The sequence below is a fragment of the Nitratifractor salsuginis DSM 16511 genome (assembly GCF_000186245.1).
GTDB lineage: Bacteria > Campylobacterota > Campylobacteria > Campylobacterales > Sulfurovaceae > Nitratifractor > Nitratifractor salsuginis.
The window spans coordinates 225,091-282,761 of sequence record NC_014935.1 but is presented as its reverse complement, the minus strand read 5'-3'; the positions used below and the strand labels follow the sequence as shown (position 1 = coordinate 282,761).

Below are 57,671 nucleotides of genomic sequence, written 5' to 3'. Positions count from 1 at the left end.
ATCAATGGTCTCGGTATCCCGCATCTCTCCGACCAGGATAATATCCGGGTCCTCCCGCAGCGCGGCGGGAAGCGCATCACGAAAGGAATTGGAATCCTGACCGATGGAGCGCTGATTGATCAGGCATTTCTTGTCTTTGTGGACAAATTCGATGGGGTCTTCCAGAGTAATGATATGCTTAGAGTATTTTTCATTGATCCGGTTGAGAATTGCCGCCAGGGTCGTCGACTTACCGCTACCGGTCACCCCGGTGACCAGAACCAGGCCTCTCGGTTTGTCGGCAAAAGTTTTGATCACATTCGGAAGTCCGAGGCTCTCGAAGTCGGGGATCTCCACCGGGATCAGACGCATCACGATACTCAGGCCGTTCATCTGATGAAAGATGTTGACCCGGAAACGGCTCTTTTCGTCAAGGATATAAGCCATATCCAAAGATTTTTTCTCTTTGAGCTCGACGTATTGATCCGCGGTAGTGATCTCCCGGACAAGTGCCTTGACCGCTTCGGGTTCCCAAAGCTCATTTCCCAGTTTCCGCAACACCCCGTGGACCCGCACTCTGGGAATCGCTCCCGCCTTGATGTGGAGGTCGCTCCCCTTGTTGGCTACCAGAGTTTTCAGGTATTGATTGAGTTTGTTTTTCATTACGCTTCCAGCTTTTTCAAAAGCTCTGCAAATGCATTTTCAAAGGCTTCCAATCCTTCGGCCATCAATTGAGCGTAGACCGCATCCATGATGATGCCGTGCTTTCCAAGCTCTTGGAAATAGGCTTCGATCTCCTCTTCGGAGCGGGGAAGCTTGACGATGGGTGCCTCTCCCTTTTCAAAGGCTTCGATGGTCTCCAGGGGCGCAGTGTTGACACAATGGGGGCCGTAGAGTTCGCGGATGTAGTAATCGGCAGGGAAGGGTTGGCCGGCTTTGACCCCCGTGCTTGCAAACAGGGTCCGGATGGAGGGAGTGTGATTGGCTTCAATGATGTTGTAGATCTTCGACGCGTTCATAATCCCGGTGCGGCCCACAGGCAGGCCCGCCTCTTTCAATCGGGGATCCAACAGCCGGTCGAAGCGGCTCACGAAGACGCTGATGACCGCTTCGACCCGCTCACCGCCGGTATTTTCGAACTCGTCGATCCCAATCTTCATCGCATCGAGGCAGGCCCGGGTCTGCATCGGCGAGAAGACAAGCGTCGCATTGACGCTGATCCCATCCGCCAACAGTGCCTGCATCGCGGGATACCCCGCTTCGGTCGCAGGGATTTTGATCATAACGTTGGGTTCGTCGATCTCGGCAAAGAGGCGTCTCGCCTCCGCAATCGTCCCCTCGGTATCGTTGGCGAGAAAGGGATCGACTTCGATACTGACATACCCTTCGCTCCCCTCATCGTAAACCCCACGCAGAGCGATGGCGGCACTTTTGATATCTTCGATCGCCAGTTTTTCATATTTGGCCTTGGGAGAGAGGCCTTTGAGCTCTTCCAACGCCTCTTCGTAGGCCGGAGAGGTGCTGATCGCCTGGGCGAAGATCGAGGGGTTGCTCGTCGCACCGTTGACGATGCGCCGTTCCACCATCTCCACGAAACGGTGGCGCAGGAAATCCCGTTCAATAAAATCGAGCCAGAGTGAAAAACCTATATTGTCATCTATCATCACGATACTCCCATCGGTAATTTGACCAACTGCCCAGCTCTCCGGCCGTCTGCAGCGCCGTCTCCAGCTCCCCCAGAAAGCGTGCCCGCGGTACGGGCTTCGCTCCCAGGCGGACCAGGTGATCGCTCACCACCTGGCAGTCAATAAAATCATAACCTTTTTCACTTAAAACGTCACTAAGGGCTTTGAGGGCGATTTTGGAGCCGTCACGCTTCCGGGAGAACATCGATTCGCCGAAAAAGGCCCGTCCTATGGCGATCCCGTAAAGCCCGCCGATCAGTTCCCCCGCTTCATAAACCTCCACGCTGTGGGCGAAGCCCCGGTGATGGAGCTCGGTATAAGCCTCCTGCATCTCCGGCATCAGCCAGGTCCCTTTCTCCTGCCGCTCGGGCATCGTGGCGCAGGCTTGGATGACCGCTTCAAAATCGTGATCGAAGGCCACCCGGTACTCCCGGTTGCGCAGCACCCGGCGAAAGGAGCGGCTGACACGGAAATCCCGGGGATAGAGCAGCAATCTCGGGTCGGGAGACCACCAGAGGATGGGATCACCCGGGTTGTACCAGGGGAAAATCCCGCTGCGGTAGGCTTTGAGGATCCGGTCGGGGTGCAGATCGCCCCCAAAGGCCAACAGCCCCTCTTCCGCCGCCTGGGCGGGATCGGGAAAAGTGTGGGAGTAGGGGCTCAGGGGGGTGATGAAGTAGTCGGGATCGTAGATCGAAGACATCGTCAGGATTTCACGTCGAAGAGGAAACGAAATTCCCCCTCTTCCCAGCGTACCTCGACCCTGCCCCCCTCTTTCAGAGCACCGAAGAGGATCTCGTCGATCAGGGGCTCTTTGATCTTCTCGTCGATGACCCGGGCGATCTCTCTGGCCCCGTATTCGTCGCTGTGGCTCAGCTCGGCGACCTTTTTCCGTGCCGCCTTGTCGAGCTTGACCCGGACCTTTTTGTCGGCCAATTGCTCGTTGAGATCCCCGATCTGGAGCTTGACAATCTTTTCAAGCTCTTTGAGGCTCAGGGGAGCGAACTCCACCGTCGCGCTGAGGCGGTTGCGGAATTCGGGGGAGAAAAACTCCCTCATCGCCCGCTTGCTCTTGGCCCCGCCCTCTTTGGTAAAGCCCATCACACCGGGTTCCTTGGTTCCCAGGTTGGAGGTCATGATCAGGATCACATTTTTGAAATCGCTGACGATCCCGTTGTTGTCGGTGAGCTTGGCGCTGTCCATGACCTGCAGCAAAATGTTCATAATGTCGGGGTGGGCCTTTTCGATCTCATCGAGGAGCAATACGGTATGGGGATGCTTCTTGATCATCTCCGTCAAAAGCCCTCCCTGTTCGTAACCCACATACCCCGGGGGGGCTCCTATGAGGCGGCTGACGGCATGCTTCTCCATATATTCGCTCATATCGAGGCGTTCGAAATGCACACCCAGAGTTTCGGCCAACACCTGGGCCAGCGCCGTTTTGCCCACACCGGTCGGCCCGACGAAAAGAAAACTGCCGATGGGAGACTCAGGGTGGTTGAGCCCCGCGTAGGAACGTTTGATCGCCTGGCTCAGGCGGGTGATCGCCTCTTCCTGGCCGACGATCCGTTCCCGGAGCCGCTCTTTAAGCCGGCGCAGACGCTCGGTATCCTCCTCTTCCAGCGTAGCGGGGGGGAGTTTGAGCATCCGAGAGAGGATCTGCGAAATATCCTTCGGACTTATCTCCACTCCTTTTTCACCCCGGAGCATAAAGTGGGCTCCCGCCTCGTCGATCAGGTCCATCGCCTTGTCGGGGAGGAAACGTTCGTGAAGGTATTTGACGCTCAGGTCGATGGCGCTTTGCAACGCTTCGTCGCTGAAGGTGATGCCGTGGTGCTCCTCGTATTTGTGCTGAACCCCCTTGAGGATCAGGAAGGTATCCTCGATGGAGGGTTCCTCCACATCGACTTTGGCGAAGCGGCGGGAGAGGGCTTTGTCCTTATCGAAGAAGTTGCGAAACTCCTGATGGGTCGTTGCGCCGATGCACTTGATCTCTCCCCTCGCCAGAGCCGGTTTGAGGATATTGGACGCGTCCATACTGCCGCCTCCGGTGCTTCCCGCCCCCACGAGGGTATGGATCTCATCGATAAAGACGATGGCTTCGGGGACCTTGCGCAGCTCTTCGATCACTCCCTTGAGGCGCTTCTCGAAATCCCCCCGGTATTTGGTCCCCGCCACGAGGGCTCCCATATCCAGGGCATAGATCCGCGACTCTTTGATCGCCTCGGGGACTTCACCTTCGGCGATCTTCAGCGCCAATCCCTCGGCGATGGCGGTCTTGCCCACCCCCGGTTCCCCTACCAACAGCGGGTTGTTCTTCTTGCGCCGGCAGAGGGTCTGCATCACCCGCTCGATCTCCTCTTCCCGGCCGATCACCGGATCGATCTTCCCTTCCTTCGCCAGCGCGGTGAGTTCGACGGTAAATTCGTCCAGGTTGGGCGTGGTGCTCGCAGGGGCCTCCTTCTCTTCCGTCTGGGGTTGGGGAGAGGAAGAGGGATGGGAGATCGCTTCGAGGATATCGAGGCGGCTGATCCCGTACCGCTCCATCAGATAAGCGGCGTAGCTCTCCTTCTGCTCCCGGATGGCCACCAGCATATTCCCGATGGTCGCCTCCTTTTTCCCCGCGGCCTGGATCTGGGTGATCATGGCATTGACCGTTCGGGAGAGGGAAACGGTCTCCACCGGATCGCTCTCCTGCTCGACCTTTGGTACATGGGCATCGATGTGGGCGGTGATGGCCCGCTTCATCTCCTGGGTATCGGCTCCGAGCAGCCGCAGGAGTTGCTCTCCCACACGGCTGGCAAGGATGGAGAGGAACACATGCTCGATGGTCAGATACTCGTGATGCTTGCGCTTGGCGTATTCCACCGCCCGCATAAATACTTTATTCAATTCGACACTGATCATAATATTTGACTCCTTATTCGTCTGCTTCCAGGGTTGCCAGGAGGGGAAATCCGTTCTGCCGTGCCTTGAGCTTGACCTGCTCGACCTTGGTCTCGGCGATCTCGTAGGTATAGACCCCACAGACCGCCTGGCCCTTTTCGTGAACGGTCCACATGATCTCTTCGGCTTCCCGGGTGCTTTTGTGAAAAATACTTCGAAGGACGTCGATGACGAACTCCATGGTGGTGTAGTCGTCGTTGTGCAGAATCACCCGATAGAGTTCGGGTTCTTTGAGTTCGACCTCTTCTAGGATCTCCTCTTCGATTCGGGGCACGGGCTGTCCTTTTCTTCTAAAATCTCTTTACTTCGTGATACAATCAATTATACATATTTTATAAGGAAATGCAAGTGCCCAGAATCTTTATCACCGCTACCGGCACCGGGGTCGGAAAGACCTATGCCTCCTGCCGTATCATCGAAGCTTTGGGGGCACGGGGGATCAGGGTGGGCGCGTGCAAACCCGTCGAAACCGGGGTGACTTCCGTCCCCGCCGATGCGGCCGCTCTCCTGCAATGCGTCCAACGCTTCAACCCGGCCTTCGCCCCGCTCAGTCCCGAAGATCTCTGCGCCTATACCTTTCCCCTCCCCGCGGCCCCCTTTTGTGCCGATACCGAAAGGATCATCTCCCTGGAAACCCTGTTTGAGAAGATCCGCCATCTCGAATCCCTCTGCGACCTCCTCGTCATCGAAGGGGCCGGCGGTTTGATGGTCCCCATCACCCGGGACTACGCTATGGTCGACCTGGCCCGGGATTTGGAAGCTCCGGTCCTCCTAGTGAGCTCCTCGGAGCTGGGCGGTATCAATCCGACCCTTCTGAGTCTCGAACTCCTCCGAAACCGTCGGCTCCCCCATGACTGGTGTGTCAACCTCTATCGGGACAGTGATTCATTCGTTAGTGTCACCCGGCCCTACTACGATGCCGCCCATCCCGGATGGTGGAGCCTCCAGGAGGGCTTGGATCGCTATCTGGAGAAGATTTTGGACCGAATCGGGAAGCCGGATTCCGGGCAGATTGGGTAAAATATCTCCAAAAATCAGGAGAAGCCTATGCAGCATCTCGTCGATACCGATCAGCTCTCCGACGCACAGATCCGTCAAATACTCGAGGACGCTTCACGGTTCAAAACCCGCAAGCCCGCCCCACTGCTCAGCGGCAAACTGCTCATCACCCTCTTTTTCGAAAATTCCACCCGAACCCGCAGCTCCTTTGAAGTGGCCGCCAAACGGCTCGGAGCCGATATGGTCCACCTCGACCCTTCCCGAAGCTCCACCAAAAAGGGAGAGACCCTGGAGGATACCTTCGCCAACCTCTGCGCCATGGAACCCGACGGGGTCATCATTCGCCACAGCGAAAACGACACCCCCTCCCGCCTGGCGGAGATGGACCAGGTCCCCGTCATCAACGCCGGTGCCGGCAACTATGCCCATCCCACCCAGGCGCTGCTCGACCTCTATACCCTTTACGAGTGGTTCGGAGAAGAGATCGAAGGATTGCGCGTCGCGATCGTGGGTGATATCGTCAATTCACGGGTCGCCGCCAGCGATATCCGGCTCTTTAGACGTATGGGGATCGAAGTCTCCCTGGTCGCGCCCAAGCCCTTTATGCCGCCGGTGAGTGACCTGCCCCAGTTTGAGCGGCTCGAGGATATCATGGATGAGGTCGATGTGATCATCAGCCTCCGCGCCCAGCTCGAGCGCCATAAAAAACCGATCTTCGACGATTACAGCGCCTATGCCGAGCACTACTGCATTACCGAGGATCGTCTGGAGGATCGCGGGATCGTGATCATGCACCCCGGGCCGGTCATGCGCAATATCGACATCTCCGACGAGATACTCGAAGATCCCCGCTGTATGGTCCTCGACCAGGTGCGCAACGGTGTCTATGTACGGATGGCGGTCCTGAAACTTCTCCTCCTCGATGCCAAGGAGTACGGATCCGATCCTCTCCATCGCTAGGTATCTTTCCCCGATGGACTTCCTGAATCAGGTGGAGGGTTTTGCCCGCCTCGATGCTCTGGGCGCCTCAGGAGCGGATTTTTTCTTCCTCATCTCCTATGATCGGGAGCGTATCCTCGCCGCACCGCTAAATGAGCTGCCGGATGGACTTCGCTACCGCCTGGGGTCCTGGAGCGGTGAACCCCCAGACACTGATACCCCTTTTTCAGGGGAAAAAGATCTCTACATCGAGCCGATCCCCTACCGAAGCTATGCCCAGGCCCTGGAGAGGATCAAAGAGGAGATCCGACGGGGCAATACCTATCTGTTGAACCTCACCTTCCCCTCCCTGATCGAAACGACTCTGAGCCTCGAGGAGATTTACCGGGCAGCCGATGCCCCCTACAAGCTGCTCCTTCCTGAACAATTTGTCTGTTTCAGTCCCGAAAAATTCATCACGATTCAAAAGAACCGGATCTATACCTATCCAATGAAAGGCACCATCGACGCCACCCTCTCCAATGCTGCGGAAAAAATCCTCGCCGATCCCAAGGAGATGGCCGAACATGTGATGATCACCGATCTGATGCGCAACGACCTCAACCGAATATCCGAAAAGGTACGCGTTGAGAAATTCCGCTATCTCGACAAGATTCACGCGGGAGAAAAGGAGCTCTATCAAGTCAGTTCGGAAATCGTCGGAGAGTTGGGGGGAAATTGGCGCAGCCGCATCGGGTCGATACTGCGTGAAATCACACCGGCCGGCTCCATCAGCGGAACCCCCAAGAAAAAGACCCTCCAAATCATCAAAGAGGTCGAAGGATACGATCGGGGATTCTATACAGGAATCTTCGGAGTCTGCAAAGGAGAGGAACTTCGTTCCGCTGTCTTGATACGCTTTGTGGAAAAGAGTGGGAAAGGATTGGTCTATAAAAGCGGCGGAGGGATCACGATTGACAGTGATCCCCTTTCGGAATATCGGGAGTTACTGGAGAAGATCTACTTCCCCTTTTGATTTTTTGGGCTCTTCTCTTCCGGAGAAGCGGCTTAGAACTTCCGCCCCATAGAGAATTCGAAGACAGAAGTATCATCCCCGCTCTTTTTGTTGATGGGATAGGCGAAGACCAGGTTGATGGGACCAAAGGGCGAGCGCCATTCGATCTGGGCCCCGGCAGAAGCACGATCGATCCAACCGCTATCATCCACATTCTTATAAATTGTGTTGCGGATCATCCCGTAATCCACAAATCCGGTCAAGCGCATATTGTTAGTGATCATATCGAGCGGAATGCTCGCTTCGACACTGTTCACGACGATCTGGTTACCTCCGGCAATATATTTCCTTCCATCGGAATCCGTGTACCGCGGGGAGATGGATCCGGGAGAATAACCGCGCACACCGTCACGGGCTCCTCCAAGGGTATACATTTCAGCAATGGGCGTGTATCCGTCGTCATCCATATAGCCCGCGTGGAGTTTATATCGCAGGATCAGGTCATAATCGATCATATCTTCCATTCCATAGTAGGCGGCGAATTTCAAATCACTCTTCCAGAACTCCGCATCGCCACCCGCACCCGCATATTCAAGGCTCAATTTCGAATATATCCCTTCACGGGGAACATAATAGTCATCTGTATTGTCGAAAACCACCGAACCGAGAATCGAGGATTTCTTGTAGGATTCATATGGTTTTATATCTTCCGTGTCAAAATCATCAGATAAGACATAATCATGATAATCTACATCACTGTAGCTGTATCCCAGAGAGGCATGCCAATGTCTTCCGATCTTTCTACCAAAAGAGAACCACCCTCCGGTCCGATCGACCGTATAATCCTGAGTATCGTCGGTATCATCGTAATCATACTCCTGACGTGAATCGTAGACGCCCACCGAGAAGCTGAAAAGGGTATTGAATACTCTGGGATCTGTGATGGAGAGGGCATAGTTGTGACTTTTCTGCCCATACTCGAGATTGAGTGACCCGGCGATTCCGGTTCCGAAAAGGTTCCGATCCGAGACGCCGGCATTGATCATAAAGCCGTCATAGCTTCCATAGCCGATACCGCCGGAGATGCTTCCGGTCTGGGCTTCGGTCACTTCGACGATCAAATCCATCTCCTGATCGTTGATCCGCTGAGGCTTGACGACCACTTTGTCGAAGAAACCGGTGCGCTGGAGCTCTTTCTTCGTATCCTGCAAATCGGTATAGCTGAAATAATCCCCCGGGGCCAAATAGACATAACGCCGGATCACATAGTCGAGTGTCTTGGTGTTTCCAGTGATGATGACGTCGTGGATTTTCACTTTTTTGTGGGGATTGATTACGTAGGTGGCGGAAACGGTATGTTTTTTAGGATCTTTTTTGAACAGTGGCTTGACTTCGGCAAAGGCATAGCCCAGGTCCCCCACTTTCTCCTGGATCGTTTTGAGGTCGTGGCGGAGTTTGCGTACGTCGAAGACTTTGCCCGGCTTGAGTTTGAGCTCTTCCATCAGCTGATTGGTATCGAGTCCGGGAACCTTGCCCTGGATCTTGATATCCGCAACCTTATATTGCTCCCCTTCATGGACCACATAGGTTACTTCGGCTTCGTGCTTGTTGAAATCCATCTTCATCAGGGGTTCAGCCACCTTGGCATCGAGATAGCCGCGCTCCAGATAGGCTTCGCGGATACGGAGCTGATCGTAGGGGAGCTGATCGGGCACGGCCTTGCCGCCGCCACCGCCGATGATGGGGATCCAACTGAACCAGGTGCCCTCTTTGTTGACCAGGTGATCTTCGAGATCGGAAGCAGGAACTTGTTTGTTCCCGACGAATTTGACCTTTTTGATCTTGATCTCTTCACCTTTATTCACATCGAAGGTGATGGCGACCCCGTCATTGACCGGCTTGACCTTGGTCTCTACCGTAGTTCCGTAGAGCCCCTGGGCCTCCAGGGATTTGATGATGGCGGTCTTGGCGTGCTGAATCTTTTCGGGAGTATAGAGATCCCCTTTCTTCAGCCCGATGACCTTCATCAATTTGTCGGCATCGCTGATTCCTTCGATCTCGATGTTGGTGATCGCCGCCTTTTTCGGCAGGGCCGCCGAAGCCTCCACACTCACCACGGCCAGGGCCATCACCAGCATTATCATCACTTTTTTCAGCATATAAATCCCCTCTTTTCCTCTTTGGAAAGTTTTTCAACAATATACTACCTCTTTTTGACTAAAATAAAATTGATTATTTTTTACTATTTATTAATATTTTTATTTAAAACTTCAAAAAAGGATTTCAAGTGATGAATGTCGGGATTATCGGACTCGGTTTGATGGGGGGATCCTTCGCCCTCGCGCTGAGAGACCGCTACAAAGAGGTGGAGATCCTCGGCTATGACCACAACGACCAACACTGTATCGAAGCTCTGGAGTTACACCTGGTGGACCGGATCTCCGACGAGTTGGAGGATTTCAAAAACCTGGACCTCATCGTCCTGGCCATTCCCGTCAACGGAATCATCGCCACACTCCCGGAGCTCGTCGGGGTTGATGAAAAGACGACCATCATCGACTTCGGAAGTACCAAAAAGCAGATCGTCGAGTGTGTCCCCGATGAAATCCGACGGAATTTCGTAGCCGCCCACCCTATGACCGGCACGGAAAAGAGCGGCCCCGTTGCCGCCAAAGCCGATCTCTATCGGGGCAAAGTCGTCGTTCTCTGTGACATCGAAGAGAGTGGAGAGATCCAGCGGCGCCTGGCCAAAAAGATCTTTACCGATCTGGGGATGAAAATCTTCTACATGGATGCCGAGGAGCATGACCGACATGCCGCCTTCATCTCCCATATGCCCCACGCCCTGAGCTACGCTCTGGCCAATGCCGTCATGAAGCAGGAGAATCCCCGAGCCATCATCGCCCTCGCAGGCGGCGGCTTCAAGGATATGAGCCGCATCGCCAAAAGTTCGCCCAATATGTGGACCGACATTTTCCGTCAAAACCAGGTCAATCTCTTGCAAGCCATCGAGTGTTTCAAGGGGGAATTGGAGCGTTGTGAAAACCTGGTCAAAGAGGAGAAGTGGGAAGAGCTTCACCACTGGATGGAGCGCGCCAACGATTTGCACAAGATTCTCTGAAGTAGCGTTTAATTCTCCTAAATATATAATAGAAATTGAATATCTACTATTATAAAAAGGAATAAATATGATACGTATGACGAAAGTTCTGGGAATCTTGCTGCTGATGATGGGAACGCTTGGGGCCTTTACCATCGATTCCTTTCCGAAAAACGGAACACTCAACGATGTTTTCAACACCAACTGCCTCCAGATGACCCAATCGCAGCAGATGCTCAAAGCCTACATTATGAAAGGGCTCAACAGCACCTTCGACAACCCTTCCCAAGACCTCAAGCGGGCCATTCCCGCCTACGACAAGCGTTTTCGCCAAATCAAGGCCTACTTCCAGCAGAGGCTCAAGGATCATCCGGAATCGATCAAAGCCTTCGACCGAGCGCAACAGATCTGGGATGAGAGCAAAAAGATCCTCCAAGCTCCCCCAACAAAGGAGGGGGCGCTCAAACTCAAGGCCAATTTCAACCGGATGATCCCTCTGCTCCTTCAAGGCTCCAAACCGGCAGCCAAGGGGGGCCTCGAACTCCTTTCGCTCACCGGCAAACTCTGTCGGGGCCCGATGAAGATCACCAACGATTATCTGCTGAAGATCTGGGGAGTCGACCTCCCCGACTACGAAGCGGATGTGGAAAACATCATCGACGACTTCCACCAACATCTCAATGAGCTCAAAGCCAACCCCTTGAACAATGAAAAGACCCTCACTCTTTTGGAAAAGGCACGGAAGGGCTTTATGTTCTACGAAATGATGTACAACTCCAAATCACGCTTCATCCCCAGTCTCCTCTCCCGCAAAGCCGACGACAACTTCAAAATCATCCGCGCCATCAAAGCCGAGTATAAAAAAGAGCTGGATTCACAGAAAAAATAGCTTCGGATGAGAAATCCCTTTTCTCCTCGGCTGTCTATTCCTTCTCCCGATCGTAGTGGGCCGCTATGCGATCAAGCTGTTTGCGGTCGATTGCCGCCTCTTCTCCCCGTTTTCGGGCTAAGAGTTTTCGGACCGTCTCTTCCACCTCGGGATCGTCGTTGATGTGGGGATAGAGGATCTTCAGTGCTTCGTCAAAGGTGTAGTGTTTTCCCTTGCCCAGGAGCGATGCCCCGCCTCTTTTGCCCCGAAGCTTCCAGAGGCGCAGGATCAGGAACATCAACCCCATTCCCGCCAGGAAAGTTCCCAGGAGATACCATTTGAACCGGGCCGCTTTCTCTTCATAGGCTTTGCGGGCATAGTAGGCCGGATCTTCGAGGAGGTTCTCTTTTTTATTGGCTCCTTTTGCGGAAGAGGCCGGATTTTTTTCCGGATTCGGAGCCTGGGGCCTCATTCCCGCCGGCACATTTTTTGCAGGAGCGGTAGCTGCAGTTCCCCCTTCCACCTGGATCGCGAAACTGGGGGTCTCGAGTTTGCGCCGCTTGCCACTGGTGTAGTCGAACTCCGTCAGTCCGATCGCCGGGATCGTGAAATCCCGATCGGAGATGAAGACATACTTCTTGCTCCACCGGCTGTAGAGATGGCCCTTTTTGACCGTACTCTTGACGACGGCATCGTCACTGTAAACCGTCACACCAGGAAGGTCGAAGCGGGGGTCGGAGAGATCCTCCAGACTCCCCTCTCCCACGATGCTCAGGGTATAGTTGACCGGTTCGTTGGCTTTGACTTTGCGCTTGGAGACCTTGGCCGAGACTTGGAAATGGCCTACCAGATCGGCCTGGGCCGGGACCGGTTTGACGAGAACCTCCGGCGAATCGGAGCGTAGAGAGATCCACTTCAAAGAGGCACCGAAGATCCCGAAGGGATCCGACGGAGCGTTGAGATCCCGGATCCCGACCCTCAGGGAGGCGGGCTCGATCCGAAGTCTGCCGGCCTTTTTGGGCACCAGGAGATACTGCAGGCGGTGAATGGTGGTCTTGCCCTGACGAATTTGACGCTCTCCGCCCAGAGGTTTGACGAAAAAATCTTTGAAGGCCGGAGGGGCGTACTGCATCTGGGCGACGGTACCGTTGATCGGCTCGACCGCATCGACGGTCAAAAGCAGGGGCTCGCCCATATAGACCGATTTTTTATCGAGACTCATCCGGATCGCAAAGCCCCCTGCCGCGGCATTGGCGGCGGCTCGGCTCACTTCTACTTTGACCGGAGCGGTACGATACTTTTTCCCATCGATCGTCACGGTAAAGGCGGGGATCGTCAGGCTCTTTTGGGGATAGATCTCGAAACGGAGTATCTTTTGGGTTTTGGAAGTGAATTTCCCATTCTCATAACGGCTCTCAATTTTGTTCATCCGGCGCAGATTCTCCACCGGGTAACCCGCGACCTTCTGCAGATCGGGGAAGCGCACATCCGCCCCCTCGGCGGTGATCTTGACCTGGAGGCTCTGGCCCGGGGCGATGCGGGTGGAGCTGACCTGGACCCTGGCCCCCTCGGCACGTAGAATTCCCAGGAACAGGGTCATTGCAAGTACAAAAATGCTCAATATTTTTTTCATCTTTTCAATCCTTTATTCAGACTTTTTCCCTACCAGGGGTTGAGCGGCTCTTGGGAAGTCGTTTTTCTTCCCCCGGTTTGATACATCAGCGTCGGCATCTTCTCTCCGCCCAGCCGCTTCATCAGGCGCCGGATCTCTCTGGCCTGGAGGCTGCGCACCCGACCCACTTTCGCCGCACCCTTTTGGGCTTTTTCACCTCCGCTGCCTTGAGACTGTGCCCCTTTGGCCTCCTGGGGCTTTTGGGATTGAGGTTTTTGGGCCGGTTTGGGCTGGGAGGGCTTGTAGCGGGCCTCTTTGCGCTGCGCCTTTTTAGGGGTCTGGGACTGTCCCTGCCCCTGTTTGGGTTGGGACTTTTTCTCCCGGCCCTTCTCTTTCCCTTTGGAGGGTTTTTTCGATTCATTCCCCGAACCGGAGCTTTTCTGCTCTTTTTGCTGGGAAGAGCCCTCTTTGGAGCTTTGCTTCTCTTGCTTCTGCTTTGCTTTGTTTCCCTGCTTTTGCTGCTGTTTCTTGTTCTGCCGGCCCTGCTTTTGCTTTTTATTCTGGTTTTGCTTGTTCTGTTGTTTGTTCTGCTGCTTCTGTTTGTTTTGTTTCTGCTTCTTCTTATTCTGCTGTTTTTGTTGCTGTTTCTGCTGTTGCTTCTTTTTCCGCTCTTTTTTCTTCAGCAGCTTTTTCGCCAACTCCAGGTTGTACCGGGTCTCGGCATCGTCGCGGATCTTCAATGCCGCTTCATAAGCCTGGATCGCCTCTTTGAGCCGATGCATTTTGAAATAGGTATTGCCCAGGTTGTGGAGGCGGGCATGCTCGTCGACCCCCTTTCCTTTGGCCCGTTTGTAGTGCAAGAGGGCCTTTTGGTATTTACCGGCTTTGTAATAGGCGTTGCCCAAATCGTATTGCAACGGGGGATTCTCTTCCCGCAGTTGATTGAGCAGTCGGGCACTCTGATCGTATTTGCCGGCTTTGTAGGCGGCTTTGGCCGCTTCGATGAGTTTGAAATCCTGCAAGCCGGCGCTCAGAAGGAGCGGGAGCAGGAGAAGCCCGAAAAGTTTGAAGAGTCGCTTCACGATCCCCTCCTTGCACGGGATTTTCCCCGGCGGAAACCCTGTCCGCTTCGGGGCATCGAGCTCAATCCGATCAGCAGCAGCAGTACCGCCCCCATCAGAGGATAGATGAAGAGCTCCACCCGGTCGTGAATGTGAACGGCCCCCTGCTTCTCGCTGGAAAATTTGCGATGGATCTCCTCCGCCAGGCGCCGCATATCCTCCCGCCCGTTGCCGGCGATGACATAATCCCCGCCGGTCTCCCGGGCGATCTTGCCCAGGGCTTCGTTGAGCTGGGTGATGGCGATGGTGCCGTCACGCTTGGTCATCGGCCGTCCCCGCCGATCGAGAACGGGCGCGCCCTTTTTGGTACCGACCAGGACGGCATAGAGGGTAATCCCCCGCTCTTTGAGCGCCTCTTTGAAACCCTTGAGGGCCTGGGGGTCCCCTCCGTCGGTGAAGACGACGAGGATCTTCTCTTTCTTCTTCGCCAGGAGCCTCGCCGCCTCTTCGGCCAGGGAGACGAAATCGGTGGCAGCCATATTGATGTAATCCTCGTTGACCCCGTCGACGATCTGCTTCAACGTCGCCGTATCGCCGGTGAAAGGGGCCAGGACGAAGGCGTTGCGGGCAAAAGCCATCAGCCCCACCTGATCACCAGGCAAAGCGTCCAGGAACTGCTTGAGCTTGACCTTGGCGAACTCCAGACGGTTGGGGTAGCGGTCCTTCGAGCGCATCGAACCGGAAATATCCAGTGCCGTCAGGAGGGTGATCCCCTGCAGAGGCACCACCTTTTCTCCCTTGTCGATCACGGGGCGTGCCAGAGCGACGATCATCAGGAAAACCGCCGTAAAAAGCACCAGATTCCTCAGTGAGTTGGGCAGGGTTTCGCTGTCGGCCCGGAGCCGCTCCAGCACCTGTTCACTGAAGACCCGGGCCACCTTGTCCCGGTTGGTTGTCACCAGAAAGGCGAAGATGACAAACGGAACGATCATCACCCAGAAAAATTGCGGATAGACGAATTCCATCACTCCACCCCCTTGGCGCTTCGCAGATAGATAAAAAAGAGCCAGGCCAGAATGGCAACAAAGAGCGGGTAGATATAGAGATATCGGTGCTGAACCACCCGCTTGCTCTTGATCTTGCTGGTCTCCAGGCGGTCGATCGCTTCATAGATCTTTTGCAGACTTCGGCGGTCGCTCGCGGCGAAGAAGCGTCCGTGCCCCGCCTGGGCCAGTGCCTTGAGATAGGGAGCGTCGAAATCCCGGTAACTGCCGATCCCGATGGTGTAGAGCTTGATATCGCTGTCGCTGATGAGCCGGCGGATCTCGTCGAAGCTGATCCGGCTGGCGTTGTCGATCCCGTCGGTGAGCAGAATGGCGATCTTGCTCTTCGCGTCACTCTTGCTGAGAATGTTATAAGTCTGCAGCAGGGCGTCGTTGATGGCGGTGCGTTTTCCGGCGATCCCGGGTTCCTGCATCTGCAAAATCTTGCGCAGGAAATCCTTTTCGAAGGTCAGAGGCGACGCGACGAAAGCGACGCTGGCGAAGTTGATCAAACCGATCCGGTCATTCTTGCGCTTATCGATAAAATCGCCGACCACCTCCTTGACCACGTCGAATTTACTCTTGTTGGGGTCGCCGGGATCGAAACCCCACTGGTTCATCGAATCGCTGGAGTCGATAACCAGCATAATGTCCCGGCCCTTTTTTTTAATCTCTTTGTACTCGTTGGTCAGCACCGGAGAGGCCAGAGCCAGGAGCAGAGAGATGATCCCGATCCATTTGAGGATCTCCAGCCAGCGACTCTTGTGGGCGTGGACCGAGAGCAGGCGCCGCACGTGGGGAAAGTAGATCGCCTGGGTCCGGGCAGGGCAGTAACGCCCGCAGATCCAAAAGAGCAGGATCAGCGCCAGTGCCCAGGGGTACTGAAAGCTAAACTGATTCATCGCAGACCTGCCTGTAGAGTTCGAAGCGGCGCCGCGTCTCTTCGTCGACGGGGCCCACCTCTTTGCGGTATTTGTAGCGCTCCAGCAGAGGGAGCAGCTGGCTAAAGAGCTCCTTCCTCCGGTCGTCGGTAGCCAAAAGCCGCCCATACTTCGTGATGGTATAGGCTGCCCGCTTGGGATCGTGCCAATCGACCCGGTGGAGCGCCTCGAGATACTCCTTGGCCCGGTTGACGTGGCGGTGGGCCAGGATCCAGCGCACCAGGAAGAAAAGCGCCAGCGCCAGGATGGCGATCCCCAGGATCACGACCCCCCAATAGAGCCAGAGGCTGTGGTCGGGGATCTCCGCCATCGGCTTGATATCCTTGATGGGAGGAAGGGTTTGATTCATATCGGGCTTCATCGCATCCTCCTAAGCAGTTTGGCGAAAGGCTCTTCATCGGTATAGAGTTTGACGTGGCGGATGCCGTTTTGCCGCAGGTGGCGGTAGAGCCGGCGGTCGTTGGCGATCATCGCCTTGCGGTATTCGCCCATCACCCCCTCGTTGATATCCCCCTCGAAGCTCTCCCCCGTCTCGGGATCGACAAGCCGCAGGTAGCCCAGAGAGCGGGGGTGCTCCTCGAAACGGTCACGCACGATGATGACGAAGAGATCGTGCTTGCGGCTCAAAAGGCGCAGGTCCACTTCGCCGACGAAGTCCCCGATGAGGAACATCAGCGCTTTCTTCTTGACCCGGCGGAAGAGGGTGTCGGTCCAGCCGGCATAGTCCGCCTCTTTGCCCAGCGGATCGAAGGCCAGCGCCTCCTCCAGCTCCTGATGCACGGCGTAGATCTTCTTGGAAGGGCGGCTCATCCGGTAGAGGCGGTCGGCATAGATGATGTGGGAAAAGAGATCGCTGTTCTTGACCGCCGAAAAGCCCAGCAGCGCCAGGATCTCCGCCATATATTCGCTCTTGGGGCGCTGGGTGCCGAACCAGGTGGAGCCGCTGAGCAGCGTGGAGACCACCACATTGAGCTCCCGCTCCTCGTGATAGATCTTGACGAAGGGGCGCCGGAGCTTGGCGGTGGTCTTCCAGTCGATCTTGCGCACATCATCGCCGTAGATATACTCCCGAAGCTCGGCAAACTCGAACCCCTCTCCCTGAAAGAGGGAAGCGTTGTTCCCCAGCATCTCCCCGAAGACCTGCTTGCGGGTCTTGAGGGCAATCTTTTTGGCGGTGAAAGTCATCGCTTCCTCCTATCGGAGGAGGAATGAGGAATGAGGAATGAGGAATGAGGAACTGTGGTATGTTTTTCTGCGAAAAACTTTTTACTCGTTACTTTCACATCCATCCTTTCAATAAAACGCTTTTCGAAGAAAAGCTTTCCAAAATTCCTCATTCCTAGTTCCTCATTCTTCAATTCGGCTGTTCCCATCCTACGGAATGGGAACAGCCGAGAGGACCTCTTCGATGATCCGGTCCTGGCTCACCTCTTCCGCCTGGGCTTCGTAGCTGAGGATGATCCGGTGGCGGAGCACCTCTTTGGCGATGTAGGCGATCTCGACGGGGGAGACGAACTCCTGGCCCTTGAGATAGGCCACGGCTCTCGCCGCTTTGTACATATCTATACTGGCCCGGGGAGAGGCGCCGAACTCGATGTAGGGTTTGAGCTTCTCCAAGCCGTATTTCTCGGGCTCCCGGGTGGCGAAGACCAGCTCCACGATGTAGCGTTCGATCTCCGGGTCCATATGCACCCGCATCGCCTCTTGGCGCAGGCGGTCCAGGTCTTCAATGCTGGCGACTTGTTGAATCTCTCCAAAAGCGTTGTTGGCGACGCGGCGGGCGATCTCCAGCTCCTCTTCGCGGGTGTTATACCCCACAACCACTTTCATCATAAAACGGTCGAGCTGGGCTTCGGGAAGCTCGTAGGCCCCCTCCTGCTCCACCGGGTTCTGGGTGGCCATAACCAGGAAGGGAAGAGCGATTTTGAAGGTCTCATCCCCGATGGTCACCTGCCGCTCCTGCATCACCTCCAGCAGGGCCGACTGAACTTTGGCGGGAGCACGGTTGATCTCGTCGGCCAGCAAGAGGTTGGTGAAGACGGGGCCCTTTTTGATCTTGAAAGTATTGTTGGTAGGATCGTAGATCTCCGTTCCGATGATGTCGCTGGGAAGCAGGTCGGGGGTGAATTGCACCCGTTTGAAGGTCAATCCCAGCGTTTTGGCCAGGGCGTTGACCGTGGTGGTCTTGGCCAGGCCCGGCACCCCCTCGAGCAGGATATGCCCCCGGGTCAGCAGGCCCGTAAGCAGGGCTTCGACCATCTTCTCCTGGCCGACGACGACCTTATGGATCTCGTTTCTGATTTTTTGAATCGTCTCCACGCAAGACTCCTAAATATATAGTATTGTCTTGATTTTACTTGCCGGAGTTTAACTAAGCGTTAATGTTTCTATAAGGTTGTCGAAGAATTACAACTTAAATGTGATACAACGCTTTCACTCGATAGCTCTGGCAGTCGCAAACACCTGCGGTGCCCCTTCGGGGTTGAGTGCTCCTTTGTCGCCATCGAGTGAAAGCTCCGTCAAATCCCAGGTAAATGCCCAGCGGCATAGTCACCTGTATATTCCGCAGCGATTCCCCACCTACTTTGAAACGGTGTAGCTGCTCCGTTTCAATTCGATGAGCGCCGCCTCATCCTCGCTCAAGCCCAGTTTTTTCGTCAAAGGAGGAGGGAGCAGCCGCGCCCCGAGGATCACTTCGACCCGATCCCCTTTCGAAAGCTGAGTATCGAAATGAAAACGCTTGACCTCATTGGCTTTGGGGATGTCGTTTTTCAAAACGCTATCAGCCAGCCAGGGCGGGGTGGGTTTCCCCCCTTTGCCCAGGACTTTTCGCAGGGTCACGGCGGGAAGTTTTTGGATTTTCCCCTGGCGATCGATCGTAGTATCAAGCTCAAGCACCCGGGCGGGATGGGTCAGCAGCGGGTGAGGGGTCTCGTTTTTTAGCGTGACGGTGAAGCCCCGTTCATCGGGAGTGACGGAGAGTTTCAGATATTGAGCGAGTTTCTCGCTGCCGTGATGCAGACCCGCCGCCCCGTGCCAGGCGTGGGTATCGCTCTGTCGGATCGATGTGGCGCTGCCAGGGACCTTGGGCATATGGCACGTGATGCAGTTGGGTTTGCCCTTTTTCACCCCCTCCTCTCCCATCCGGCAGAGATCGAGTCCGTGACCGTTGACCTTGTGGCTGTGGCAGCCCATACAGACTTCCCCGGTATAGAAAATCTCTTTGCGGTAATCGATGTCGTGGTAAGGAGAGCCGACCCTGCGGGTCTTCAGCCCGAACCAGATGCTCTCTTCGTGATAGCGGATCACCTTCTCTTCCCGCCCCTCCTGAGCGGAGAAGAGGAGTTTATCCTGCTCTTTGCGGTAAATATTCCGATTGGCCTGGGCGTGATTCTCGATACTTTCGATCCGGTGGCAGCTCAGGCACGTCATCCCCTGCTCCCCCTCCGCACTCTTCGCCCCGGGGGCGTGGCAGTTGCGGCAGGACTTCTTCTCCGGGCTTCGCTTGAGCATCGCCGCGAAGAAGGGATCCTTCTTTGCCGACGAGTTGGCGTGGGCCGAAGCCTCGAACTCCTTGACGATCGCCGGATGACAGCTCCGGCAAGCCCCCAGATCAAAGGTCGCGCCGAAAGCAAAAAGGCTCAGCAGGGAGATAAGGGTCAGTTTTTTCATATACATCCTTTAGTTTTGTCATTGGTCATAGGGAAACGAAATATCCTATCTCTTTTCGGTTCCTCACTCCTCACTCCTCATTCCTCGTTCCCTTCAGGTATCCCATCGCCGTTGCCAAGATATCGTCGTCGTCTTTGCTGGGGGCTTTGAGGATAACCCGGTCGCGGCCGTCGTGGAATTCAAAAAAGACCCGATCCTCGTAGCTGGAGACTTTGCTGATCCCCCGCTCTTTGGCCAGAACCTTGATCGCCATCGTTTCGATGAATTGGCGGGTCACCTCGTCGGGCTTGCCGAAGCGATCGACGATCTCCTCTTCGATCTCGTAAACCTCCGCCACACTCTCGGCCTGGGCCAGACGGCGGTAGAGCTCCAATCTCAGCCGGGCTTCGCTGATGAGTTCGTCGCTCAGATAGGCGTCGATCTGCAGATTGAGGTCCACCCCCTTCTCGCTCTCCTCCTTGCGGCCGCTGAGCTCCTTGATGGCGTCTTCGAGCATCCGCAGGTAGAGGGAGTAGCCGATCTGCTTGATGTGGCCCGACTGGGCTTCGCCGATCAGGTTCCCCCCACCCCGGATCTCCAGGTCGTGAAAGGCCAGCACGGCGCCGCTGCCCAGCTCCGAATGGCTCTCCAGGGCCAGGAGGCGACGGCGGGCGTTTTCGGGCAGGCGTTCTTTGTCTTCGACCAGCAGGTAGCAGTAGCCCTCTTTTCCTCCCCGCCCCACCCGGCCCCGCAGCTGGTGCAAATCGGCGATCCCGAAATTCTCGGCACCGTCCACGATCATCGTATTGGCGTTGGGCAGGTGGATCCCCGATTCGACGATGGTGGTCGAAAGGAGCAGGTCATACTCCCCTGCCTCGAACTTCATCATCTCCTTTTCGGTTTGAGCCGCCGTGACCTTGGAGTGGAGCACCGTCATCCGCAGGTCGGGGATGAGCTCCCGCAGCTGCTTGGCTTTCTCCTCGATGCCGGCGATGGAGTTGTAGACGTAGAAAGTCTGCCCGCCCCGGCGCCGTTCTCTGAGGATCGCCTCTTTGACGATCTTGGGGTCGAAGCTCTTGACGAAGGTGCGCACCCCCACCCGCTCCGTGGGCGGGGTGAGGATTTCGCTGAAGCTCTTGATCTTGGAGAGGGCCATATTCAGCGATCTCGGGATCGGCGTGGCCGACATCGAAAGGAGATGGACATTGAGGGCCATCTCTTTGAGGGCCTCTTTTTGCTTGACCCCGAACTTGTGCTCCTCGTCCACCACCACCAAAGCCAGGTTCTTGAACTTCGCCCCCAGCAGGGCGTGGGTGCCCACGACGACTTTGAGCTCCCCCTCCTCCAGGCGGCGCAGGATCTCCCGTTTCTGCTTGGCGGGGGTGTAACGGTCCAGCTGGGCCACTTCGATCTCCCAGGGGGCGAAGCGCTCTTTGAGGCTGCGGTAGTGCTGGGCGCTCAGCAGGGTCGTAGGGACCACCATCATCGCCTGATAGCCGTTGCGCACCGCGGCGAAGATGGCGTTCATTGCCACTTCGGTCTTGCCGAAGCCCACATCGGCGCTGAGCAGCCGGTCCATCATCCCCCCGCCGGACAGCTCCTCCATAATCTGCCGGATCGCTTCCATCTGATCTTCGGTATGCTCGAAGCCCGCCTGAGAGAGGAAGAGGGCGTGCTCGGCGGGATCGACTTTCAGGGGAATTCCCCGCTGGAGAAGGCGCTGGGCGGAGATGTTGATAATCTGGGAAGCGATAGCAAAGAGTTTTTCGCGCACCTTGCCCTTGAGACGCTTGAAGCTCGCCTTGCCCAGGCGGTCCAGTGCCGGCAGAGTGCCGCTGTCGGCGATGTAGCGGTCGATCACCTCCAGGTTCTCCACCGGAACCAGCAGGGTATCCTCCCCCTGATACTGCACCACCACGAACTCCCGGGTCGCCCCCAGGACCTCCCGCTTCTCGATCCCCTTGAAGATCCCCACCCCGTGGGTCTCGTGGACCACATACTCCCCGGGGCGCATCTCATCCAGCACCAGGCTGGGGCGCTTGACCCGTTTGCGTTTGACAGGTTTATTCAGCGATAGGATCAGCTCATCGGGCCCCATCAGGTTGAGGATCCCCTCTTGATAGACATAATTGAGCCGCTCCATCTGCACCAGCTGGCTGCCCCGCACCAAGGATTCGCTGCGGGCGACGATGGTCACCTTTTTGTCGGGATGGGCCTCGATGAGCTTGTTCACATCGGCCACCTCCAACTCCCGCCACATTTTGGCGGCGGGAAGGCGGCTCGTCGGATAGCTGGAGCGGGGGATGAGCGGAGTCGTAAGGCTGTAGAGCTCCTCCAACTCTTCGCCCAGATCCTCTCCGGCGATCGCCCGGAACTCCTGGAGGTAATCCATCCCCAGCTCCTCCAGGTGCCAAAGCCCCAGGGAGTCGATATCCTTGACGAAACTCTCATAAGGGCTCTGCTCCACCCGCTCTTTGAGGGCCTCGAATTCTTCGCTCTCCAGAGCCAAAAAGGCGGGATGCAAGGTCACCGCCTCCAGCTCCTCATCCCCCCGGCGTTTCTGGGTATCGGGGTCGAAGGGATGAATGCTCTCGATCTCCTCGTCGAAGAGGCTGATCCGCCAGGGATGCTCCGCTCCCGGGGAGAAGATATCAATGATATCCCCCCGCACCGAAACCTCCCCCGCTTCGCTGACCAGATCGACGAAGTGGTATCCCCAGCGGTAGAGGCGGTCTTTGAGGGCCTCCAAGTCCAGGGTTTCGCCGAACTCCAGCCTCAGCGTCCCGAAGGTCTCGGGCCTGGGCAGGGGAAGGCTCAGGGTGTGCAGCGGGGCGATGAGCAGCTTCTCCCCCTCGTAGCGGTGGTAAGCCGCCAGTTCCGCCAACAGCTCCCGGATCTCGGGCCCGTAACTGCGCAGATCCTCCCCCGGACTCAGGCGCAGCTGAGGCAGAACAAAGGGACGGACCGCCCGGTATCGGGCCACCGCCTCGGCCCGCTCGGCGCTCTTGTCATCCCGGACAACCAGCAGCTCGGCCCGCTCTTTTGCAGGTGTGGAGAGAAGATATTCATAGAAATCGGCTTGATTCACGCATTGGCTCCGTTAAAGGTTTTTGAAAAAAGTAAAAGGATTGATTTCCGGGTCTAATCCGCTTCCATAGAACGCAAAAAGGCTTCGACCGTATAAAAGGAGCCGAAGACCAGGTACTTTTCGTGGCTAAAAAGCAGGCCGTCGTAACAGTTCCAGGGGATCTCCAGCTCCTCCAGGGCCTCTTCGATCAGCCCCAAAGTCGCTGCCCGCTGGCTCTCGATGGGGATCAGCTCCACCCGCTTGATCTTGGGCTTGAGGGTGGAGAGAACTTCCCAGTAATCCTTGTCATCCAGGGAATTGTAGATCAGCACCGTTTCGGGCTCCAGCGCCTGGGCGATGACCCGGGCCGCCAGAGGGTTGTGGCCCACGTCGATACGGATATTCTCCCGCAGAGGATAGAAGCGCCCGAAGAGTTCCAAATCCCTAAGCGCCTCCGGATCGGCCTCGATCCCCAGAAGCTCCAGCGCCTTCAGAGCCGTCAGAGCGTTTTGAAGCAAAAAGTCAGGCCACCCTTTCTCTTTTCCTACTTCATTGAGCATCTCTGCCCATTTTTTCTCTGTGTTCTCCCCTAATCCGGAATCCAAAATCCAAAATCCAAAATCTTTCACCATATGAAGTTCCACGCCCCTCTCCTGGGCCACCTGCCGGGCGACTTTGGGAACTTCGGGATAGGGCTGGGGAGCCAAAAGCGCCCGGCTTCCGGGAGTGAAACTCTTGCACTTGGTCCGGGCGATCGATTCGATGTCGTCTCCTAAAAAGGCCTGGTGATCCAAGCCGATGGGAGTCACGACGCTGAGCCGCTTGTTCTCCACCACATTGGTAGCGTCGAACTCCCCGCCCAGACCCGCCTCCAAAACGATCAGGTCACAATGCTCAAAAAGCAGCAGGGCCAGCAGAGTGGTGTATTCAAAATAGCTCAACTCTTCGCTCATCTGAGGACCCAAAATCTCATAGAGCCGGCGGTGCCCCTCCTCCAGCTGCTCATCGGAGACCTCCGCCCCGTCGATCCAAATCCGCTCGTTGAAGCGGAGAATGTGAGGGGAAGTGTAATGGCCGATAGAGAATTTTGGATCTTTTTCTATTCGGTTCCTAATTCCTAATTCCTCATTCCTCATTCCTTGCGAAGCAAGGTACGCGATCATCCTCCCCGTGCTTCCCTTGCCGTTTGTTCCTACGATATGCACAGCGGGGGGATGGGCGATCTGGTCTTTGAGCAGGGCGTAGGCGTTGTGGATGCGTTGGGTGTCGATCTCTTTGTAGTAGAGGGGTTTTTGCTCGAGAAAGTCGAAAAAGGCGGGGGTCACTTCCCGTACCCCTTTTGGGTCACGTAGGCGATGAAGTTGTCCATCGCTTTGCGGATGGCGGTGCGGATGGCGTACTCTCTCGCCGTGGCGCTGGTGAGGGATCCGGGCTGGATATTGACATCTTCGGTTCCGCCGATATGTTTGCGGAGTTCACCCTTGGGAGTACGGAGAATGAAATCGATATCCACCGTGACCCGGTAGCGGATCACATAGCCGTGGGTATCGTAGGCCAGAGGCGAATAGTCGATCTTGTAGCCGGGGACGATCAGTCGGCTGACGGCGGCAGACTTGTCCGAAACCACCCTCTCCTGGAAGTGGGTCCGCAGGATGCGCATGATCTCCTCTTTGAGGAAGACGCCGTTTTGGGGCTCCATCCCGGAGAGACGCACATCCACATAGACCGGATCGGGAATCTGTTCCCTGCCGTATTGGGCCACAGGTTTGTAGCCGCATCCGGCAAAAGAGAGCAGCAGCACCGTCAGAAGGAGCGGGGAGAGGAAATTCCTTCGCCCTCTTGAAAAATATCCAAAGTTTTTCATACCCGCTCCTTCTTCGGCTTAGGCCGGTTTGACGACGAAGTTGACCAGTTTGTTCGGCACCACGATCTCTTTGACGATCTGCATCCCCTCCAGCCATTTCGCACCCGCCTCTTTGGCCAGGGCCAGGATCTCCTCTTTCTCCGCGCCGGCGGGGACGGCCACTTCGGTGCGGCGCTTGCCATTGATGCTCACGGCGTAGGTGATGCTCTCGGTGACGAAGACCTCCTCTTTGAGGGGGATGCTGCGGCGCAGATTCTCCCGGCCGAAGAGCTCTTCGCTCAATTCGCTGGCGATGTGAGGCACGATGGGCTCCAGGAGGTGAAGCAGGATATACATCCCCTCGCTCCAAACCGCGGGGTCGCTCTGCTTGTCCAGGGCGTTGAGGGCTTCCATCGTCGCGGCGATGAGGGTATTGAAGGCAAAGGTCTTTTCATAGACATCCCCACTCTTGCGCAGGGCTTCGTAGACCTTGGCGCGGGCCTCCTTGGCTTCGGGGGCCAGGGCATCGTGGTCGATCTCGGGGAGACTGCGGTGGCTGACTTTCTCTTTGCGGCTGTAGAGCTTTTTAAGGAAGCGGTAGGCCCCCTCCACACCGCTGTCTTTCCACTCCAGCTCCTTCTGGGGCGGCGCGGCAAAGAGGATGAAGAGCCGGGCGGTATCGGCACCGTAGCGCTCCACGATGGCGTCGGGATCGACGGTGTTGCCCTTGGACTTGGACATCTTGGCCCCGTCTTTGAGCACCATCCCCTGGGTCAAAAGCCGGCTGAAGGGCTCGTCGATATCGTGATAGCCCAAGTCCCGCAGCGCTTTGGTGAAGAAGCGGGCGTAGAGCAGGTGCAAAATGGCGTGCTCGATCCCGCCGATGTATTGATCCACCGGCATCCAGTAGGCGCTGTCTTCCTTGTCGATCCCCGTTTCGTTCCATTTTTTGGGATCGGTAGCATAGCGGAACTGATACCAGGAGCTCTGGATGAAGGTATCCATCGTATCGGTCTCCCGGGTCGCTTTGCCGCCGCACTGGGGGCAGGTGCAGTGTTTCCAGGTCGGGTGGCTTTCCAGGGGGTTGCCTTCGCCGGTGATCTCCACATCATCGGGCAGGGTCACGGGGAGGTTCTCGATCTTCTCGGGCACCAGGCCGCAGGTGGGGCAGTGGATCAATGGGATGGGGGCGCCCCAGTAGCGCTGACGGCTGATTCCCCAGTTGCGCAGTTTGTAGTTGATCTGGCTTGTCCCCAACCCTTCGCTCTCGAAGAAGGCGACGATCTCCTTCATCGCTTCCCGGTTGGGCTTGCCGGTGAAGACGCCGCTGTCGACGAGCTCCCCGTCGCCGGTATAGGGAAGCTCGCCCCCCTCGATGACCCGCTTGATGGGCAAGCCGTATTTGGTGGCGAATTCGTAATCCCGTTCGTCGTGGGCCGGGACCGCCATCACCGCCCCGCCGCCGTAGCTGGCCAGGACGAAGTTGGCCGTCCAGACGGGGATATCTTCGCCGGTGAGGGGATGGATGACGCTGATCCCCAGAGGGTAGCCCTCCTTCTCCGCCTGGGCCCGCTCCCGCTCGCTCATATTGATGATCGCTTCGATGCGCTCGATCACCTCATCGTCGAGGAGCTTGTGCTCGATGAGATGCCGGACGATGGGATGCTCGGGAGCCAGAGCCGAATAGGTGACACCGAAGATGGTGTCGGGGCGAGTGGTGAAGACTTCATAGCCGTCGAAACAACCGTTGAGCTTGGCTTTGCTCGCATCGTTCAGCTCGAAGCGGAACTCCAGCCCCTGGCTGCGCCCGATCCAGTTGCGCTGCATCGTCAGCACCTGGGCGGGCCACTTGCCCTCCAGCTGCTCCAGATCGTCCAGCAGTTCCTGAGCGTAGCGGACGATATCGATATAGTAGCCGGGCATCTCCCGCTGGACCACCGGGTTGTCGCAGCGCCAGCAGCACCCCTCTTCGACCTGTTCGTTGGCCAGGACCGTGTGGCAGGTTTCGCACCAGTTGACGGTGGTACTCTCCCGGTAGAGGAGCCCCCCTTCGAACATCCGGATGATAAACTCCTGCTCCCAGCGAGTGTAGAGGGGATCACAGGTGGCGAACTCCCGCTCCTTGCTGAAGCTCAGTCCCAGGGCGCCAAGTTCCTTGCGCATATAGGCGATGTTGTCGTAGGTCCACTCCTTGGGGTGGCGTTTGTGCTTGATCGCCGCGTTCTCGGCGGGCATCCCGAAGGCATCCCAGCCGATGGGATGGAGCACATTGACTCCCTGCTTGCGCCAGTAGCGGGCCAGGGCGTCGCCGATGGCGTAGTTGCGCACGTGGCCCATATGGATCCGCCCGCTGGGATAAGGGAACATACTGAGGATATATTTTTTGGGCAGGCTCTGGTCCTCGGAGGGCTCGAAGGCCCGCTCCGCTTCCCACTTCTGCTGCCACTTGCTTTCGATCGATTTGGGATCGTAGTTCACGGTGATACTCCGTCGGTGAAATTGAAGGGATTATACCCTATGGAGGATTTGAGACAGCTCATAGAAACCGGACTGCGGTCCGAGAGGATTTGCCCGGGTAAATTAGGATACAATATAATCTAAGCAATGGAAGGATCCTAGATGCAAAAGGGGATGATAGACCCGCGGGAATTCGAAGAGCTCTGGAGATTGACGGAAGAGGTCGGTGAAATCGGTTACTGGAAATGGGATATCCGCAACGACACAACCTACTGGAGCCCCCGCAAACGTACGATCTACGGCTTGGGAGAAAAGGAAAAGGGAAGTTTCGAACTCTTTCTCTCTGTTCTCGACGAGCAGACCCGGCGTCTGGTCGAAGAGGAGATTTCCCGGGTCCTCAGCGGCGAAAAAAAATATTACGATCTTCAGCACGAAATTCATCTACGTGACGGACGTACCGTCTGGGTCCACGAAAAAGGCTACCTCCTCTACGACAGCGAAGAAAAACCGATCAAACTCATCGGAGTCGTGCTGGATATCACCAAAAGAAAGCAGGTGGAGCAGGATCTTCTTCAGGAAAAGAACCGGAGCGCTTTTTTAGAAAATTTCGATCCCCTGACACGACTTCCCAACCGTCACGCACTCCATCTCCGTTTAACTCGGGAGATCGGAGAGGGTGAATCCTTTGTATTGCTTTTCGTCAATGTCGAAAATTTCGGTACGATCAACAACCTCTTCGGACACCATTTCGGAGATGCAATCCTTGTCCGTCTCGCCAAACAGCTCGAAGAGTTGGCGGGCTCAACTAATGTCTACCGCTACGGTGCCGATGAATTTGTCCTCCTCATTCCCCGACTACAGGAGACCGGAGGGTTGTTCGAGCGGCTGAGACAACAGCTCTTCGATCTGCCGATGCAGATCGAGGGTCAAACAGTTACTTTACGTTTCAACGTAGGGGTGATCCATTATCCTGAAGACACCCGGGATATCAGCACACTGATCAGCGGTGCCAGTACAGCACTGGCCCACGCCAAATCTCTCTCCGGCAGCCAAATCGTCCGCTACCATCCCCATATGCAGAAACAAATCTCTCTGACCTATTATGGAGTCGATTCGCTGCAGCGGGCCATCAAACAAAAGGCTTTAAAACCCTATTACCAGCCGATTTTCGATACCGAAAGTTCCAAGATTGTGGCGGTAGAAGCGCTGGCGCGTTGGATAGGACCGGAAGGGAAACCTGTCGCTCTCCCGGGAGAATTTCTGCCGCTCGCGAAGCAGCAAGGACTCATCCACCAAATCGACCATCTGATTATGGAACAAGCACTAGAGGATCTTCAAAAGTGGAAAGCCAAAGGTTTGACCCCCCGGCTTGCCGTCAATGTCTATTTAGAGGATTTCGGACAGGCGGCTTTTTCTCCACTTTTTAAGCGCTATCAGGAGTTGCTTCCCCAACTGATTCTTGAGATCTCCGAAGAAGAATTTTTGGCCTGTTCCCGGGATGATCGGGAGCAGCTCGACCTGTTGCGTGATCTGGGAATCCGTATCTCCATTGACGACTTCGGAACCGGATACTCTTCTCTGCGTTATCTCCATTCTCTCCCCATCGATGAGATCAAGATCGACCGCAGTTTCGTGGAAAACCTGCCGGAAGACCCTCAAAACGGTGATCTGGTCCGCGTCATCAAAAAAATCACGGAGATCTATGCTTTGGATTGTGTCGTCGAGGGAGTGGAGCGGGAGGAACAATCCCGCTTCCTCACCTCCATCGGCCTGCCGATCCAGCAGGGCTTTCTCTTCGCCCGTCCTATGGACGCCTCGAGCTGTCTTGAGCTTCTGGAGTCTCAGGGCTGACGAAAGGTGTCGCAGGCTCGGATATCACCGCTTTTGAAGCCCCGCATAAACCACTCCATCCTCTGACGAGAGCTGCCGTGAGTGAAGCTGTCGGGGACCACATAACCCTGGGAGCGTTTCTGCAGAGTGTCGTCGCCGATCCGGGATGCGGCGTTCATCGCCTCTTCGATATCTCCGGGTTCCAGATGGCTCTGGGCATAGTGGCCCCAGACCCCGGCGTAACAATCGGCCTGGAGCTCCACGGGGATCTGCAGATGGTTGGCCCGGGTCTTATCACCCCGCCGAAGCGCTTGCTGCTGGAGCCGGTGAACCTTGTCCAGGAGTCCCAACTGATCCTGCACGGCGTGGCCGACTTCGTGGGCCAGCACATAGGCTTGGGCGAAATCCCCGGGAGCCCCCAGTTGGCGCTTCAACTCATCGAAAAAGTTCAAATCCAGATAGATCTTTTTATCCCTCGGACAATAAAAGGGGCCCATCTGGGCCTGGGCATAGCCGCAGCCGCTTCGGGTGGCCCCGCGGTAGAGCACCAGGGTCGGCGGATCGTAGCGTCGCCCATACTTCCCCAGGATCGAAGACCAGACCTGTTCGGTCGAACGCAGGACCTTCTTCATCCGCACCGCCAGCTGCTGTTCCTGAGCTGTAGATGTTCTTGAGCTGACCCCTTGACTCCCTCCTCCCAGGAGGCTGAGGGGGTTGAATCCCGCCAGGTAGGCGAGGGCGCCGATCCCCAGGATCGCCCAGCCGATCTTGGTCCGTAGCAGCATCCTGATCAGCGGCCAGAGCATCATCAGAGTCCCTGCCGACAGCCGCCCCCCTCCGCCGCTGCTGTTTCGGCGGTCCTCTACGTTTCTGCTCTCTTCTATATCATCCAGTCTCACGTGAAACTCCTTCGTTTTTGCAGATCCAATCATAACAAAAGATATTTGGAACTACAGAGTCACTTTTATATCTCCAAAAGCAAAGATCGACTACAATAGATGCTCTTTTCCCAAAAACCGACTCAAGGAAGATCCGTGGCATTGGCACTCGCACGCAAATACCGTCCCCGCTCCTTCGCCGACCTGGTGGGCCAGGAGACCGTCAGCCAGACCCTCGCCCAGGCCCTCGACGGGGACCGGCTCTCCCACGCCTACCTCTTTTCGGGCCTGCGGGGCAGCGGGAAGACCTCCACCGCCCGGATCTTCGCCAAGGCGCTTCTGTGTGAAAAAGGGCCCACGTCCCAGCCCTGCGAAGAGTGCCCCCACTGCATTATGGCCAACGAATACCGCCATATGGACATCATCGAGATGGACGCCGCCTCCAACCGGGGGATCGACGACATCAAAGAGCTGATTGAGCACACCAAATACAAGCCCGGCAGCGGCCGCTTCAAAATCTTCATCATCGACGAAGTCCATATGCTCACCACCCAAGCCTTCAACGCCCTGCTCAAGACCCTCGAAGAGCCCCCCGAGTTCGTCAAATTCATCCTGGCCACCACCGACCCCCTCAAGCTCCCCGCGACGATCCTCTCCCGCACCCAGCACTTCCGCTTCAAAAAGATCCCGCCCCGGCTGGTCAAAAGCCATCTGGAGCACATCCTCCACCTGGAGGGGATCGACTATGAGCCCGAAGCTCTGGAGATCATCGCCCGCAGCGGGGCGGGGAGCCTGCGGGATTCCCTGACCCTCCTGGATCAGGCCATCGTCTACGCCAAGGGGAAAGTGGACCTACCCACCGTCACCGAGATGCTGGGGATCATCGATCCGGCCAAGCTCGACGATCTCCTCGACCGGATCCTCAACAAAGACGAAGCGGGAATCCTCGCCTTTATCCACGAGAGCAGCGAATACGAGACCGAAATGATCATCGATGAGCTGACCCTGCATCTCAAGGACCTTCTCTTCGCCAAAGACCCCCGCTTCCCGCCCCTGATCCTGGATCGCTTTTTCCGGATTTTGGCGGAAGCCAAAGAACTGCTCTTCCTGGGAAGCGACGGGGAGTTCGTCCTCTCTCTGACCCTCTTCAAAATGATGGAAGCCCTCTCCATCAAAGAGATCGATGAGATGATCCGCACCCTGCAAAAGGAGCTCTCGGGAGTGCAGAGTACCCCGGCTCCTACGACGTCTGCCCCGACCACAGCAGCTGCAGCCGAATCGCGCAAGCAGCCCGCTCCGGCCGCCGAGAGCCCGGCTTCGCAAAGCACCCTGCCCCAGGCTTCCGCCGAAGCAACTCCTCCGAAGAGCGCCCCGGCCGAAGAACCCCGACCCGCTGAAACGCCAAGTCCCGCTACCGAAGCACCCGCCGCACCCGCATCCGGAACCGCGCCCGACGCGGGAGCCCTCAAATTCAAAGCCCTGCTGGAAAAACTCTACGACCGGGATTACGATCTGGGAGAGACCTTCGAGCGCTGCATCCGCTACCAAAGCTTCGACGGCGCCTCCCTCACCTGGGAATCGACCGCCCAGGGAGCGGACAAGAAGCGCCTGGTGACCTACTGGGGGATCATCCGAATGTTTGTCCAGGAGATCTTCGGTCTGGATGTGAAGATCCTCAATATCGCCAAAGAAGCGGACAAAGCCCCCGAAGAGGATAAAAAAAAAGTGAAAACTCCGGCGGCTGAGGAGCGCCCCGCCGCCGTCATCAAGGAAGAGCCTCCTGCTTCCGGGCCGGAACAGGAGGAGTGCGCCCTCCCCGACAATGCCCAAACCGCCAGCACCCTCGAAGCGGTAGAACTCCCCTCCAGCTGTATGAACCCAGATACCGGCAGCAGCGAAGCCTCCAAAGAAATAGACCCCAAAGAGCTCCTCAAAGAGCCGATGGTCAAAGAGGCGATCGCTCTTTTTGATCCCAAGAGAGTGAGGATCAAGCGGAAGAGTTAGGGGCTAATTGAGAATTGAAAAATTCGTAACACGTAGCACATAACACGTAACACAATTTCTATCTCAACGCTCAACTCTCACCCCTCAACTCTTCATAATAATTGCCTCCCCAAACGGCACCTCCGCCTCCCGGCTCAGCACCCAAAGCACCTCATAGGCAGGCTCTGTTTCCGGAAAGCTTCCCGCCCCGTCGGTGAAGTAGATCAGCAGCCTCGGCTTTTCGTGGATCTCATTCTCCAAATAGTCGAAGACGGGGCGGAAATCGGTATGCCCCCGCCCTTTGACCTCCCACTCCAGCGGCTCTCCCGGGCTCAGGGTCCGGTGGCTGCGTACTTGGGCGTCGGCCATCATCAGTTCCAGGCGGTAGTCGGGGAAGTGCTGCAGGATCATCTCCACCTCCCCCGCAAAGAGCTCCAGCAGCTCCCGGTCCACCGAACCGCTACAATCGAGGGCCACGGCGATATGGAGCGTCTCGGAGGAGGGCCTGGGAAGGGCGATGCCCCGATAGAGGTGTTTGAGATTGGGCGGGCTGAAGCTGTAGCCGCTCTTGAGATAACTCTCCAGGTAGCGCCCCAGCCGCTCCCGCCAATCGATGCGCCGCTGAAAATAGCGGGGGACCAGACGCTCCAAGCCTTTGGGGAGCTTCCCCTCCCGCTCCGATGAAAGGGCAATCTGCTCCAAAAAGGCCGCCTCCAAAGCATCGCCCTCTGTAGGCTCCTCCTTGGTTTCCGACTCCCCTGCCTGAGTCTTGAAACGCTCCTGTTGACGGGATTCCGGAGCCGCCTCCGATTCCTGCATCTCCTCCCGTTCTTGAACCTCATCACTCTCCTCCACCTCTTCAGGCGGCCGCTCCTTGAGCAAACTTGCGTAGATCTCCTCGGCATACATCCCCCGGTAGCGGGGATCGTAGTTGGCTTCCAGGGGCAAATCAAAACCGTTATCCGCCAAAAGGGCGTTGATCGCATACTCCGTCGCCAGGTGCCAGAGCTTTCCGTGACGCCCCCGGCCCCGCTTCTCGTGCCAAAGCACCTTCTGCAGCGCCGCGTGGGCCAGGACCGTCTCCAGCTCCGCCCCCTCCAGCTCAGAGAACCAGGCGGGGTTGTAGCACAGCACACCCCCCTCGGCCCGGAAGGTGGGCAAATCCTCCGAAGCCGCCGGCTTGAGCGTAGCGGCAATCTGCCCGAAATAGGGAGAACGGGCCATCAAACGGGCCTTCGCCTCATCAAGCGGATTTGACATCAACGCTCCTTTCGTGTTGCATTTTGAAGTCGCAAGTCGCAAGCACGGGGCTTCGCCCCTCACGTCGCAAGAGTTTTTGTGTTACGTGCTATGTGTTAAGTGATACGTGTTATGTAACTGCTCATTATTCGGTTACTCGGTTGCTCGGTTACTCCGTTACTCGGTTATTTAAGCAGATAGGCATACCGCCTCACCCACTCGCCCCACGCTTCGCTCTCCTCCACCCGGATCCCCGCCAGTTGCAGCTCTTTGACCAGCATCACGGCAAACTCCCCGGGCAGGCTTATGCTGAAACGCAAGACCCGATCCAGGACCTCGGGCTCCGTGGAATCTTTGAGCCGTTCCACCAGGCCTCCCACCAGGATCGCCAAAACCCTGGGGTCTTCCTCGATCTGTGGCATCTCTCCTGCAAGGATCGCCTGAAGATCGGGCAGGCGATCACGCACTTGAAGGAAACTGACGAACTTCACCGCCGCCTCCCGGCCCACCGCGCCGCTGATTCCTTCCAAAAGCCGCTCCCCCTCCAGGCCACTCTTGAGCATCCGGTCCACGAAGCTCCAGGAGCGGGGGGTGGGAAAGGCCTTCTCTTTGCTAGTGGGATCGAAGGCGAAGAGGGCTGCAGGCTCGAAGCCCAAAAAGGCGATCAGCTCCGAAACTACTCCCTCCCGATAGGCCCAGGCTTTCCAATCCTCCAAAGCAACCTCCATCTCCAAATGGACGAAGCGGTTGGCCAGGGGCGGGGGCATGCGATAGACCACCCCGCGATCGCTCTCCCGGTTCCCCGCGGCGACGATGCTCCAGCCCTCGGGGAGCTCATACTCCCCCACCCGCCGGTCCAGTACCAGCTGATAGGCCGAAGCCTGCACCGCCGGCGGAGCGCTGTTGATCTCGTCCAAAAAGAGGATCCCTCGGGACTCTCCCTCTTTAGGCAGAAAGCTCGGCGCCGCCCAGACACCTTGCCGGCTCTCGGGATCGAAAAAAGGGATCCCCTTCAAATCGGTAGGATCCAGCAGCGAAAGGCGCAGATCCAGAAACTCCAAGCCCCGCTCCTCGGCAATTTGCCGGACGATGGAAGATTTCCCGATCCCCGGAGGCCCCCAAACAAAGGCCGGCAGACGCGTCTCCACCAAACGCCCCAAAAGTTCCGTCAACTCAGACGCTTTCATTTGAAACTTCTTTCGTGTTATGTGCTAAGTAAGAATTTTCCCAATCCAAAATCCAAAATTTAAAATCCAAAATCATCCTCAATTCTCCATTCTCAATTCTCCATTCCTACCGCATTCCCATCTCCCGATTCGCCTCCTGCACGAAGGTCTCATTCTTTTGCAAGATCAGCCAGAGCCGGTGATCGGTCTTGAGCTGATGCAGGATCGCCATCGGCGTGGAAGGATTGGCCGCCAAAGCTTGATGGTAGCGAAACTCCCCGCTCTCAAAAAGCTCTTTCAAAAGCTCCGTCGGGGTGGAGGGGTTGGCCGCCAAGATCTCTTTGAGGGACTCCTCTTCACGGTAGAGGCGCCGTAATAGATCCTCGGAGATTGCGGGATTGCCCGCTAATAGGGGCCAAAGCTCCCGATCCTCCGCCAGGCGCTCCAGCAGCTCCTCGGGCAAATACTCGTTGGCCGCCAGAGCTCTCCGAGGCCCCGGACCGCCTCTCTCAATCATCGCCTCTGCCGCCTTGGTACATAGCCCCGGATTCTCTCCCAGGAATTCCGGAACCCCCTCTTCGGCAAAATGCTCCACTATAAGCCTCCAGCGCTCGGGCCTAATGCTCTGATGACGCAGCAACTTCTCCGTCACCTCACCCCCCATTTTCAGCAGATCAGCGAAGAGCTCCTCATCCAGAGCCGGGTTCAGCGCCAGAGCTTCGGAGATCTCTTCACCGCCGCTCTCCAGCAGACGCCTCTGCCAAGGGCCTTTCAGGGCCGGATTGGCCGCCAGGATGAGCCGGACCCCCTCTTCCCTCATCTTGAGCAGTTTTCGAACGGTGCTCTCTTTGAGGATCTCCCGGGAGGCCACCGCTTCGGCGATGCTCAGGCGCATCCCCCTGCGCCCGCGGAACTCAAAGGGAGGTAGACGCAGCAGCGCCTCCATCAGATCGGGATTGTCGGTACTTCGAATCAGGCGCAGCAGCGTCGCGGGAGAGTGGAGCGCGTCCCGCTCGTAGGGATCCAACTCCAAAAAACGCTCCATCATCGCGTGCAGCACCCGCCGGTCCCGATCGCTCTCCATCAGCTCCTCTCCCTCCCACGTGTAGAGCTCCAGAAGGCGGAGAAAGAGCCCATCCTCCAGATGGGGATTGCCCAGCAGCCTCAGCAGGCGCTCCATATCATCACCAAGCTTCAGCGCCATCAGCAGCTCCTCAGGCCGGATCGCCTCGCTCATGATCCGCTCCAGATCCTCCAGGCGGTAGAGAGCGATCCCCTCGGCGTAGGCCTGTTCGCTGAGCAGCTCCTCGGGCATACTCAGCCGCCGCCCCTCCAGCACCGCTACCACAGCAGGGGAGAACTCCCTTACGATCTCAAAACCTTGCCGCCGGCAGAAGCGCTCGATCTCCTCAAAGGTAAAAGCGTCCCCCTTGCCCAGCAAAAGCAGCTCCCCCGGCCCGCCCGATTCCAATAGCTCTTTCAAATTCCGTCTGCCCATTCTCTCTCCTTGAGTAACTAGTAACTAGAAACTAGTAACTAGGAATTTTTATCTGCCCTCTCAATGCCCAATGCCCAATGCCCAATGCCCAATGCCCAATATACCAATAGACCAATTAAACAGGAGTTAAATACTCCGAATTAATCCGGAGCCTCCCTCCCTTATGGTAGAATAGATGCCTTAATTTTCACGTGCCCCCCGAAGGGGCACCCAGGAGCAGGCCATGCGGCATTTTCTGACGCTCAAAGATTTCACGCGGGACGAACTTCAAGAGATGATCGACCTCGCCATCCGCATCAAAGCGCAGACCAAGGCGGGGGAGTATGTCCCCTACCTCAAAAACCAGACCCTGGCGATGATCTTCGAAAAGTCCTCCACCCGCACCCGGGTCAGTTTCGAAACCGGCATCTACCAACTCGGCGGCACCGGGCTTTTCCTCTCCAGCCGGGACATCCAGCTGGGCCGGGGTGAACCGATGAAGGACACCGCCCGGGTCATCAGCCGTATGGTCGATATGGTAATGATCCGCACCTTCGAGCAAAGCAAGCTCGAAGAGTTCGCCCGCTACTCCCGCGTCCCCGTCATCAACGGCTTGACCGACAGTTACCACCCCGTCCAGCTGATGACCGATTACCTGACGATGCTGGAGTTCGGCAAGGAAAATCCCGTCGTCGCCTATGTGGGTGACGGCAACAATATGGCCCACTCCTGGCTCTACCTAGCGGCGATTATGGGCTTCGAGCTGCGTGTCGCCACCCCCGAGGGCTACGAGTGCGATCCGGAGGTGGTGGCCGAGGCCAAAAAACTGGCCGAGCGCTACGGTAGAACCCTGATCCTGGGCCACGACCCCAAAGAGGCGGTCAAAGAGGCTGATGTGGTCACCACCGATACCTGGGTCAGTATGGGGCAGGAGGAGGAGAAAGAGCAGCGCGTGAAAGATTTCGCCGGCTTTATGGTGGACAAAGATCTAATGGCCCTGGCCAAAGACGACGCCATTTTCCTCCACTGCCTCCCCGCCTACCGGGGTTACGAAGTGAGCGAAGCTGTCTTCGAAGAACATGCCGAAGAGATCTTCACCGAAGCGGAGAACCGCCTCCACGCCCAAAAAGGGATTATGGTTTGGTTGGATCAGCATCGTTTCGACGATGCCGAAATTGAGAATTGAGAATAGTGAAGATGCATTGTTCGCAATGCCAACCGAAATTTCTCATTAGGAAAAAAGGACTTTTTTGAGCACCATCGATCTGGAAAAATTCAGCCGCTACTCCCGTCCCGGCCCCCGCTACACCAGCTACCCCACCGCTCTGGAGTTCAGCGACGCCTTCAGCTACGAGCGCTACCTGGAGCGGCTACGCTCCGAAACGGGGCCGCTGTCACTTTATGTGCACCTGCCCTTTTGCCGGAGTGCCTGCTACTTTTGCGGCTGCAACGTGGTCTTCACCTCCAAGGAGGAGAAGCTGAGCGAATATGTCGATTACCTCAAGCGGGAGATCGAACTCCTGGCCGATCAGATCGACACTTCCCGGGAAGTGATCCAGTTCCACTTCGGAGGCGGGACCCCCACCTACTACAAAGCTTTCGAACTTGATGAAATTATGAAGCACATCAAGAAGCACTTCCCCAACTGGAGCGAAGAAGCCGAGATCAGTGTGGAGATCGACCCGCGCTTTTTTAACGAAGATCAGATGAAGGTCTTCAAGAGCCACGGCTTCAACCGCATCAGTTTCGGGGTCCAGGATTTCGACCCCAAGGTCCAGCAGGAGATCCATCGCATCCAACCCTACGAGACCACCAAAGCCGCCGTGGAGCTGGCACGGAAATACGGGATCGAGAGTATCAACACCGACCTGATTTACGGGCTTCCCTATCAAACCCTGGAGAGCTTTCAAAACACCCTCCGCCTGGCCCGCAGCCTCGATCCCGACCGGCTGGCGGTCTTCAACTACGCCCACGTCCCCTGGCTCAAAAAGACCATGCGCAAATTCGACGAGACCACCATCCCCAGCCCGGAAGTGAAGCTTCAGATTCTCCAATACACCATCGATTACCTCACCTCCGAGGGCTACGAGATGATCGGGATGGACCACTTCGCCAAGCCCGAGGATGAGCTCTTCGGCGCCATCGCCAAAGGGGAGCTCCACCGCAACTTCCAGGGCTACACCACCAAGGGAGGCGCCAACCTCATCGGCATCGGGCTCACCAGCATCGGGGAGGGGCAGCGCTACTACGCCCAGAACACCAAGGATATGAAAGCCTACGAAGCCGCTATCGACGCGGGGCGGCTGCCTTACGAGCGGGGGGTGGAACTCAGCGACGACGATGTCCTGCGCAAGAGCGTCATTATGGAGTTGATGGCCAACTTCAGCGTCGATATCCCCCGGGTCGAAAAGGAGTTCGGCATCGATTTCGCCGACTACTTCGCCGACGCCCTGGAGAAGCTGGAGGAGTTCGAAGAGGCCGATCTGCTCAGCATCACCCCCGAAGCGATCCGGGTGCATCCCACCGGCACCCTGCTGATTCGCAACATCGCCATGCCCTTCGACGCCTATATGAACAAATACGAAGGCCAGAAAAAGAGTTTCAGCAAAACCGTCTAGGAGCCCGGCGCTCCTGAAGCAAGGAAATCCTATGGAAAAGTTCCACTACACCTCCGTCAGCGACGCCTGTATCAAGTGCGGAAAGTGCATCCCCGGCTGCACCATCCACCTCATCAACCCCGACGAGACCACCTCCCCCCGCGGCTTCATCGACCTGCTGGGCGCCTATGAACGGGGCGAGCTGGAGCTGGACAAAAACGCCAAGGATATCTTCGAAAGCTGTTTTCTCTGCACCCACTGCACCGAGGTCTGCCCCAACTCCCTGCCGACGGATATGGTCATCGAAGAGGTGCGCCACGAGATCGCCGAGAAGTTCGGCATCGCCTGGTTCAAGCGGGGCTTTTTTTTGCTGCTGCGCCACCGCTGGCTGATGGATCTGATGATGAAGCTGGGCTATACCTTCCGCACCTGCGGCTTCCAGGACCAGCCCGAAAAGGGCGGGATGACCCCCCGCTTCAAGCTGCCCATCATCAAAAGCGGCCGTCTCCTGCCCAGCCTGGGCAAGACCAGCTTTCTCAATAAATACCCCGAAGAGGTCTCACACGGCGGCAAACGCCGGGTGGCGATCTTCATCGGCTGCCTCGCCAATTACAACTACACCGGCATCGGCGACAGCCTGATGGAGATCCTCGAAGAGCTGGGGATCGATGCCTTCATCCCCAAGGATCAAATGTGCTGCTCCGCCCCCGCCTACTTCACCGGGGATTTCTATACCGTAGAGCAGCTCAGCAAAAAGAACATCGAATATTTCGAGAGTTTCATCGACGAAGTCGAAGCGATCCTCATCCCCGAAGCCACCTGCTCGGCGATGATCAAGCACGACTGGGCCGTCTTCTTCCGCAACCGCGGGATGAGTGAGTGGGCCGAGCGGGCCGAAAAGCTCAACGAAAAGATCTTTATGGCTACCGAGTGGCTCGAGAAGCATACCGATCTCAAAGAACGCCTGGCCGCCAAAGGAGTCACCATGCTCCAAAGCGTGACCTACCACGACGCCTGCCACGCCAAAAAGGTCCAGGGGATTTGGCAGGAGCCCCGCTCCCTGCTCAGCCAGAACTACGAAATCAAAGAGATGAGCGACCCCAACCGCTGCTGTGGCTTCGGGGGCGTGACGATGCAGACGGAGAAATACCACCTGGCCGAAGCCGCCGGTAAACCCAAGGCGGCGATGATCGCCGAGACGGGCGCCCAGATCGTCAGCGCCGAGTGCAGCGCCTGCCGGATGCAGATCAGCAATTCCCTCCACCAGGCCGATGTGGATGTGGTCTTCAAAAACCCCGTGGAACTCATCGCCGAAGCCCTCAAAGCGGAGGCCTCCGACGATAGCAAATCATCACAAAAGTCCTGAGGCAGAAAGCTTGGAAGATTTGCCCGGCCTCTTCTTCTCGGAGCGCTTGAACGAATCTCAAATCCGGTAACTCCATCAACTTTACCACCGAAAGTGGTGGACAAAATCCCGCACCCTGGAACAGACCCGAAAAGTCGTGGAAGGCTCTTCGCTTCTCTTCGCCTATCTCGATGAGGAGGAGCGTCTCGTCGCCTTCGCCCGGGTCCTCAGCGACTTTGTTTTCAAAGCCTGCATCTTCGACCTCATCGTCACCGAAGATCATCGGGACAGGGGGCTGGGAAAGGCACTGATGGGAAAAATCCTCTACCACCCCCGACTCGAAATGGTCCCCTCTTTTGAACTCTACTGCCAACCGGAGATGACCCCCTACTATCAGAGCCTCGGGGTCACAGTGATCAACGACCAGTTGATTCTCATGAGAAAAGGTATATGAAAACGGTGACTTCAGGACGGCTCACATCATCGAAGCCCTCAAATCATAAATTTTAAAATTTATGGAATTAAGAATAATTTCTTAAGATTTTTACAAGGAGTCTGCTGTTAGACTTAATTTTGTAAATCAGAATAAGGAGTGAAGAATGAGAAAGAATCTTTTGATTGGTATCAGCGTTGTCACGGCAGCAGTTATGATGACGGGATGTGGGGGCGGCGGCGGTTCTGCCGGCAACCCTAACAATAACGCTCAAACAAGCGGCCCCGAAGAACCTAAGCAGCTCAACCAACCGGCAACTGTAAACAGTGAAACAACGGCAGGATGGTTACTGGATAGCGGAATCGCGGATGGAGATGTTTTTATAGATAGTACCAGTGCAAATACCTATGGAATGAAGCTTGCCGGAAACTCTCGTCTGGGCAAAAAGTTCAAAACAATTGCGGTACGTAAGCTTGAGGCAATCGAACGTACGTTAGAGGGAGGTGATGAAATAAACCTCCGTCATCAATGTAGCGGAGGAGGAAGTGTAGAGGTCCATATGACGAAGAACTCATCAGAGACAATCGAAGATGGCAAAACTACACGTAAAGGTGAATGGACTGTTAATTGTAACAGCAGCAATTGTGATGCCAATGAGACAGAATTTCATGACAATCGTTGGCTTAGGTTGTGCATACCTGAGACGTATGCTCGTGTGTATATACCTTTGGCGGCAAGTGATACCAGATTCTACTTTGACGGAAAAGGCTCATTAAAAGAGTCCAAAACGATTACCGAAGACGAGGATGCCAATCAAACAACAGGGAATATTGTTGTTGAGAGTAAAACCGAAAACCTTCTTTTTAAAGTCGATGAAAATAGCAGTGATAATATCACCGACTACAAGCAGTTTGGAAATTTCGACTTGAAATTCACGTTGAATGCTACAGAAAATGGGGTAGACGAGGATGAAATAGAGAGTCGAAAACTAATGACGGCGGAGGAGACGGAAGTCTATCTCCTCAAAGCCCAAGGCGTCTTAAAAGATTTTGATGCGAACGCAAAAAAAGGCGAAGCGATAGAGGGTAATTTCCAAGCCAAATGGAGTGCTAAAGAGTACGATGATCAAAACGATCTCTGGGAAGGCCAAGCCCAAGCAGACGGTTTTGCAGCAGATTATGATGTGGTAGGGAATGAAGACAATAAAAGCCTACACGATGCCGAGAGTGAAGATAACCTGATTGTGGACTGGAAAGAGCTCGATGAGAATACGACCCGCTACGCGATAAACGGAGGTATGGCAGAAGCTTATCGGGAATCCAACGGCAGCTTGTGTGCTGGAAAAGTGACACTGGATACCACCAAAGATATCAAGCGCAACCCCTATCAATATATGGACGACGACAATAATACGGGTTGGACTGTCCTGCCCTTCGAAGGGAATGTAACGATCAGTGGAGACGGCACAGCCTATGCGGGATTCTTCGCGGATGACCAAAACCACACCCATGTCATCGTCAAAGATTCCGCCGGTGGCTTTACAGAATACAATGGTACGGATGAGCTCCCTGATGATCTCTGCAATTAATACCGCGATTTTTTAATAAAAAGCAATGGGGCAGGCGGGACCTGCTCCCATCTTCCCTTTTTCTGTTATCATGCTTTTTTTACATTCAAAGATTTAAAGGATTTTCGATGTCCAAGAGTGTCTTATTCTTCAAAATAGGGGCTGCAACGCTTTTGAGTTTCTCACCCCTCATTGCCGCCTCTACGGCACCCTATGCCCCCGGCGAAGTCATCGTCACGTACAAAAGTCTGACCCAATTAAAAGGACTGAGAGGGCTCGATGCCAGACTGCATCGCTTTGCCACCCTCTCCCGCTTGGAAGGACGCAGTATCCTCGCCGTGCACTCATCTTCGCTGAGCACACAGGAGCTGATACGTTATTTCCAAAACGACCCCAATGTAGTTGATGTCCACCCCAACTATATCTACCATCTCAATCAAACCCCCAACGATACATATTTTGACCAACTCTGGGCAATGAAAAATACCGGACAAGAGATCAACGGCAAGAGTGGAACGCCCGGTGCCGATATCAATGCCACCAAGGCGTGGGATGTCAGTACCGGTTCCAGCGACTACGTAGTCGCCATACTCGATACTGGTGTGGACTACCTCCACGACGACCTCAAAGAGAATATCTGGAGCAACTCGGCTGAATGCAACGGCAATGCCGGAGTTGACGATGATGATAACGGCTATACCGACGATTGCCACGGTTACGACTTCGCTGCCGACAATGACGGGAATAACGATTCTGATCCCATGCCGGACGATCCTGTCGATGATAATGGACATTATCACGGCACCCACGTAGCCGGGACAATCGGCGCCAAAGGGAACAACAACCTTGGGGTGACCGGAGTCAACTGGAACGTCACACTCTTGCCGGTGAAAGTTTTTCGTCCGAGTGGGGGCGGCTATGAGAGCGATATTTTAGAAGGGATCGATTATGTAGCTACCCTGAAAAACGCCGGGGTCAACATCGTCGCCATCAATGCCTCCTATGGGGGGAGCGGCAGTGACGACACGATGAAAAATGCCATCAAAAGCCTGGGAGACTTGGGGATCCTTTTTGTCGCCGCGGCAGGAAACGACGGTGATAACAACGATCGAAATCCCCAATATCCCGCCTCTTATGATTTGGACAATATTGTCGCCGTAGCCGCCACCGATCAAAACGATCAGCTCACCTCATTCTCAAACTATGGCAGAAAAACCGTCGACTTGGCGGCTCCAGGAGAGAATATATTGAGTACCTACCCCCGTGACGACTCCAATGTCAGTCGGTATGCCTACGCCGACGGTACATCTATGGCCACTCCGCACGTGACCGGCTCCGTAGCCCTGGTCTGGGATGCTCTGCATACCAAGATCTCCGGCGAAAGCAACGCGTCGGTCCAGGCCCAAATTATCAAGCGACACATCCTCGCCAATGTAGATCATTTGGCTGACCTCAACGGAAAGGTCCTCACCGGCGGCCGCCTCGATCTGGGTGCCGCGGTAATCAACCATGTGCAATTGCAACAAACCTATGCTCAAACCAGGGTTAATAAAAGCGTCACCATCAAAGTGGCCGGAGATAACGGCACCGACAGAGAGGGAGATGCTCTGAGTGTTCGCAATCCCAGCGCAAGCCACGGTAGTGTCGTTGTCAACAGTGGCGATGAGAGCCTCACCTATACCCCCGATGACGGCTTTACAGGAAGCGACACCATTCGTGTCGACATCAACGACAGTCTAGGAGACAGTGCCACGGCGACCGTTGTCGTAGATGTTTTAGAAAATCATCCTCCCCAAGCAGTAGATGACCAGGCGCGTGTCCAGGAGAATGGCTCGGTCCGTATTGCGGTATTGGCAAATGACAGGGATGAAGACGGCGACACACTCACCTTGGTAGAGATCAGCCAAGCTCCCAAACATGGAAAAGCTGAAATCGATGGCAATTACATCGTTTATACTCCTGAGGAGAGCTACATAGGCAACGACTCCCTCCGCTATACCGTCAGTGACGGAGAAGCCAACGCCAGTGCTTCGGTATCGATCGAAGTATATGCTTCTACAGACGATGGTGGTGGAAGCGGCGGCGGAAGTGCAGGAGGCTTCCTGAGTATCCTATTGAGCTTGGCCGCCTTTCTCTTGCTTGGAATCCGGGGAACTTCTCTTGAAAATAGGAAGCATTAAATGAAGCCCGGATTCAGATTCAGCGGATCCCTTCGCTGGCCCCATATTTCCCTCTTTTTTTTGAGTGGTTCCTTGCTTCTTGTCGGATGCGCCTCCGACGCTAACAGCCACCAGACAACAATCGATACACAGAGAACATCCCCATCGAATGTTCATAAAACGACACTCATTTTCACCTTTGTCAAAGGGATCGATATTCCCACGGCTCAACACTTTCTCAAAGAGCACGGTGCTCTTTCCATAACGATTTACAAAACTCTTTCCAAGACAAAAGGCCAGGTAATGGGGAGCGCTACTTTTCCCGCCTCTCCTACTCTTCTAAAAACCCTAAGCAGCAACCCGTTGATCCAATCAATCAACGAAGAGCACGTCGTTAAACCCCTCTGAGTGCTCTCTTCGACCGCACTCTACTTCATTTGTCTGCAGGATTGAAAAATCCTTCAATCCATAATCACTTCAAAGACATTCTCTTCCGTCTGCTTATCGTAGCGGTAGCGGAAACCGTAGCCCAGCTTCTCCAAAATATTAGCCACGATATAGAGTCCCAGGCCGAAACCGTGGCTGCGTTTCTCTTCCTGACTGAAAGGTTCGGTGTAGTAGCTCAGATCCTCTTTGAGGGGTTCGCCCACGGAGCGAACTTCGATCCGCTTGCCTACCGTCATCAGCCGCACGTGATGGTCGGGGCTGTATTTGATCCCGTTGTCCATCAGGTTCTTGAGCACCAGGGCCAGGAGCTTCACGTCGGTATGGAGCGGGCGGTCGCTCAGCTGGATCTCATATTTGGACTTATCGGTCATCAGGATCCGCTCGGTTCGATCCACAACCTCCTTCAGCGTCGTATCCCGAAGCTCCGGCTGGAAATTATACATCGTGATCCGCTCCACCTCCGCCAAGTCACTGATGAGTTCATTCATCCGCTCAAAGGCATTGGTGAGGACCTGCTTGGCCATCGGATCCTCGATGGTTTCGACAATGATCCGCCCCTTGGTGATAGGGGTTTTGAGCTCGTGCATAATGTTACGCATAAAGAGGTTTTTTGAACTCATAAGCTGTTTGATGTGCCGGATGGCTTTGTCGAAGCTTCGGCCGATCTTCCCGATCTCATCCTCCCCCATCTCGTCGATTTTGACATTGAGATCACCGGCGGCGAACTGTTCGATTCGCCTATGAAGACGTTTGAGCGGATAGAGTTTGCGCAGAACCATCACATACATAAAAAGCAGCAGCAGCACCAGGATCGTTGCGATGGTCAAGAGCAATTCGTAGATGTAATCCTGAGGATGCTTGTCCAGCAGCATCAACATATAGTCATAGCGATCCACATAGATATAGTTGTGTTTCGGGGTTTTGAAAACCCGAACATTTCCGTAGATCGAACGACCGCTGAAGATCGTTTTCCCCTCGCTTTCGATCTCATCTTTCACCTTATCGGGATCGACAGGTTCCAATCCGTAATGCTTGTAGAGCTTTTTCAAAACGGTACCGTTCTCATCGAGCTTTTCGCGGGTCAGGAAGGTATCGGAGATCATTTTATAGCGGTTGATCTGCTGGAGTTTACGCTGATCCTTCCCCGCATAGAGCAGATAGTAGAAAGTCGCTCCCAAGACGATCAGGGCGATAATGAAAAGGATATGGATGAAGGTGGTGACGGAGACGTTTTTCATTCTTCGTCAGTCGGTTTGTCGGTCAGGAGATAGCCCACCCCCCGAACCGGCCGGATGTAGGTGTGATTCGGATCGATCTTGGCAATCTTCTTTCGGATCCGGGAGATGATGACATCGATATTCTTGACGGAGCTCTCATCGTCGATATGCTCACTCTCATAGAGCAGCTGCTCCCGGCTCACCGCCGCGTTCATATGCTGAATCAGCATCGAGAGCACATCGAACTCCGCGGCGGTCAACTCCAGGGGAACCCCTTTGAAGCGGATCACCCGCCCCTCTTTGTCCAGCTCGAAAAGAGCTTCCTCTTTCTTCTTTTGGCCTCCCGTGCGCCGCAGGATCGTTTTGATCCGGGTCACCAGTTCCCTGGGATCGTAAGGTTTGGGCATATAATCATCGGCTCCCCGTTCCATCCCGATCACCTTGTCGGTGATATCGTCCCGTGCGGAGGAGATGATGATGGGAATATCCGAATGCTCCCGGATCTTCTCCACCACTTCCAGGCCGTCCATCCCCGGCAGGGTCAAATCCAGGATCACCAAATCAAAATCCTTCTGGGTCAGGGTCGAAAGCCCGATATAGGGATCCTCCACCGCCGTAACCTCCATCCCGTGCTTGCTCAGGTAGCTGCTGAGCACCATCGCCAGCTCGGGATCATCCTCGATAATCAGAATCTTCATTTTGTTCGTACTCATCATCTATCCTCTTAAGTCTTTACACATTTTACAGTTTTCGTTAACAAATCATAACATGGCTCGGCTAAGAGCCCCTCCGCCGGCCGGCTCACTCTTCCAAGGCGCTGCTGTAGACCAAGTAAATCCGCGTCGCGGCGAAGAGGAAGGTGGTGATCGCCGGACCGAGGATCATCCCCCAGAAACCGTAAGTGCTCATTCCGGCGATGATGGAGAAGAAGATCACCAATTCATTGATCCGGATCTGCACATGGAGGAGTTGCTCTTTGATCATTTTGATAATGATCGGCTTGATGAAGGTATCGGCGATGATGGAGATCATAACCACCGAATAGATGGCGATGGCCAGGGCCGGCTGAGGACCCAGCTCACTCCAGGCGTAGAGGGAGAGGGGGACCCAGACCAGGGCACCCCCCACCACAGGAACCAGGGAGGCAAAACCGTAGATCGCCCCAAAGAGCAAGCCATCGAAACCGAAATAACTAACAAAAATACCGAAAAGGAACCCCTCGAAAACCGCCGTAACGATGATGGAATAGATCACCACTTCCATCGTCGAAGCGATCTCGGCAACCATCTCTCTGCTCTCACGCTGGGGGGCGGGGATCAGCGCTACGAGGGTCGCGATGAAACGATCCTGGTTATACACCGCTGCCGCATAAAAGGCAATGACCATCACCGTATCTTTCACGAAGCCCAGGCCCTTGCTGCCCATTTTGGTAATGTAGAGGGAGATCCCTTTGAGGTAGGGAATAACTTTGTCGACCTGGAGATACTCTTCGGCCCAATGATTGACATAGGGAATGTTCTCCGTCAAGCTCCTTGCTTTGGCGAAGATCTCCCGGATCGTCTGCTGATCGAGGTGGGTCAGATATTCGACACCGGTGGTGGCGATGTAGATGATGGGAGCCAAAATCAGCAAGAAGAGCAGCAACACCATCACCAGGGTCGCGATCTTGCGGGAGCGCAGGGTCCGGGTCAAATATCGGGTCAGGTTGCTGGTGGCCATAGCCAAAAGCACCGCCACGACCATACTCAGGAGGAAGGGTGCATAGATACTGTACGCTCCCCATAGCGCGATGGAGAAGAGGATCAGGACAAAAAGGGTGCGCCTATCCAAAGAGTCCCCCTTCCATAGCCGGAGGGGTCAATCGAAAGAGCTCGTAACTCTTGGGAGTGGCGATCCGTCCCCGGGCGGTCCGCTCGATGTAGCCGTTGGCGATCAGGTAGGGTTCGAGAACCTCTTCGATGGTCCCCTCATCTTCACTCAAAGCCGCGGCGATGGTACTAAGCCCCATCGGCCGCCCCCTGGCGGAGATGAGCAGCTCGAGCAGTTTGAGATCCTGTTCATCAAAGCCGATGTGATTGACCCCCAGCTGGTCGAGACCGTATCGGGCCGTTTCGAGGGAGATGCACGCCTCCTCCGCCACTTCGGCAAAATCCCTCACCCGCCGCAGCAGCCGCAGGGCAATCCTGGGCGTGCCGCGGCTGCGCCGGGCGATTTCCAGGGCTGCATCCTTGTCGATGCCAATCCCCAGTTTGTCCGCCGCCTGCTCGATGATCTTGGCCAGCTCCTCGGGAGTGTAAAATTCCATCCGAAAATGCATCCCGAAACGTTCCCGAAGGGGATTGCTCAGCATCCCCGCTCGGGTGGTCGCCCCCACCAAGGTGAAGCGGGGCAAATCAATTTTGACCGCCTGGGCCGCCGGGCCGCTGCCGATAATGATATCCAGACGGTAATCCTCCATCGCCGGATAGAGGATCTCTTCGATGGCGGGGCTCATCCGGTGGATCTCATCGATAAAAAGGATATCTCCCTCTTCGATGTTGGTCAGCAGCGCCGCCAGATCCCCCGACTTTTCGATCATCGGCGCGGCGGTGGTTTTGATATTGGCCCCCATTTCGCTGGCGATGATGTTGGCCAAAGTGGTCTTTCCCAAACCCGGAGGCCCGAAAAAGAGGATATGGTCCAACGCCTCGGCACGCTTGAGGGAAGCCTGGATGAAGACCTGGAGGTTCTTTTTGATCTTTTCCTGCCCCACATACTCATCCCAGCTCGAGGGCCGCAATGTCCGCTCGTAGTTGCTCTCCCCCTCGAAACGCTCGAACTCGACGATACGCTCCATCAGAAAGCTCCGAATGAGGAATGAGGAATGAGGAATGAGGAATTTTGGATTGCGTTGCTTTGCAACGCCTCTTTTATAAACAAGAAATTTTTCACTCTACAAACAGAAACAACATTCTCAATTCTCAATTCTCAATTCTCCATTATCTTATTCTCAATCCAAAATCCAAAATCCAAAATCCTCAATCCCTTTAATAGCTGTGTTCATCATCAGGAAAAGCCCGGCTCTTAACCTCTTCGCGATATTGACGCAGGCCCTGCCGGATCAACTCCGCCCCTTCAAGGTAGCGTTTGACGAATTTGGGCTTGAAGGCTTCGAAAAAGCCGAACATATCGCTCCAGACCAGTACCTGTCCGTCGGTGCCGTTGCCCGCGCCGATCCCGATGGTGGGGATCTCCACCGCTTCGGTGATCCGGCGTGCCACGTCGCTCGTCATCCCTTCCAGGAGCAGGGCGAAGGCTCCGGCTTCCTGGAGTGCCAGGGCATCTTCCATTAGCTCCATCGCCTCCTCTTCGCTGCGTCCCTGGACCCGGTAGCCTCCCTCGGCCCGGACCGACTGGGGCTTGAGGCCGATATGGGCGATGACGGCGATCCCGTTTTCGGTCAGTTTTTTGACGATGTGAGCCTTTTCCCGGCCTCCCTCGATCTTAACTGCTTCGGCACAGGTCTCTTGATAGACCCTCACGGCATTCTCCAGAGCCTGCTCCGGCGTCGTATAGCTGCCGAAGGGCATATCGAAGACGATCAAAGGGAGCCTGGCCCCCTTGCAGACCGCTTTGGTGTGATAAATCATCTGATCCATCGTCGCGCTCAGGGTATCGGGCTCGGCAAAGAAACTCATATTGAGGCTGTCGCCCACCAGGATCATCTCCACTTCGCCGTCGAAGATCCCGGCAAACAGGGCGTCGTAGGCGGTGATCATCGTCACCGGTTCGACCCCCTTCAACTTTTGAACGGTGCGCACGGTGACCTTTTTGTCGATGGATGCCGATTGAATGCTCATCCAGCAACCTCCCTTCTTCATTCTGAAATGATTTTATCCAAAATCAGTATAATATCCTCAATTTCTCCCACAGGACATACCGTGAAAAAACTGGTCGCCTACATTACCACCGGATACCCCGACAAAGCCTTTACTGTCGACCTGGCGCTGGCCCTGGCCGAAGCCGGGGTGGATACCCTGGAGCTGGGGATCCCCTTTTCCGATCCGGTCGCCGACGGCCCCGTCATCGAGAGCGCCAACCTCAAAGCGCTCCAAAAGGGCTTCCGCATCGCCGATCTCTTCGAAGTTTCCCGCTCGATCGCTCCTGCCATCGATACCCTCTGGATGGGTTATTTCAACCCCTTTTACCACAAAGGGATGGAGACTTTCATCGCCGAAGCCAAAGCCTCGGGGGTCAACGGCTTTATTATCCCCGACCTCCCCTATGAAGAGGCACAGGCCTACAAACCGATGATCGAAGAGGCGGGGCTGAATCTCATCGACTTCATCGCCCCCACCGATACCCCGGAGCGCATCGCGATGATCGCCCGGGACGCCAAAAAGTTCCTCTACCTCGTCGCCTACGCCGGGATCACCGGCAGCGGCCAGAGCGAAGAGCTTTCCGAAGTCATTGCCCAGATCCGCAAGCAGACCCAAACTCCCGTCTATGTAGGATTCGGAGTCAACCCCGATACGGCAAAGGAAAAAGCCAAGGGGGTCGACGGAGTGATCGTCGGCTCCGCCTTCGTGAAGATCCTGCTCGATGAGGACCGCTCCCTGACGGAACGCATCGAAGCCGTCAGCCAAATGGCGAAAGTGATCAAAGAAAAAATCAACGAATAGGAGATCTTAGAAGATCATCCCGTCCACCGGGGAACTGGCGGTCGCAAAGGGGCGTTTGGGAATGCGCCCGGCCTTGTAGCTCATCCGCCCGGCGATCACGGCGTGTTTCATCGCTTCGGCCATCAGTATGGGGTTCTCCGCCTGAGCGATGGCGGTATTGGTCAGCACGCCATCGGCCCCCAGCTCCATCGCCGACGCCGCATCGCTGGCGCAGCCGATCCCAGCATCCACGATCACGGGAACGTTCACCGCCTCTTTGATGAAGACCACATTGAAACGGTTTTGAATCCCCAATCCCGAACCGATGGGCGCCGCCAGGGGCATCACCGCCGCCGCCCCCGCCTCTTCCAGGCGCTTGGCGACGATGGGATCGTCGTTGGTATAGGCCATAATGGTAAAACCGTCCCTGGCCAGGACTTCACACGCCTTGAGGGTTTCGATGACGTCGGGATAGAGGGTCTTGGCGGTATCGCCGATCACCTCCAGCTTGATCAGGTCGATCCCCGTCGCCTCCCGGGTCAGGCGAAAGAGGGTGATCGCCTCCTCGGCGGTGGTACACCCGGCGCTGTTGGGGAGGAATTTGACGTCGGTGTCCTTGAAGTAATCCATCAGATTCTCTTCGGCGGGGTTGGTGATATTGACCCGGCGTACCGCCACCGTGATCATTTCACTGCCGCTGGCCAGTGTAGCGTCACGGGTGGTCTGAAAGTCAGGGTACTTCCCGCTGCCGACGATGAGCCGGCTGGTAAATTCATATTTTCCGATCTTGAGGATATCGCTCATTTTCATTCCTTTTTGAAAGCTTTATAACACACTCCCCTTAATCCCCATTTAAAACCTCCCGAATCGCCTCGGTCAGGGCCTCTTTTTCAATGCGGCGTATCGCTTCGTCATACTCTTCGAAACTCTCAAAGCCCTCTTTTTCCAGCTCATACTGCAAAATCGGCTCCCCACCGTCGAGCTCTTCATTGACCCAATGGACCGTCACTCCCCCTTCGGGGTGCTCGTCTTCCCAACTTTTCCTGATAGCGTCAAGCCCCCGGTGCCTAGGCAGAAGCGAAGGATGGAGATTGATCGCTCGAACCTTTTCGGTAAATTCCGGTGTTAGAATTCTCATAAATCCCGCCAGCACCGTCAAATCCGGTTCATACTTTTCGATCCGCTTCACCAACTCCCGGTCAAAGGATTCCCGATCGGGAAACTTGCGGTGATCCATCACCTCCACCGGCACGCCGTAAGATTCCGCGATTGCGATCCCCCCGGCTTCCGGATTGTTGGTGATCGCCGCCGCCACCTCCACCTCTTTGCCGTGCAGATGCTTGAGAATATAGGCAAGGTTGCTCCCCGCCCCGCTGAAAAGAACGACGATCCTTTTCATCGGAGCAAGCTCCGCTGAAAAGAAATTGAGAATACAAAATGGAGAATGGAGAATCGTTCACTCATATAAAAACCTTTTTTAATAAAAAAAGCGTTGCAAAGCAACGCATACCGAAATTCCTCATTCCTAACTCTTCACTCCTCACTCGAAAGGCTCCCCAGCCTTTCGATCAAGTCCGTCGGCAACATCGAATAGTCCGCCCCCTCATAGCTCCGCGCCGCCAGGGCCAGGGCCAGGCTCCCCTGGATCGCCGCATCAAGCGCTTCGTATCCCTGGGCCAAAAGGGCAACGATCAAGCCGCTGAGCACATCGCCGCTGCCCCCTTTGGCCAGGGCCACGGTACCCAGAGGGTTAACATAGAGCTCTCCCAGGTGGGCGATGATGGGGTTGGCTCCCTTGAGCAGGAGCACGATCCGGGGGAAACGGGCGCTGAAACGCCGCGCCAGCTCGAAACGGTTCTCCTGGATCTCCTCGACGCTCAACTCCTCTTTCATCAGATATTTCCAGAGCCGGGCGAACTCCGCCGGATGGGGCGTGATGACCACTTCCCGGTTCTCCTGATGCACGATCTGCAGCAGCTCCGGCTTGGCAAAGGCATCGGCATCGAGTACTACTGGCAAAGATGAATCCACCACCTCCTTTTCCAGCAACTCCTCTTCGAAATACTCTCCCAATCCCATCCCGATCGCCAGAGCCGTCGCCCGGGGTGGCACGGTAGTCGAGAGCATCAAAAAAGCCGGAGGCGCCGAGAGCTTTTCGTGGATCACCAGGGTCGTCAGCCCCGCGCCGAAGCGGGCGGCCGCCGAACCCGCCAGAATCCCCGCGCCCTCCTTCTCTCCGCAAAAGACCGCCGCGTGACCGAAGCTTCCTTTGTGCGCCGAGGGGCGGTCCCGCCGCAGCGGAGGGAGAAAATCGCTCTCTTCCAACAGATAAGTCGTGCTCTCCTCTTCGTAAAGCAGACGCTCCACCCCCAGATCGACGCATTCGATCCGGCCGACATACTCTTTGGCCGCATCGAGGTAGAGGGCCTCCTTGAGCGCCCCCATCGTCACCGTCAAATCCGCCCGGAAGGCTACCGGCGAAGGAACCCCCCGCTCATCGAGCCCCGTCGGAATGTCACAGGCCAGTTTGAAGCCCTCCAGATCGTTGAGCCGTTCCACCAGCGCCGTAATCTCCTCGGAGAGGGGGCGGCTGAGGCCCGCACCGAAAAGAGCATCGACGATACACTCCGCCGCCTCAACCGCCTCAGCCAGGGGCACCCCCACCTTCCGGGCACGCTCCAGCTGGAGTTTCGCCATCGCCGATTTCGCCCCCAGCGGCAACGAAAGCCGCACGTCGTAGCGTCCCTGCAAAAGCCGCGCCAAAGTGATCCCGTCGGCACCGTTGTTACCCGGCCCCGCTGCAATCAAAACCCTGGCTCCCGCGTCAAAGCGCTCCCGGATCTGCCGAGCCATCCCCTCTGCGGCGTGCTCCATCAGCAGATCCTCCGTCAAGCCATACTCTTCGTAACACTTCCGGTCCATTGCATAGCAGTTGCGGTAGAGTCGCTGCACGGTTGATCCTTTCGATTCTCTTTGGAAAATTATACCCCAAACCTCTCCTTATCAAACCCTAATGATCCTTTAGGTATAATTCGGCCCAATTTGTCCAAGCGACACGCAAAACCGGACATGAAAGGGGGTGATTTGTATGCCTGGTATCGTTGTTTCCCCTCGGGACACCTTCGAGGAAGCCTACCGCAAATTCAAGCGGCAGTGCGACCGGAACCTGATCGTCACCGAAGCCCGCGCACGGCAGCATTATGAAAAGCCCACCGAGCGCCGGAAGAAAGAGAAGATCGCCACCCGCAAGAAGATCCTCAAGAAGCTCTATATGCTTCGCCGCTACGAAGCACGGCTCTAATGCCGTCGCAAGTCGCAGGCACGGGCCTGCGGCCCTCAAGTCGCAAGTAAGATTTTTACCTATTCACGTTTTTCTTTGATTCGATTCTACTCAATTCTCCATTCCCCATTTTCAATTCGATTTCCCTTTTTTCGCTAAAATCACGGTAACTATCCCAAACAGTGTGAGGATCCGCTTATGACCTTTACCACTCCATTGAAAGAAGACTCCATCAAGATTATGCTGCTCGGCTCCGGAGAGCTGGGCAAAGAGGTGGCCATTGAGGCGCAGCGCCTGGGGATCGAAGTGATCGCCGTGGACAAATACAAGCACGCCCCGGCCCACCTGGTCGCCCATCGCTCCTATGCCATCGATATGCAGGACAAAGAGCAGGTCCTGGAGCTCATCGAAAAGGAGCGGCCCACCTATATCCTCCCCGAGGTGGAAGCGATCAGCATCGAAGCCCTCTTCGAGGCGGAGCGGCGGGGCTTTCACGTCATCCCCAACGCCGAAGCGGTCAACAAGACGATGAACCGCAAAAACATCCGCGTCTTTGCCGCCGAGACCCTGGGGCTCACAACCAGCGCCTACCGCTTCGTCAGCAGCCTGGAAGAGCTGAAAGAGGCGGCCGAGGCGCTGGGCTTTCCCTGCGTCATCAAACCGGTGATGTCCAGCTCCGGACACGGCCAGAGCATCGCCAGAAGCCCCGAAGACCTCCCCAAGAGCTGGGAGATCGCCAAGGAGGCAAGGGGTGACGCCAGCGAATTGATCGTAGAAGAGTTCATCCCCTTCGACTACGAGATCACCCTCCTGACCGTGCGCAACGAGACCGGTACCGTCTTTTGCGAACCCATCGGCCATATCCAGCAGGACGGAGACTACATCCTCTCCTGGCAGCCGATGCCGATGAAGGAAGCGGCGCTGAAAAAGGCGCAGGAGATCGCCAAAGCGGTCACCGACGGCCTCGGAGGCCGGGGGATCTTCGGCGTGGAGTTCTTCGTCAAAGGGGAAGAGGTTTATTTCTCCGAACTCTCTCCCCGCCCCCACGATACGGGGATGGTCACGCTGATCACCCAGAGCCAGAGCGAATTCGCCCTGCATGTCCGGGCCGTGCTGGGCCTACCCCTGGAGTTCGAATTCTTCGCCCCGGGCGCCAGCGCCGCCTACAAGGCCAAAAATGAAAGCGAAAATCCGAAGATCACCGTCCCCGACGACGCCTTCGGCAAAGATACCTTCGTCCGAATTTTCGGCAAACCCGAATCCCACCCCGGCCGCCGTATGGCCGTGGCCCTGGCCCTGGGCAACGACGTGGAGGAGGCGAAGAAAAAAGCACAAGATATCGTCGATAGAATAGAGGACGCGTGACGCCTGACGGCGTGTCATTGGTCATTAGCCATTGGTCATTGGTTGCGGGCTGCACCCGCAAAATGAAGAGTGTTGCAAAGCAACACATACCAAAATTTCTATTTTCTCATTTCTAATTAAAACTGAAAGGGGGTTGCAATGAAAGTCATCAGTCGTGTTCTTCTCCCTCTGCTTCTGCTGGGGTATATCGGTTACGAAACCTGGCTCAAGCTCCATCACCTATCTCTCTGCTCCGCCACCGGATGCAAACTGGCCGGGGAGCTTCTACGCTTCCCCTCGATCTACCTCAACTATCTGGGAATGGCAGCGGTGGGAGCGATCCTGTTCTTCGGGCTCTTTTCCCTTTTCAACAAAGCCTTCGAGAAGCTCTACTTCATCACCCTCTATGCCGCCGTCGCTTTCGAATCGATTATGATCGGTTATCAGATCCTGGTCAATCCCGAACCCTGCCTCTTTTGCCTGGGGGTCTATGGAGGACTGCTGCTCATCGCTTTGACAAGCCGCGTCAATCTCTTTCTCTACGCCCTGCCGGCGATCCTGGCGATTTTCTTTGCCCTCAGCGACCTGGCGATCCCCCGCAACGAAGCCCTCATCAAAGGAGACGGCCTCTACCTCATCGCTTCGGAGCACTGTCCCCACTGCAAAAAGGTCAAAAGCTATTTCGCCGAGCATCACATCAACTATACCCTCCTTCCGGTCAGCGATCCCAGCGTCCGCCATCTGGCCAAAGCCCTCGGCATCGATGAGATCCCCATCCTCTTCAAACGCCAAAAAGGGGTAACGACGATTCTCTATGGCGACCGTCCCATCATTGCCACTTTCGAAACACCCAAAGAACAGCCGAGCGAAACCGCCGCTATGCCCAACACCCCGACAGACCTCTACAGCAATCCCGATGAGGGCGGCTGCAGTCTCAATCCGGTAGATAGCGGCGGCGGAGGCTGCGAAGCCCCCCGGGAGGAGATCAAACTGCGATGACCTTCCAACGAACAATCACCCTACCCCCTATGCCCAGAGGCGTACACCTGATTACCAAAGCTATCCAAAGTGAAATCAGAGGGATCGAGACCGGCATCGCCCATCTCTTTCTCCAACACACCTCCGCCTCCCTGGCCCTGAACGAGAACTACGATCCTGACGTGCGCCGGGATGTGGAGACCTTCCTTCGCTCCCTGATCCCCGACGGATGGAGCGGTTTTCGCCACACCCTGGAGGGCCCCGACGATATGCCGGCACATATGAAAAACATCCTCATCGGCTCCAGCCTCACCCTGCCCGTCACCAATGGCCGCCTCAACCTCGGCACCTGGCAGGGGATCTATCTGCTAGAGCACCGGGAGCACGCCGGCAGCCGGAGGATTGTGCTGACACTGATGGGGGAATGAGGGGGAAAGAAACTAGTAACTAGTAACAAGAAAATGGGGAATAGCAGATTTTTTACAAAAAATGTTCAAACGGTTCAAATATCTTCTTGTTAAGAAGCCAGCTAAAATCACCCACTCTAGTTACTAGTTTCTAGTTACTTGTTACTCAAAGCGACTAAAAGGAGCACTGAATGAATCTTGTATTGCTCGATGCCGAAACCCTTGGAGAGGATCTTGACCTCACTCCCCTAGAGCGTTTCGGAAAACTGACCGTCTATCCCCGTACTCTTCCCGGAGAGACTTCAGAACGGATCCGTGATGCGGAAGTGGTCATCACCAACAAAGTGGTCCTGGATCGGGAAACGATAGTAAAGGCCCCCAGGCTCAAACTGATCTGCATCGCCGCCACGGGGATGAACAATGTAGATCTCCAGGCAGCCGAAGAGCTGGGTATTGCCGTCAAGAATGTCGCGGGCTACTCTACCCCCAGCGTCGCCCAGCACACTTTTGCGATGCTCCTCTACCTTGAAGAGCAGCTCGCCTACTACGACCGCTTCGTCAAAGAGGGCTCCTGGAGCCGCGGCGGACTCTTCACCCATCTAGACCGCCCCTTTCTGGAGATCGCAGGCAAGCGCTGGGGGATCATCGGCCTGGGGACCATCGGCCGGGAAGTAGCCAAAATCGCCGCGGCCTTCGGCGCCCAGGTAAGTTACTATGCCACCTCCGGCATTCCCCACGCCGGCGACTATCCCCACCAGGAGCTGGGTGATCTCCTCGCTCAGAGCGATATCATCAGCATCCACGCCCCTCTCAACGAACGCACCCGGGGGTTGATCGGGGCTAAAGAACTCTCTCTGATGAAGGATCGGGCCATTTTGCTGAACCTGGGACGGGGCGGGATTGTCGACGAAGCGGCCCTGGCGGCGGAACTGAATCGCCGGGAACTCTACGCCGGGCTCGACGTCACCGAAACAGAGCCCCTCCCCGAAGACTCCCCTCTTTTGAATCTCTCTCACCCCGAACGCCTCCTCATCACCCCCCACATCGCCTGGGCCAGCCTGGAGGCACGGGAAAGACTGTTGGAAGGGATTGTAAGAAATATTGAGGAGTTTGTAGGATGAGTGCTACGTGTTACGTGTTACATGTTAAGAATAAAGCATTGCAAAGCAACGCATACCAAAATTCCTCATTCCTCATTCCTCATTCCTCATTCAATAGATCTCTCAGGACAACGTCATGAGAGATTTATTGATCGTCGGTTCCGGCGGCGCCGGCCTCTCCGCTGCCCTGGAGGCGGCCACCCTCGGTGCCAAAGTCACCGTCGTCACCAAATCGATGCCCACCCAGGCCCAAACCTCTATGGCCCAGGGAGGAATCAACGCTGCCCTGGGCAATGTTGAGCCCGACAGCATCGAAGAACACATCGCCGATACCCTCAAATCCGCCCGCGACCTGGCGGACGAAGCAATGGTCCGCACCCTCTGCGAAGCGGGTCCGGA

General features: G+C 56.0%; 49 protein-coding genes and 1 pseudogene (2 of these 50 only partly in view). 20 read left to right on the top strand and 30 right to left on the bottom strand.

The annotated features are described in order from the left end of the window. The 5 genes in view from NITSA_RS01485 to NITSA_RS01465 are tightly spaced (at most 13 nt apart) and all read right to left on the bottom strand, a layout consistent with a single transcriptional unit that may run on beyond the window. Positions 1 to 642 carry the 5' portion of a type IV pilus twitching motility protein PilT gene (locus NITSA_RS01485; RefSeq protein WP_013553257.1) on the bottom strand. Its footprint begins 516 nt before the window's first position, so 642 of the gene's 1,158 nt are visible here — the first part of the coding sequence; it begins with the start codon at positions 640 to 642; its stop codon lies beyond the left edge, outside the window. Further along, positions 642 to 1,643, bottom strand: coding sequence for a transaldolase (locus tag NITSA_RS01480; protein ID WP_013553256.1), 1,002 nt, complete (start codon positions 1,641 to 1,643; stop codon positions 642 to 644). Before NITSA_RS01480 ends, NITSA_RS01485 begins: the two co-directional genes overlap by 1 nt. Beyond that, positions 1,633 to 2,367 carry a leucyl/phenylalanyl-tRNA--protein transferase gene (gene aat / locus NITSA_RS01475; RefSeq protein ID WP_013553255.1) on the bottom strand — a complete coding sequence of 245 codons (735 nt, stop codon included), beginning with the start codon at positions 2,365 to 2,367 and terminating at the stop codon, positions 1,633 to 1,635. The genes NITSA_RS01480 and aat overlap by 11 nt, the downstream gene beginning before the upstream one ends. Positions 2,368 to 2,369: 2 nt before the next feature. Further along, the gene (gene clpA, locus NITSA_RS01470) at positions 2,370 to 4,571 is read right to left on the bottom strand and encodes an ATP-dependent Clp protease ATP-binding subunit ClpA (protein WP_013553254.1); all 2,202 of its coding nucleotides are present in this window, start codon (positions 4,569 to 4,571) and stop codon (positions 2,370 to 2,372) included. 13 nt (positions 4,572 to 4,584) lie between these two features. Next, positions 4,585 to 4,884 (bottom strand): ATP-dependent Clp protease adaptor ClpS, encoded by a 300-nt coding sequence (locus NITSA_RS01465; protein WP_013553253.1) that lies wholly within the window; start codon positions 4,882 to 4,884, stop codon positions 4,585 to 4,587. A gap of 68 nt (positions 4,885 to 4,952) precedes the next feature. On the opposite strand from NITSA_RS01465, the gene bioD reads away from it, so the two are divergent. From bioD to NITSA_RS01450, 3 genes are read left to right on the top strand one after another with little or no spacing between them, the layout of a single operon-like run. Next, positions 4,953 to 5,630 (top strand): dethiobiotin synthase, encoded by a 678-nt coding sequence (bioD, locus tag NITSA_RS01460; protein ID WP_042203580.1) that lies wholly within the window; start codon positions 4,953 to 4,955, stop codon positions 5,628 to 5,630. A gap of 27 nt (positions 5,631 to 5,657) precedes the next feature. Then, the gene (locus NITSA_RS01455) at positions 5,658 to 6,569 is read left to right on the top strand and encodes an aspartate carbamoyltransferase catalytic subunit (protein WP_013553251.1); all 912 of its coding nucleotides are present in this window, start codon (positions 5,658 to 5,660) and stop codon (positions 6,567 to 6,569) included. Continuing rightward, positions 6,532 to 7,563, top strand: coding sequence for an aminodeoxychorismate synthase component I (locus NITSA_RS01450; RefSeq protein ID WP_245526306.1), 1,032 nt, complete (start codon positions 6,532 to 6,534; stop codon positions 7,561 to 7,563). Before NITSA_RS01455 ends, NITSA_RS01450 begins: the two co-directional genes overlap by 38 nt. A gap of 32 nt (positions 7,564 to 7,595) precedes the next feature. Here NITSA_RS01450 and bamA read toward each other — a convergent pair whose 3' ends face one another. Further along, positions 7,596 to 9,701 (bottom strand): outer membrane protein assembly factor BamA, encoded by a 2,106-nt coding sequence (gene bamA / locus NITSA_RS01445; protein ID WP_013553249.1) that lies wholly within the window; start codon positions 9,699 to 9,701, stop codon positions 7,596 to 7,598. A 131-nt stretch (positions 9,702 to 9,832) separates the two neighbouring features. Here bamA and NITSA_RS01440 point away from each other — a divergent pair, with 131 nt between their 5' ends. Continuing rightward, the gene (locus NITSA_RS01440; protein WP_013553248.1) at positions 9,833 to 10,663 is read left to right on the top strand and encodes a prephenate dehydrogenase; all 831 of its coding nucleotides are present in this window, start codon (positions 9,833 to 9,835) and stop codon (positions 10,661 to 10,663) included. A gap of 67 nt (positions 10,664 to 10,730) precedes the next feature. Beyond that, the gene (locus NITSA_RS01435; RefSeq protein WP_013553247.1) at positions 10,731 to 11,531 is read left to right on the top strand and encodes a hypothetical protein; all 801 of its coding nucleotides are present in this window, start codon (positions 10,731 to 10,733) and stop codon (positions 11,529 to 11,531) included. Positions 11,532 to 11,565: 34 nt separating this feature from the next. On the opposite strand, the gene NITSA_RS01430 is transcribed toward NITSA_RS01435, so the two are convergent. From NITSA_RS01430 to leuS, 12 genes are all read right to left on the bottom strand, one after another. Further along, positions 11,566 to 13,143, bottom strand: a complete 1,578-nt coding sequence (locus tag NITSA_RS01430; protein WP_013553246.1) for a BatD family protein — start codon at positions 13,141 to 13,143, stop codon at positions 11,566 to 11,568. A 29-nt stretch (positions 13,144 to 13,172) separates the two neighbouring features. Further along, on the bottom strand, positions 13,173 to 14,204 hold the full coding sequence (locus NITSA_RS10740) for a tetratricopeptide repeat protein (protein WP_013553245.1): 1,032 nt from the start codon (positions 14,202 to 14,204) through the stop codon (positions 13,173 to 13,175). Continuing rightward, entirely contained in the window at positions 14,201 to 15,208 is a 1,008-nt protein-coding gene (locus tag NITSA_RS01420; protein ID WP_013553244.1) for a vWA domain-containing protein, read from the bottom strand. Before NITSA_RS01420 ends, NITSA_RS10740 begins: the two co-directional genes overlap by 4 nt. Then, the gene (locus NITSA_RS01415) at positions 15,208 to 16,128 is read right to left on the bottom strand and encodes a vWA domain-containing protein (protein ID WP_013553243.1); all 921 of its coding nucleotides are present in this window, start codon (positions 16,126 to 16,128) and stop codon (positions 15,208 to 15,210) included. Before NITSA_RS01415 ends, NITSA_RS01420 begins: the two co-directional genes overlap by 1 nt. Next, on the bottom strand, positions 16,115 to 16,528 hold the full coding sequence (locus tag NITSA_RS01410) for a hypothetical protein (RefSeq protein ID WP_013553242.1): 414 nt from the start codon (positions 16,526 to 16,528) through the stop codon (positions 16,115 to 16,117). Before NITSA_RS01410 ends, NITSA_RS01415 begins: the two co-directional genes overlap by 14 nt. Beyond that, the gene (locus tag NITSA_RS01405; RefSeq protein WP_013553241.1) at positions 16,525 to 17,352 is read right to left on the bottom strand and encodes a DUF58 domain-containing protein; all 828 of its coding nucleotides are present in this window, start codon (positions 17,350 to 17,352) and stop codon (positions 16,525 to 16,527) included. The genes NITSA_RS01410 and NITSA_RS01405 overlap by 4 nt, the downstream gene beginning before the upstream one ends. Positions 17,353 to 17,541: 189 nt before the next feature. Beyond that, a complete protein-coding gene (locus NITSA_RS01400; protein ID WP_083799884.1) occupies positions 17,542 to 18,426 on the bottom strand; it encodes an AAA family ATPase in 885 nt (294 codons plus the stop codon). A gap of 321 nt (positions 18,427 to 18,747) precedes the next feature. Then, a complete protein-coding gene (locus NITSA_RS01395) occupies positions 18,748 to 19,839 on the bottom strand; it encodes a multiheme c-type cytochrome (protein ID WP_013553239.1) in 1,092 nt (363 codons plus the stop codon). Between the two features lie 70 nt (positions 19,840 to 19,909). Continuing rightward, entirely contained in the window at positions 19,910 to 22,906 is a 2,997-nt protein-coding gene (mfd, locus tag NITSA_RS01390; RefSeq protein ID WP_013553238.1) for a transcription-repair coupling factor, read from the bottom strand. A gap of 53 nt (positions 22,907 to 22,959) precedes the next feature. Then, a complete protein-coding gene (locus NITSA_RS01385) occupies positions 22,960 to 24,210 on the bottom strand; it encodes a bifunctional folylpolyglutamate synthase/dihydrofolate synthase (protein WP_013553237.1) in 1,251 nt (416 codons plus the stop codon). Beyond that, positions 24,207 to 24,749, bottom strand: a complete 543-nt coding sequence (lptE, locus tag NITSA_RS01380) for an LPS assembly lipoprotein LptE (protein WP_013553236.1) — start codon at positions 24,747 to 24,749, stop codon at positions 24,207 to 24,209. The genes NITSA_RS01385 and lptE overlap by 4 nt, the downstream gene beginning before the upstream one ends. Positions 24,750 to 24,767: 18 nt before the next feature. Then, a complete protein-coding gene (gene leuS, locus NITSA_RS01375) occupies positions 24,768 to 27,206 on the bottom strand; it encodes a leucine--tRNA ligase (protein WP_013553235.1) in 2,439 nt (812 codons plus the stop codon). Between the two features lie 141 nt (positions 27,207 to 27,347). Here leuS and NITSA_RS01370 point away from each other — a divergent pair, with 141 nt between their 5' ends. Continuing rightward, positions 27,348 to 29,036, top strand: coding sequence for a putative bifunctional diguanylate cyclase/phosphodiesterase (locus NITSA_RS01370; RefSeq protein WP_013553234.1), 1,689 nt, complete (start codon positions 27,348 to 27,350; stop codon positions 29,034 to 29,036). On the opposite strand, the gene ypfJ is transcribed toward NITSA_RS01370, so the two are convergent. Beyond that, positions 29,027 to 29,914: a KPN_02809 family neutral zinc metallopeptidase gene (gene ypfJ / locus NITSA_RS01365; RefSeq protein ID WP_013553233.1), complete on the bottom strand. Its 888-nt coding sequence runs from the start codon at positions 29,912 to 29,914 to the stop codon at positions 29,027 to 29,029. The genes NITSA_RS01370 and ypfJ overlap by 10 nt on opposite strands. Positions 29,915 to 30,049: 135 nt before the next feature. Here ypfJ and NITSA_RS01360 point away from each other — a divergent pair, with 135 nt between their 5' ends. Continuing rightward, positions 30,050 to 31,897: a DNA polymerase III subunit gamma/tau gene (locus NITSA_RS01360; protein ID WP_013553232.1), complete on the top strand. Its 1,848-nt coding sequence runs from the start codon at positions 30,050 to 30,052 to the stop codon at positions 31,895 to 31,897. Between the two features lie 84 nt (positions 31,898 to 31,981). On the opposite strand, the gene NITSA_RS01355 is transcribed toward NITSA_RS01360, so the two are convergent. The 3 genes from NITSA_RS01355 to NITSA_RS01345 form a co-directional block, all read right to left on the bottom strand. Then, positions 31,982 to 33,136 (bottom strand): vWA domain-containing protein, encoded by a 1,155-nt coding sequence (locus NITSA_RS01355; protein ID WP_013553231.1) that lies wholly within the window; start codon positions 33,134 to 33,136, stop codon positions 31,982 to 31,984. 164 nt (positions 33,137 to 33,300) lie between these two features. Then, positions 33,301 to 34,302 (bottom strand): ATP-binding protein, encoded by a 1,002-nt coding sequence (locus tag NITSA_RS01350; RefSeq protein ID WP_013553230.1) that lies wholly within the window; start codon positions 34,300 to 34,302, stop codon positions 33,301 to 33,303. Positions 34,303 to 34,408: 106 nt separating this feature from the next. Continuing rightward, entirely contained in the window at positions 34,409 to 35,779 is a 1,371-nt protein-coding gene (locus NITSA_RS01345) for a hypothetical protein (RefSeq protein WP_013553229.1), read from the bottom strand. A gap of 223 nt (positions 35,780 to 36,002) precedes the next feature. On the opposite strand from NITSA_RS01345, the gene argF reads away from it, so the two are divergent. The 6 genes and pseudogenes from argF (at position 36,003) to NITSA_RS01315 (ending at position 43,880) form a co-directional block, all read left to right on the top strand. Then, the gene (gene argF, locus NITSA_RS01340) at positions 36,003 to 36,944 is read left to right on the top strand and encodes an ornithine carbamoyltransferase (RefSeq protein WP_013553228.1); all 942 of its coding nucleotides are present in this window, start codon (positions 36,003 to 36,005) and stop codon (positions 36,942 to 36,944) included. 64 nt (positions 36,945 to 37,008) lie between these two features. Further along, positions 37,009 to 38,376, top strand: coding sequence for an oxygen-independent coproporphyrinogen III oxidase (gene hemN / locus NITSA_RS01335; protein WP_013553227.1), 1,368 nt, complete (start codon positions 37,009 to 37,011; stop codon positions 38,374 to 38,376). Positions 38,377 to 38,407: 31 nt separating this feature from the next. After that, positions 38,408 to 39,721 (top strand): (Fe-S)-binding protein, encoded by a 1,314-nt coding sequence (locus NITSA_RS01330; protein ID WP_013553226.1) that lies wholly within the window; start codon positions 38,408 to 38,410, stop codon positions 39,719 to 39,721. A 109-nt stretch (positions 39,722 to 39,830) separates the two neighbouring features. Then, positions 39,831 to 40,154: pseudogene (locus NITSA_RS11500) on the top strand (GNAT family N-acetyltransferase); the annotation flags it as partial. A gap of 145 nt (positions 40,155 to 40,299) precedes the next feature. Further along, positions 40,300 to 41,721, top strand: a complete 1,422-nt coding sequence (locus NITSA_RS01320) for a hypothetical protein (RefSeq protein ID WP_013553225.1) — start codon at positions 40,300 to 40,302, stop codon at positions 41,719 to 41,721. Positions 41,722 to 41,828: 107 nt separating this feature from the next. Next, on the top strand, positions 41,829 to 43,880 hold the full coding sequence (locus tag NITSA_RS01315) for a S8 family serine peptidase (RefSeq protein WP_013553224.1): 2,052 nt from the start codon (positions 41,829 to 41,831) through the stop codon (positions 43,878 to 43,880). Between the two features lie 440 nt (positions 43,881 to 44,320). Here the strand turns inward: NITSA_RS01315 and NITSA_RS01305 are convergent, their stop codons facing one another. The 5 genes from NITSA_RS01305 to panB form a co-directional block, all read right to left on the bottom strand. Then, positions 44,321 to 45,544 carry an ArsS family sensor histidine kinase gene (locus NITSA_RS01305; RefSeq protein ID WP_013553222.1) on the bottom strand — a complete coding sequence of 408 codons (1,224 nt, stop codon included), beginning with the start codon at positions 45,542 to 45,544 and terminating at the stop codon, positions 44,321 to 44,323. Then, positions 45,541 to 46,236 carry a response regulator transcription factor gene (locus NITSA_RS01300; RefSeq protein ID WP_013553221.1) on the bottom strand — a complete coding sequence of 232 codons (696 nt, stop codon included), beginning with the start codon at positions 46,234 to 46,236 and terminating at the stop codon, positions 45,541 to 45,543. The genes NITSA_RS01305 and NITSA_RS01300 overlap by 4 nt, the downstream gene beginning before the upstream one ends. Positions 46,237 to 46,324: 88 nt before the next feature. After that, complete coding sequence (locus NITSA_RS01295; protein ID WP_013553220.1) at positions 46,325 to 47,353, bottom strand: AI-2E family transporter; 1,029 nt, start codon at positions 47,351 to 47,353, stop codon at positions 46,325 to 46,327. Beyond that, positions 47,346 to 48,359: a Holliday junction branch migration DNA helicase RuvB gene (gene ruvB, locus NITSA_RS01290; protein WP_013553219.1), complete on the bottom strand. Its 1,014-nt coding sequence runs from the start codon at positions 48,357 to 48,359 to the stop codon at positions 47,346 to 47,348. The genes NITSA_RS01295 and ruvB overlap by 8 nt, the downstream gene beginning before the upstream one ends. A 190-nt stretch (positions 48,360 to 48,549) precedes the next feature. After that, a complete protein-coding gene (gene panB, locus NITSA_RS01285; protein WP_013553218.1) occupies positions 48,550 to 49,362 on the bottom strand; it encodes a 3-methyl-2-oxobutanoate hydroxymethyltransferase in 813 nt (270 codons plus the stop codon). An 81-nt stretch (positions 49,363 to 49,443) separates the two neighbouring features. Here panB and trpA point away from each other — a divergent pair, with 81 nt between their 5' ends. Next, positions 49,444 to 50,184 carry a tryptophan synthase subunit alpha gene (trpA, locus tag NITSA_RS01280; RefSeq protein WP_013553217.1) on the top strand — a complete coding sequence of 247 codons (741 nt, stop codon included), beginning with the start codon at positions 49,444 to 49,446 and terminating at the stop codon, positions 50,182 to 50,184. Between the two features lie 6 nt (positions 50,185 to 50,190). Here the strand turns inward: trpA and NITSA_RS01275 are convergent, their stop codons facing one another. From NITSA_RS01275 to NITSA_RS01265, 3 genes are all read right to left on the bottom strand, one after another. Beyond that, complete coding sequence (locus NITSA_RS01275; protein ID WP_013553216.1) at positions 50,191 to 50,967, bottom strand: thiazole synthase; 777 nt, start codon at positions 50,965 to 50,967, stop codon at positions 50,191 to 50,193. Between the two features lie 37 nt (positions 50,968 to 51,004). Continuing rightward, positions 51,005 to 51,562 carry a phosphoribosylglycinamide formyltransferase gene (gene purN, locus NITSA_RS01270; RefSeq protein ID WP_013553215.1) on the bottom strand — a complete coding sequence of 186 codons (558 nt, stop codon included), beginning with the start codon at positions 51,560 to 51,562 and terminating at the stop codon, positions 51,005 to 51,007. A gap of 134 nt (positions 51,563 to 51,696) precedes the next feature. Further along, positions 51,697 to 53,115: a bifunctional ADP-dependent NAD(P)H-hydrate dehydratase/NAD(P)H-hydrate epimerase gene (locus tag NITSA_RS01265; RefSeq protein ID WP_013553214.1), complete on the bottom strand. Its 1,419-nt coding sequence runs from the start codon at positions 53,113 to 53,115 to the stop codon at positions 51,697 to 51,699. 136 nt (positions 53,116 to 53,251) lie between these two features. Here NITSA_RS01265 and rpsU point away from each other — a divergent pair, with 136 nt between their 5' ends. From rpsU to NITSA_RS01235, 6 genes are all read left to right on the top strand, one after another. Next, on the top strand, positions 53,252 to 53,464 hold the full coding sequence (gene rpsU / locus NITSA_RS01260) for a 30S ribosomal protein S21 (protein WP_013553213.1): 213 nt from the start codon (positions 53,252 to 53,254) through the stop codon (positions 53,462 to 53,464). Positions 53,465 to 53,641: 177 nt separating this feature from the next. Continuing rightward, positions 53,642 to 54,808: a formate-dependent phosphoribosylglycinamide formyltransferase gene (gene purT, locus NITSA_RS01255; RefSeq protein ID WP_013553212.1), complete on the top strand. Its 1,167-nt coding sequence runs from the start codon at positions 53,642 to 53,644 to the stop codon at positions 54,806 to 54,808. Positions 54,809 to 54,946: 138 nt separating this feature from the next. Next, positions 54,947 to 55,786: a vitamin K epoxide reductase family protein gene (locus NITSA_RS01250; protein WP_013553211.1), complete on the top strand. Its 840-nt coding sequence runs from the start codon at positions 54,947 to 54,949 to the stop codon at positions 55,784 to 55,786. After that, complete coding sequence (locus NITSA_RS01245; RefSeq protein ID WP_013553210.1) at positions 55,783 to 56,193, top strand: secondary thiamine-phosphate synthase enzyme YjbQ; 411 nt, start codon at positions 55,783 to 55,785, stop codon at positions 56,191 to 56,193. The genes NITSA_RS01250 and NITSA_RS01245 overlap by 4 nt, the downstream gene beginning before the upstream one ends. 170 nt (positions 56,194 to 56,363) lie before the next feature. After that, the gene (locus tag NITSA_RS01240; protein WP_013553209.1) at positions 56,364 to 57,293 is read left to right on the top strand and encodes a D-2-hydroxyacid dehydrogenase; all 930 of its coding nucleotides are present in this window, start codon (positions 56,364 to 56,366) and stop codon (positions 57,291 to 57,293) included. Positions 57,294 to 57,408: 115 nt separating this feature from the next. Beyond that, positions 57,409 to 57,671, top strand: the 5' portion of a protein-coding gene (locus NITSA_RS01235; RefSeq protein ID WP_013553208.1) for an L-aspartate oxidase. 1,381 nt of this gene lie beyond the right edge of the window; only the first 263 of its 1,644 coding nucleotides appear in the window; the start codon lies at positions 57,409 to 57,411; its stop codon lies beyond the right edge, outside the window.

Coding starts and splice junctions, on each gene's coding strand:
- NITSA_RS01480 (WP_013553256.1), bottom strand. CDS start 1,643: ATGATAGATGACAATATAGGTTTTTCACTCTGGCTCGATTTTATTGAA.
- aat (WP_013553255.1), bottom strand. CDS start 2,367: ATGTCTTCGATCTACGATCCCGACTACTTCATCACCCCCCTGAGCCCC.
- clpA (WP_013553254.1), bottom strand. CDS start 4,571: ATGATCAGTGTCGAATTGAATAAAGTATTTATGCGGGCGGTGGAATAC.
- bioD (WP_042203580.1), top strand. CDS start 4,953: ATGCAAGTGCCCAGAATCTTTATCACCGCTACCGGCACCGGGGTCGGA.
- NITSA_RS01455 (WP_013553251.1), top strand. CDS start 5,658: ATGCAGCATCTCGTCGATACCGATCAGCTCTCCGACGCACAGATCCGT.
- NITSA_RS01450 (WP_245526306.1), top strand. CDS start 6,532: ATGCCAAGGAGTACGGATCCGATCCTCTCCATCGCTAGGTATCTTTCC.
- bamA (WP_013553249.1), bottom strand. CDS start 9,701: ATGCTGAAAAAAGTGATGATAATGCTGGTGATGGCCCTGGCCGTGGTG.
- NITSA_RS01440 (WP_013553248.1), top strand. CDS start 9,833: ATGAATGTCGGGATTATCGGACTCGGTTTGATGGGGGGATCCTTCGCC.
- NITSA_RS01435 (WP_013553247.1), top strand. CDS start 10,731: ATGATACGTATGACGAAAGTTCTGGGAATCTTGCTGCTGATGATGGGA.
- NITSA_RS01430 (WP_013553246.1), bottom strand. CDS start 13,143: ATGAAAAAAATATTGAGCATTTTTGTACTTGCAATGACCCTGTTCCTG.
- NITSA_RS01420 (WP_013553244.1), bottom strand. CDS start 15,208: ATGGAATTCGTCTATCCGCAATTTTTCTGGGTGATGATCGTTCCGTTT.
- NITSA_RS01415 (WP_013553243.1), bottom strand. CDS start 16,128: ATGAATCAGTTTAGCTTTCAGTACCCCTGGGCACTGGCGCTGATCCTG.
- NITSA_RS01410 (WP_013553242.1), bottom strand. CDS start 16,528: ATGAAGCCCGATATGAATCAAACCCTTCCTCCCATCAAGGATATCAAG.
- NITSA_RS01405 (WP_013553241.1), bottom strand. CDS start 17,352: ATGACTTTCACCGCCAAAAAGATTGCCCTCAAGACCCGCAAGCAGGTC.
- NITSA_RS01400 (WP_083799884.1), bottom strand. CDS start 18,426: ATGGTCGAAGCCCTGCTTACGGGCCTGCTGACCCGGGGGCATATCCTG.
- NITSA_RS01395 (WP_013553239.1), bottom strand. CDS start 19,839: ATGAAAAAACTGACCCTTATCTCCCTGCTGAGCCTTTTTGCTTTCGGC.
- lptE (WP_013553236.1), bottom strand. CDS start 24,749: ATGAAAAACTTTGGATATTTTTCAAGAGGGCGAAGGAATTTCCTCTCC.
- NITSA_RS01370 (WP_013553234.1), top strand. CDS start 27,348: ATGCAAAAGGGGATGATAGACCCGCGGGAATTCGAAGAGCTCTGGAGA.
- NITSA_RS01355 (WP_013553231.1), bottom strand. CDS start 33,136: ATGTCAAATCCGCTTGATGAGGCGAAGGCCCGTTTGATGGCCCGTTCT.
- NITSA_RS01350 (WP_013553230.1), bottom strand. CDS start 34,302: ATGAAAGCGTCTGAGTTGACGGAACTTTTGGGGCGTTTGGTGGAGACG.
- NITSA_RS01345 (WP_013553229.1), bottom strand. CDS start 35,779: ATGGGCAGACGGAATTTGAAAGAGCTATTGGAATCGGGCGGGCCGGGG.
- argF (WP_013553228.1), top strand. CDS start 36,003: ATGCGGCATTTTCTGACGCTCAAAGATTTCACGCGGGACGAACTTCAA.
- NITSA_RS01330 (WP_013553226.1), top strand. CDS start 38,408: ATGGAAAAGTTCCACTACACCTCCGTCAGCGACGCCTGTATCAAGTGC.
- NITSA_RS01320 (WP_013553225.1), top strand. CDS start 40,300: ATGAGAAAGAATCTTTTGATTGGTATCAGCGTTGTCACGGCAGCAGTT.
- NITSA_RS01315 (WP_013553224.1), top strand. CDS start 41,829: ATGTCCAAGAGTGTCTTATTCTTCAAAATAGGGGCTGCAACGCTTTTG.
- NITSA_RS01305 (WP_013553222.1), bottom strand. CDS start 45,544: ATGAAAAACGTCTCCGTCACCACCTTCATCCATATCCTTTTCATTATC.
- NITSA_RS01300 (WP_013553221.1), bottom strand. CDS start 46,236: ATGAGTACGAACAAAATGAAGATTCTGATTATCGAGGATGATCCCGAG.
- ruvB (WP_013553219.1), bottom strand. CDS start 48,359: ATGGAGCGTATCGTCGAGTTCGAGCGTTTCGAGGGGGAGAGCAACTAC.
- panB (WP_013553218.1), bottom strand. CDS start 49,362: ATGAGCATTCAATCGGCATCCATCGACAAAAAGGTCACCGTGCGCACC.
- NITSA_RS01275 (WP_013553216.1), bottom strand. CDS start 50,967: ATGAGCGATATCCTCAAGATCGGAAAATATGAATTTACCAGCCGGCTC.
- purN (WP_013553215.1), bottom strand. CDS start 51,562: ATGAAAAGGATCGTCGTTCTTTTCAGCGGGGCGGGGAGCAACCTTGCC.
- rpsU (WP_013553213.1), top strand. CDS start 53,252: ATGCCTGGTATCGTTGTTTCCCCTCGGGACACCTTCGAGGAAGCCTAC.
- purT (WP_013553212.1), top strand. CDS start 53,642: ATGACCTTTACCACTCCATTGAAAGAAGACTCCATCAAGATTATGCTG.
- NITSA_RS01250 (WP_013553211.1), top strand. CDS start 54,947: ATGAAAGTCATCAGTCGTGTTCTTCTCCCTCTGCTTCTGCTGGGGTAT.
- NITSA_RS01245 (WP_013553210.1), top strand. CDS start 55,783: ATGACCTTCCAACGAACAATCACCCTACCCCCTATGCCCAGAGGCGTA.
- NITSA_RS01240 (WP_013553209.1), top strand. CDS start 56,364: ATGAATCTTGTATTGCTCGATGCCGAAACCCTTGGAGAGGATCTTGAC.